Source organism: Halovenus amylolytica (assembly GCA_004015825.1).
GTDB classification, from domain to species: domain Archaea; phylum Halobacteriota; class Halobacteria; order Halobacteriales; family Haloarculaceae; genus Halovenus; species Halovenus amylolytica.
This window is the reverse complement of the sequence record SAYS01000008.1, coordinates 109,744-165,866: the sequence shown is the minus strand read 5'-3', so window position 1 is coordinate 165,866 and position 56,123 is coordinate 109,744. Positions and strand designations below refer to the sequence as shown.

Genomic DNA, 56,123 nt, shown 5'->3' with positions numbered 1-56,123 from the left:
CACGAAGGCGAGCGCACGCGTCCGGAACAACTCCAGACACTGCTCGCGGTCGATCCCGCAGGCCTCGTCCAGCAGGTCCGTCGGAATAGCAGCCTCCACGAACGCCCTGTCCTCGTACTCGGTCGCTGGCTCGCCGAACCGCAGCCCCTCCTCGACAGTCGCGACCTCCTCGGCAGCACTGGCGAAAGCCAGTGGGACCGACCCGGTCTCGCGGACCCAGGTTTCGCTCACTGCGCGGTAGCCCGCTTCCTCGACCGCCTCGACGACGTCCGGGTGGTGGCCGTCGACCACCGCGTACTCGGCCTTACTTTGCTCGAACGCCTCGGTGAGGACAGCCTGTCCCTCGTCGTCGAACTCGCCGATCGCGTCGAGTCCCCAGTCGGCCGCGATGTGGCCCATCGCCCACGAAGTTTCGCGGACGACGCGCTCGAACCGGGGGGTGTAGTGGCCACCGCCGAAGCCGACGAGCTGCCGTCTGGTCTCGTCCCCGTTCGCGCGCTCGCGGTGGGCGGCGACGTCACGGATGTCGAGAATCGCCTGTGCGACTGCCCGCGCGCCGGCTTGATCTTGCCACTGTGGCTCGGCGCTGCCGAGTTCGACGAACATCGAGGGGACACCCACCGTCGAGGGGCCGTGGTGTGTACACTCCATCCCGACCTCGTAGCCGTCAGCTGCGTGATCCGCGAGTGCGTCGAGCACTGCGGCGTGGGCGTTTGGACAGGCCTCGGCGAGTTCGTTCGCCTCGCCGCCGTGGTCGGCCGGCCCGAAGTTGCCCGTGTGATGCGCCGTCAGCAAGGCCCCCGTCTCGCCACTGTGGCGGGAGGCGAAGACGAGCAGATCGATGTCGCCAAAGGCCTCGGCTGGCCGCGCCATGTCGAGATGCAGTTCCTCGAACTCCCGCAGTTCCGCGCCGTCCGTCCGGTACACCGCCTCGCAGCTGTCGTCTGAATCCCTCTCCCAGTCTTCGAGCGCCAGCAGTTGCTCACCGATATGGCTGGAGGCACTGTCGGCACGGGAGACGACGATACCGAGCATAGTGCCAGTCGGCGGGAGACGACTGAAAGTGTTGCTATCCCTGGTCAGGTCATACTGGTGGCTATACGAAACTGAAGAATTTCGCACACTCGGGGTGCGAATCTCTTTACGAATTTATAGCCACCAGTATCAGTAGCGCCACTCGGTCTCTGCGGTCGCCTCGGTCGAATCGTACAGCGCGTAGGTGACCAGCACTGTCGCGAGAAAGGCTCCGGCCGAGACGAGCAGAAACTCGTACTCCGTGGATGGCAGCACGAACCGCCGGAGCAAGGACCCCAGCGCCAGCAGTGATACACCCACATACAGAAACAAAAGCCCCGGCCGACGGCGAATATCCATACAATACACTGGGCTGACAGCCTAAAGATTCTGTCGGGCGTTCCGCCGTGGCTCCCAGCAGTGTCCGGCCTCGTGGGTGTGTCTGACATACCGGAGTGAAACTAATATGTAGAAGGGAGAAACACAAGACAGCACGTCGTTTCGAGGCGAAATATGGGGGTCGAAAACAGGGGCAATTTCGTGCTATCTGTCTGTGATTGTCTACTCTGTTGCGTTGGACCAGCAGCTACTGCTTGGAGTGTGAGCTACGTCGAAAAACGACCGCTATACGTCGCCCATCTCGACGATCGAACAGGTGTGGTCAGTGTCGTTGATGTGGGTTTCCGCGCGGGACTCTGCAGCGACACGGGACGGGTGGAACCCGATCTTGCCGCAGTCTTGGCACATGATTTCGTACATGCGTCTACTTCCTACAGACCTGCACTATTAATAATTATGGTTTGGGCAACGGGCTCACTGTCTCGTGTCGTTGCACTGGATTCGAACGGCGTCCTCGCTGCTCACGTCGAACGCATCGGACCCCCATCCCTGATTGACGGCGAGTTCGACGTTGCCGTGGCTACCGACGGTCACCAGTCGCTGTCCCGGATCGACAGCCGCGTAGCTCTCCCGGAGTGGCACCGACTCGCCGTCGACCGAGAGTTCGCCACCGAATCGATCGGCGACGTACTCGCCCGGAACGTTCGTGATCGCGTTGCCGAAGTCGTCGACAGCGAGGATCGTCCCAGTCGCGCCACCCTCGGAAATCGTCGGGTCGGGAAACGCGAGTGATTCGTAGCTGTCGATCGCGTGGAGTCCCTCGTCCGTTTCTACGTCGTCGACACCGATCTCGTGAACTCTGGCTGCGGCGGGCGCGAACACGTCCCGGCCGTGGAACGTCGAACTCGCCAGCCGTGGCGGCCACGCTGTCCGGTCCGTTCCCTCGACGGACCCCTCGCGAGTCTCGATCTGGAACACCTCGATCGCTCCGTCACCGAGTCGCCGTGCAGCCGGGACGAGCACGCCGTTGTCCGGACCGACGAGCGCGTGCTCGCCGGCGCGCACGACGATCGCCGCACGGTCGGTTCCGACCCCCGGATCGATCACCGCCAGATGCACAGCCGGCGGAAAGTACGGGAGCATCTCGCGCAGCCAGAACGCGCTCGTTCTGACGTCCTGTCGCGGCAGGTCGTGTGCCACGTCGACGAGCCTGGTCTCTGTCCACTGGCAGATGACACCTTTCATCGCCGCGGGGTACGGGGACTGGAAGTCCGAACTGAGTGTAATCACGTGTAGCGACCGGTCTCTGCTCCACACTCCTCACAGATCGTTACGAGGGCATCCTCGTCCTCGGCCCGCTCGATCCGTGTCGGCTGGCGATCCCCGCAGGCGCTACACTCCCGGCGAAGCTCCGTCTCCCGCTCGTCGGCGGGTGCGCCCATGGCGAGTGCTTTCAGTTGCCGCTCGCCGGCATTGCGCCCGAGTTGCCACTCGCCCGGTTCGAATCGGATCGCCTCGCCCGCCATAACTGTTACATCGCCGTCTTCGGTCTCGAAGGTTGCCGTGCCGGTCATGATGTAGAAGACCTCCTCCTGGCCGGGATGGCGGTGGTAGCCGAAACCGAAGCTGTCTCCGGGTTCGAGTTCGTAGTAGTTGATCGCGACGTGGTCTGTCTCCAGTGCCCGGGAGAGCGGTTTCTTGGCTGCCTGTGGCCCTGCCCAGGAGTCGACCGCCGTCAGTGCAGTTTTCTCCATACCTAGTTATCAGTCCCGAATCAAAAAAAGAGCGCGCAGTTACTGCTGTCAGGGATCTGGGGGAACGCTTATACAGAGGTAGCCGTACCTATCGGACAATGGGTGACGGGCACGAGTTCGAGACCGACCCGGACGAGCTACCGACAGCGGAGGTAGCCCCACCACAGCGTTTTCTCGACCAAGCGAACGTCACCGAGACCGGCATCCGCGAGCGGTTTCGGGCGCAGTGGCCGGACGCGTGGGACGAGGCCGGCGAACGTCTCGCGTGGACGAGCAAGTACGACAGTGTCTACGACGAGGCGACGCGGAGCTGGTTCCCCGGCGGGCAGCTCAACGCCGCCGCCAACTGCCTCGACCGTCATCTCGCGGACCGGAAACACCAGCGTGCGCTGGTCTGGGACGGCCAGCGCGGTGAGACGCGAACCTACACCTACCTCGAACTGTTCCGCGAGGTAAACGAGTTCGCCGCCGCACTCCGGGAGATCGGCGTCGGTCAGGGTGATGTCGTCACACTCCACATGCCTGCAATCCCCGAACTACCGATCGCGATGCTCGCGTGTGCCCGGATCGGCGCACCCCACGCGGTCGTCTACACCGGCTTCTCTGCCGACGCGCTCGCGCGGCGGATGGATCGCTCTGACTCGTCGTATCTCGTCGTCAGCGATGGCTACTACCGGCGCGGTGACGCCGTCTCACTCACCAACAAGGCAGAGACAGTCCGTGCGACTCTCTCCGCCGACGTGACGACGGTCGTCGTCGATCGGTTCGGTGAGAGCCACGAGTACGCGACCGATGTCGGGAAGTACAACTACCGGACACTGCTGGACCGCAACGAGGGCGAGCGCGTCGAGCCCGTCGACAGAGCGTCGACCGACGAACTGTTCGTCATCTACACCTCGGGCACCACGGGCACGCCGAAACGGGTGACACATACCACCGGTGGCTATCTGGCGCATACGGCGTGGACGAGCCACGCCGTGTTGGATCTCGAACCCGGTGACACCTACTTCTGTACGGCCGATCTCGGCTGGATCACCGGGCACTCCTACGTCGTCTACGGTCCGCTCGCACTCGGTGCGACCGTCCTGTTGCGCGAGGGCGAGGCCGATCAGCCACCGCGGACGAACGTCTGGGAACTCATCGAACACCACGCCGTCGATATCTTCTATACGTCACCGACAGCGATCCGTGCGTTCATGAAGTGGGGCCCGGAGTACCCCGAACAGTACGATCTCTCCAGCCTGCGCCTGCTGGGCACCGTCGGCGAACCGATCAATCCCCAGTCCTGGCAGTGGCTGTCCGAACACGTCGGCAACGAAACGTGTCCCATCGTGGACACCTGGTGGCAGACCGAGACTGGGGGCCATCTCATCACGACCCTGCCGGGAGTCGACCGGATGAAACCCGGCGCTGTCGGCCCGCCGTTGCCCGGCATCGACGTCACGGTCGTCGACGAGGATGGCCAGTCGGTCGACGCCAACACCGGTGGCTATCTCGTCGTCGACACGCCGTGGCCGGGAATGCCCCGCGAACTCTCCGAGGGGGTGCGGTGGGCAGCGCCCGACGACGCCCGCCCCGACTCGGAGTGGGCCTACCGGACCGGTGACGGTGCCTTCGTCGACGAAGACGGCTACGTGACGATCCTCGGCCGTGTCGACGACGTGCTCAACGTCTCCGGCCGCCGGTTCGGGACCCGGGAGCTGGAGTCGACGGCCGTTACCGTCGACGGAGTCACCGAGGCGGCGGTCGTCAGCGGTGCCTACGGTGACCGCGGCCACGGGCTCTACGTCTACGTCAGCCTCGAAGACGGCACACAGGAGTCCGAACGGATCCGGGCCGAGGTCACGGCGGCGATCGAACAGACGATCGGCACTTTCGCCCGCCCGGACGCAGTGATCGTCAGCCCCGAACTCCCGAAAACCAGCTCCGGCAAGATCGTCCGACGGCTCCTGACCGATATCGCGAACGGCGAGTCTCTCGGTGACACGAGCGCGCTCCGCAATCCGGAGGTACTCGGTGAGATCAGATCGGCTGTCCAGCAGGACTGACAGCCGTCTCTCGCCCCGAGCGACTTTCGGCTTATCAGAGTATTCCGAAGTCAGAGCGGGTGTTCAGCAGTGAAAATATTGGATATATGCGATTCGTACTATCTTCGACGCCGAAAGATTGAACACGCTATTTCGTGATATACTGTAATATCGAAATCCAATGGGGGGAATCAAGAGTCAGCTGGAGCCACACGAGTACGACACTCTCCGTGGGGCCACGCGGACCCATCGTGAGGAGCTACTGGTTCGGCTCTGTGGGGAGGCGGGGCTGCGCGCCGGGGAGATCGCGCGCCTCCGGCCGGCCGACCTCGCCAGCGACGAGCGGGCAGAATCGAGTGGGTATTTTTTGACAGTCCGGGAGGCAGCTGGCGGCACCCGGATCGGCTATCTTCCCTCGGGCGTCGCCCACCGCGTCCGGCAGTACGTCCGGAGCAACTCGATCAGCCCCGAGGCGGAACTGATCGACGTTACCGAGCGACGGATCCAGATGATCGTCACGGACCTCTGTGAACGCGTCGCCGAAGCAACCGGGCGGGCGGTGTTCGAACAGGTGACACCATCGACGCTTCGGACGTTTTTCGCCCAGCAGCTGCTCGTCGAAGACGGCGTAGACGCCCGGGTCGTCGCGGCTGTCGGTGGCTGGGCGGGGATCGACGACCTGCTGGCGGGTCTCGGCGACCCGACAAGAGCGGAGATCGCTGTCGCCTTCGGACAGCTCGAAACGGAAGACGACGACGGCGCCGGCAGACTTCCGCTGCTCGTCGACACCCTCGAAACGGTGGTGCAGCGAGTCACCGACGCGGATTCCAGGGAAACACTCGAACGCCGGGCCTGTGAGGCACTGACGGACAGCTACCGTGCTGCCTGGGTCCTGGAGTGGGGGCCCCGCCGCGAGCGACTGGCAGTACGCGCACATGCGGGAGAGAGTCCAGATCGATTCGACGGGGCGGGGGAGACGGGGATCGTGCGGCGGTCACTCCAGACCGGACAGCCTCTGGTTGCCCCCGACGATCCGGGGCCGGCAGCGAGCCAGGAGGGGCGTGGGCTGCTCGCCGCGGTCCCGCTCGTCTCCGGTGATACCCAGTACGGCGCGCTCGTGGTCCGGGCTGGCTCCCGGGACGCCTTCGACGATCCGGAGCGGTCCACACTGTCGATGCTGGGTCGGCAACTGGGCTTCGCGATCGATGCGATCGAGCGTAAACAGGTGTTGCTCGGTGGCTCCGTGCTGGCGGTCACGTTTCAGTATGGCGGCCAGTCGACGCTCGTCCAGTTCGCGGAGACGCTCGCCTGCTCGCTCGTCCTGGAGGGTGCCGTCGCCGGCGACGATGGCGTTCTCTGTTTCGTCCGGGCCGCCGAGACGGCGCCGAAACCAGCCCTCGAAGCCGCCGCCGACTGTCCGGGGATCGGTGACAGCCGACTCATCCGGAACACTGCGGCGGGTGGCGTGCTCGAACTCGATATCCAGGAGGGCTCACCGCTTTTGTCCCTCGCCGACCGGGGTGCCAGGGTCAGCGAACTGCGCGTCGAGAACGGCCAGGCGACGCTGACCTGTGAACTGCCGCCCGAGACCAGCGTGCGGGCACTCCACGACGACCTCCACGAACAGTTCCCCTCGCTGGAACTGCACAGCAAACAGAAGCGGGAGGCGACCCGCGGCACTCTCGATACCCGGGGTGTCCTCGACGAGGAACTGACCGAGAAACAGCGGACAGTCATCCAGGCAGCCTACCACGCCGGTTACTTCGAGTGGCCTCGGGAGAGCACGGCCGAGGATCTCGCCGACTCGATGGACGTCTCCCCGCCCACACTCCACAATCACCTCAGAAGTGCCCAGCAGAACCTCCTCGATAGCGTACTCGAACACTAGCTCGTAGCTATCTTGCAACTACATCTGGCTGTTACTCGACAAAACAAATTAGGAATTATGATAGTTAGCATTGACTATTAATATGCCTCTCTTGTGAGTATCGGATGCAATGTCAGATCAACCAGAGGTGGAACTCGAAGCACGGCTCAAGGAGCAAGCGGAGTTCGAGCCGCCCGAGTCGTTCGTCGAACAGGCGAACGTCACAGACGAGGGGATCTACGACGAGTTCGAGGAGAACTGGCCTGACGCCTGGGAGCGGGCAGCAGAGCTGCTCGACTGGGAGTCAGAGTGGGATCAGGTACTGGACGATTCGAACGAACCGTTTTACGAGTGGTTCGTCGACGGCAAACTGAACGCCTCGGCGAACTGTCTCGACCGCCATCTCGACGACCGTGCCGACGAGGCGGCGATCGAGTGGATCGGCGAACTGGGGGAGACACGGACCTATACGTACGAACAGCTCCACCGCGAGGTAAACGAGTTCGCGGCGGCGCTGCGCGACCAGGGTGTCGAGGAAGACGACGTCGTGACGATGTACATGCCGATGGTACCGGAGCTGCCCATCGCCATGCTGGCGTGTGCCCGGATCGGCGCACCACACTCCGTGGTCTTCGCCGGCTTCTCCGCAGACGCTTTGGCAGAACGGATGAACTCGGCCAGTTCGGATCTGCTGGTCACCTGTGATGGCTACTACCGCCGCGGTGAGCCACTCGACCACCTGGAGAAAGCCCGTGACGGGCTCGGAAGCGTCGACGGTGACGTCGATACCGTGATCGTCGACCGACTCGGCGACGAACGCAGCGTCGACCACAACGCCGACGAGTTCGACTACGACGAGCTCGTCGAGGCAAACAGCGGCGCGACGGTCGAGCCGGTCGTCCGCGACGCCGAGGATATGCTGTTCCTGATGTACACGTCGGGAACGACCGGCAAACCGAAGGGTGTCAAACACTCGACCGGTGGCTACCTCTCCTACGCTGCCTGGACGAGCCAGGCTGTGCTGGACGTCAAACCGGACGACAACTACTGGTGTTCGGCCGACATCGGCTGGATTACCGGCCACTCCTACATCGTCTACGGCCCGCTGGCTCTCGGCACCACCTCGGTGATGTACGAGGGGACGCCGGACTATCCGGACAAGGATCGGATGTGGGAGATCGTCGACGAGTACGACGTCACCCAGCTGTACACGGCCCCGACGGCGATCCGCGCGTTCATGAAGTGGGGCTCGGAGTACCCCGCACAACACGACCTCTCCAGCCTGCGTCTGCTGGGGACCGTCGGCGAACCCATCAACCCGCGGGCCTGGAAGTGGTACTACAAACACATCGGCAACGAGGAGTGTCCCGTCGTCGACACCTGGTGGCAGACCGAGACCGGCGGGATGATGGTGACGACGATCCCCGCGATCGGGAATATGAAACCCGGCTCTGCCGGGCCGCCACTGCCGGGGATCAGTGCCGATATCGTCGACACGAACGGTGATCCGGTCGAGGCCGGCCGCGCCGGCTATCTCATCGTCAACAAGCCGTGGCCCGGTATGCTGCGGACACTGTACAAAAACGACGAGCGCTTCATCGACGAGTACTGGGACGAGTACTCGATCCCGGAACGCGACCAGTGGGTCTACTTCCCGGAAGACGGCGCGAAGATCGACGACGACGGCTACATCACCGTGCTCGGCCGTGTCGACGACGTGCTCAACGTCTCGGGCCATCGTCTGGGGACGATGGAGATCGAGTCGGCGATCGTCGGCGTCGAAGGCGTTGCAGAAGCTGCCGTCGTCGGTGGGGACCACGAGATGAAGGGTGAGGCAGTCTACGCCTACGTCATCACGGAAGACGGTCAGGAGGAATCCGAGGCCTTCCACGACGAGATCATCGCAGCAGTGGAAGACGCGATCGGGCCGATCGCACGGCCGGAGTCCGTGATCTTCACGCCCGAACTGCCGAAGACCCGCTCTGGGAAGATCATGCGTCGCCTGCTCGAAGACATCGCAAACGGGGAGGAACTGGGGAACACGAGCACGCTACGGAATCCGGATGTCGTCCACGACATCCAGAAGAAAGTAAACCAGGGCTAACGGTCCTGGGGGGATCTGCACTATGAGCAACACAAATTCGGACGACGGTGACAGTAGTACAGAAACAGTGCCTGATGGGGGGGTAACTGACGTCGAGCGCGAGCGACAGATGGATTATCTCGAGACCGAGATCAACCTCCTGAAACCAGCGACGCCGTTTATGCGCGATCACCTGAAGGTGATCTGGACCGGGGCGATTATCTGGGTCTTTACGACGTTCGGGCCCATCACGCTGACCCGGATCGCGCCGGACGTGATGACCTCGACGATGCCGATACTCGGCTTTCCGCTGCACTATTTCCTGATCGCGATCGGGGGCCCGGGTGCGGCGTTGTTACTCTCCGTGTGGTACGCCCGCAAGCGCGACCAGATCGACGAAAAGTACGGCATCGAACAGCCGGTCGGGGGCGAAATGCCGGAGACCGAACAGCGCGACGAAGATGTCGCTGCGACGGATGGCGGTGTCCGTGACGATGGAACTCCCGGTGAAGACGGAGGTGTCAGTGAATGATCCCCCTCGATACCGCAGTCGGCGGCGCTGACCTGTTGTTACAGAGCGAGGAGCTGCTACCGGAGGGGCTGGATATCTCGTTCAAGCTCCTGCCGGCGATCATCGTCGTCTCGATGATGACGCTGTTTCTGGCGATCGGGTTCGCGTTCAAGGTCGCCGACACCGACGACATGTGGGTCGCCGGCCGGTCGATCGGCAACGTCGAAAACGGGATGGCGATCGGGGCGAACTGGATGTCCGCAGCGTCGTATCTCGGGATGGCAGCCCTGATCGCGATCTCCGGCGTCTACGGGCTCGCCTTCGTCGTCGGCTGGACGACGGGCTATTTCATCCTGCTGATCTTCATGGCCGCCCAGATGCGCCGTTTCGGGAAGTACACCGCGCCCGACTTCGTCGGTGACCGCTTCAACTCCGACACGGCGCGTGCGATCGCCGCGGTCACGACCTTCCTGATCGGCTTCGTCTACGCCATCGGGCAGGCACGCGGTATGGGACTCGTGGGGATGTACATACTCGGTGACCTCGGCGTGCCCGGGTTGAGCGCCTACCAGTCGATGATGATCCTCTTCATGGTGGTCACAGTCGGCTATCTGGCGCTGTCGGGGATGCTCGGGGCGACGAAGAACATGGCCGTGCAGTACGTCATCCTGATCGCTGCCTTCTTGATCGGGCTGCTGGCGACCGGCTGGTCGGCAGGCTTCTCGACAGTGCTGCCACAGCTCGAATACGGGCAGTTAATAAGTGATCTCGGCAGCGAGTTCTCCGCACCCTTCGCGGGCGGGAGCTACTACCTGTGGGTCGCGACCTGCTTCTCGCTCGTGTTCGGGACCTGTGGACTGCCACACGTGCTCGTCCGATTTTACACGGTCGAAAACGAGCGGGTGGCCCGCTGGTCGTGTACCTGGGGGCTCTTCTTTATCTGCCTGCTCTACCTGAGCGCCCCCGCCTTCGCTGCCTTCGGGACCGCGCTGTACACCGAAAACGTCACGGCCACCTACGGTGATCCCGGGATGACGAGCGCCGCGGGTGACGTGATCGTCGTGTTAGCGGCACAACTGGCCGAGCTTCCGTCGTGGCTCGTCGGCTTCGTCGCGGCAGGCGGGATCGCCGCCGCAGTCGCGACCACTGCCGGTCTCTTCATCGCCGGCTCGTCGGCGATCTCACACGACATCTACGCGAACATCATCAAGCCCGACGCCACCCAGCGCGAGCAGGTGATCGTCGGCCGGCTGAGTATCATCGCACTCGGTGCGATCACGACACTCGCCGCACTCGATCCACAGCAACCCATCGCGGCGCTGGTCTCCTACGCCTTTGCACTGGCCGCGTCGGTGCTGTTCCCGATGTTCTTCCTCGGACTCTGGTGGGAGAACACGAACCGCCAGGGTGCGCTCGCCGGGATGATAACCGGCCTCGTGCTGTGGTTCGTCCCGATGATAAACGAGGGGAACTTCGGACTCGTCGGTGGCGGTGACGGGATCGGCATCGCGGTGCTCGAAACCTGGATGCCGGCGATCGGCTCGGCACTGATCATCGTCCCGATCGTCTTCGCCGTCACGATCTTCGTCTCGATCGTCACAGACGAACCGCCCGAGAAGACGAAGATGATGGTCCGACAGTGTCACAGTCCCGATCCCATGGGCAAAGACGTGACTGCTGCGGAAGTCGTCGAACGGAAAATAAGCGCCAGAGAAACTGCGGCTGACGGGGGGGAGACGGCCACCGACGGTGGCGAACCGGCGACCGATGGCGGACAGCCTGTCGACACCGAGTCGGCCGACGCTGGCTCCACTGCCGATGGTCCGGACCACCCACCGGAGGAAACATAACAATGTACGAACGCATACTCGTTCCGACAGACGGCAGCGACGTCGCCGAAGCAGCGGTCGATCACGCGATCGATATGGCGATGAAATACGGCGCCGAGGTTCACACGCTGTACATCGTCGACACAGATGCAGTCGCGTACAGTCTCGGTGCCGAGCAGGTGGATCGGATCCGGCAAGGAAAGTTCAGTGGGATGACCGAACTGCGGGAGAAAGCAGAGGCGGCGACGGCTCACGTCGTCGCACTCGGCGAGAAACACGGGCTCGACGTCGTCGAACACCACGCCGGCGGACAGCCCCACAAGATGATCGCCGACTACGCCGAGGACCACGATATCGACCTCATCGTGATGGGGAGTCACGGCCGGTCCGGGGTCCGCCGGGCACTGCTTGGCAGTGTCACCGAGCGGACGCTCCGGTCGACGCACGTCCCCGTCCTCGTCGTGGACTATCAGGGTGAAGACGAGGAGTAACGCCGACGCCGGATCTCACATTACATCCCTTATGAACCATCGATACACACGGATCGCACTGGAGGGACGATGAGTCTCGACGACCGACTCAGAGAGCACGTCCGCGAACACAAGTCGGGAATGCTGTACGATCTGATGTTTGCGGTCGTCTGGGTCGGGATCGTCGCCTTCCTGTTCGATTTCGTCTTCGTCGAGGCACCGACCTGGGTGTTCTACATGTTCATGCTGGCCGGCATTCCCGCTTACTTCGGCTTTTTCTGGTCGCTCGAACTGCTGGAGGCACAACCAGAGTAACCAACTGCGATACCGGCCCTACTCTTTCTGGGCGTACCGCTGGCGGAGTCTGAGCGAAATGACACTCGCCACAGCAAAAATGACGGGCACCGCCGCGAGTCCGACCGACCCCGACGAGACCGCCGGATAGGCACTGATTCCGGCGAGCAGTGCGAACAAAAACGCGAGAAGACCGGTAATCGGGACCACGTACCCCTGGCCCGATGCCGTCCCTGGCTGATCAGTCATCGAAGATACTCTGTGCGGTTGGTAACGGGCGTGATCACTCTGCCCGGTCTACGTCGAGCTGGTCTTGAATATCCTCGACGAACTCGGATTCGGACAGCTCTTCCATCTGCTCGCGGAAATGCGCCTCGCAAACACCCACACGGACGCCGTCTTTTTCGACGACGACGTCTGCCCCGCTGTCGCAGTAGTGACACTCCATACACCACGTACTACCGCTGGATAGTTGAACCCTCCGGAGCCGGCCAGTTTCGAAACCCAATACTGTCCGACCAGACCAGTCGAGGAGTTACTTTAGCGCTGACAGGAACTGCTCGTACTGGCCGCCGTCGAGCCCTGCGTTTCCGAGCTGATCGTCGTGTGCGTCACTGCCGCCGGTCACGAGCAGATCGAACTCGCTTGCGGCCTCCTCTGCGGCTGTGGTATCGACCGCGCGGTCGTAGGGGTAGGGGATTTCGACTGCATCGAGATGCTCCGTGTATTCGAGTGCTCTCGCAGGATCGTCGTACCGGAATGGGTGTGCCAGCCCGACAACGTCACAGGCATCTGCCAGAACCGCCCGGCCAGTCTCGAAATCCGGGATCTCGCGGGAGACGTAACACGCGCAGTCGTCGCCGATCAGCTCGGCGAACGCATCGCTATAGTCGTAGGGAGCCGAACTCGCCGCGATTGCACGCGCAACGTGTGGTCTGCCCACCCCTCGGTCGTAGGCAATATCGAGGGGAATCCCGAGTCGATCTTCGACGCAGTCGACGATCTCACGGGCACGCTCGATCCGGTTTCGTTGCAGTCTGTCGGTGAGTGCTGTTAGCTCTGTCGTTCGGGCGAGTCCGTATCCGAGCAGATCGAGACGCTGCTCGGGCGTCTCGACGCGTAGTTCGATCCCGTGAACGAGTGTGACCCCGTCGAGTTCGGAGATCCCCTCCTCGATCTCGGGGTGAGGTCTGTCGTGATCGGTGACCGCGACCGCGTCGAGATCCGCGGCGTGGGCAGCGCTCGCCAGTGTCTCGATCGTCAGTGTCCCATCGGAGTTCGTGGTGTGAACGTGTAGATCCGCGACGACCATTCTACTCTCTGTCGAGGAACTCCGGAAGGTCAAGTGCGTCGGTACTGTCCCGGTCGGGCAGGTCGAGGGCGTCCATCCTGTCGACGGCCTCCGGAAGCCCGTTCCGGCCGCCCGTCGGCAGTTCGTCCGGATCGATCGTCACCTCCTCGCCGATCACGAGTTCGTTCCAGACCGTCTCCGATTCCTCGGATTCGACCTCGCGACCCTCGTTTTTGCCTTCGTCGAAGGCCAGATCGACGACACTCCTGTTGTAGGCCGTCGTCATCTCGTCGCGGATCGCTTCGAGTTCCTCGCGGTGGTACTCGCCCAGCGAGGCGGCGACACCGAGTGCGTACGCGCGGTCGATCGCCTCGTCCTCGTCGAGTTCCTCCCAGTCGGTGCCGTAGACGCGCTCGTATCTGCTCATGACTCTGTCACGCTGGGTGCCGGGGCAAGGGGGTGCATGTTATGCCTGAACTTTCTTTTTCGTGTGGACCCGGAGTCCCTGATCCGAGAATGATAGCTCCCGGATGTCGCTGTCGATCGCGGTCCCGCGCATCTTGATCACCTGCACACCGCGTGTCATGCCGCTCGAATCCAGGAAGTTGTGGAAGAAGATGACGCCGTGTGCGAGGTAGTGTTCGTCGGAGTAGGAGGTCGGATCGGTCATCTCCGAGATGAGCAGGATCGTCGCGTCGGTCTGTTTGAGTGCGGAGAGAAAGCCAGTGATCTCGTCGGAGACGTCCTGCTTGAAGAAATGTTGCAGCAACATCGTCGAGTCGATCACCGCACGGTCGACCTCGTTGGATTCGAGGAAGGCGACGAGACGGTTGGTGAGTCCACCCTCGGTCCCGAACTGGGTGATCGCCCGTTTTCCCGACTCGGTGACGAGATTCAGAAACTGGATCTTGTCGGATTTGATGGCGCGGTCGAAGCCGAAATCGAAGCCGGACATATCCTGCATCAGTTCCTCTTTGGTCTCGTGCATCGTGAGATAGACACAGTTTTCACCCTCCTTCGCACCCTGGGTGATAAACTGTGAGCAGAAGGTTGTCTTCCCGCTTCCTGGCGGTCCACTGACCACGTACAGCCGGTTTTTCAGTAATCCCCCTTCGACGAGGTCGTCGAATCCAGGGACGCCACTCGAAACACGCATAGTTGATCATGACTGTGTCACGGTATAGATGTTTGCTATCCTTTTTCACCAGTGATAATTACGGCTCGGTTGCGGGTGCCGTGTGGAGTGGGTGCTCGGTTCACCACAACGTATTTTCCAGTTCACATTAGAGATACAGCTATGACACGTGCGCAACTCAAACGCGCAGGCGAACTGCTCGCATCGGCTGCCAGCCAGACAGACCACGGGGGGAGTAGCGACCGGCTCGCCGATCTCGCAGACCAACTCGAGACTCTCTCCGACGGGGCTCACGGTCCCGACCACGGCCGTCTCGCCCGGTTCCAGGCCGCACTCGACGAGATCCAGCCCGACGTCGACGACGACACCGCAGCGACGATCGAGGAGGCACGCGACGAGCTGAGCGACTACCGCGAGACGCTCGAAGGCGTCTAGAACTTTTCTTTTTCCTCCGATAGTTGAAACCGCGCGGCAGTCACGAGTACACCAGTTACCACAACGACTAGCTCCCAGCCGGCACCGATGACGGGGAACGTTCGATCGGGCGTGGAGCCATCGTCGGTCGGAGCAGGATCGACACCGGTCGTGATATCGAGCTCTCTGGTGGTTCCCTCGGGCTCGAACAGCAAGAATCCGTCTCCGTCGACGAAGGTCTGGACGATCCCGCGCTGACTGGAGAGTTCGATCGAGCCGGTGAGCCGGTAGAACTGGTCGTGGACCGGCCAGAAGAGGTTGGCGACGCCGTCGACGAGATCGAGTCCGACGTGTGCGAACAGATAGCAGCCGATACTGACCCAGGCGACTCTGATTCCCCACGGTCCCCACCGCCGTCTGACGATCGATTGCTCCCGAATAGTGAGATCAGCCCACAGGGCGATCGCGGGGACGATTCCGAGCCAGACGTTGTGTAGTACTGTCCGGTGGCCTGCGACCGTGTACAGCGCGATAAACGAGTCGAGATCGGGGAGGGCGGTGACGATGACGACGATCAGGACCGATCGCCAGTCGAAGGCGGCACCGAGCAACGCAGCCGCGATGAGCAACGCGAATGCGATATGTACGATCGTCGATGTCATGTCTCGACATACTTCTGGGGCGGAATAGCTGTTGGGAGTGGCTGTTTTCTGATGTGGGTGCTCTATTGCAGCTACAACCAGCAAGAAAGCCCCACCCTCGTAGGTTGACTGGCCAGCAGATATGGGCGGGACTGAAAGGGAGCTTTCTTGCTGTCAAAACAGTGTTCTTTCGTTTGTTGTCCGTAGGGTTTTGTTTGCTGTTTGTACCAACAGCTCTGTGCCACCCAACCATCTTGGTCGACCTGTCGCCAAGAATTTAAGTCACCACCCCACCAGAAACGCGTATGGACCGCGACGCTCAGCCCCAAGAGATTACGACCCTCGTCGGACGCGAAGTGTACACGAAAACCGGTGTCTTCCTCGGTGAGATCGAAGATCTGCGCCTCGATCTGGAATCCGAGCATCTCACCGGCCTGGCACTGCACGAACTCAACCGAGAGCTGTTCGCCGAGGAGGCGACGACTGCCCGGGGCGTCATCGTCCCGTACCGCTGGGTCCAGTCTGTCGGTGACGTCGTCATCGTCAACGATATCGCCGAACGCATCCAGCGCTCGAAAGACACAGACGACGAAGAGGCGCCCGCCTAGGAGCCGTTCGAACTGTCGGAACTCTCGACACCCATCGACTCGAACAGTTTCTTTTTGACTGCCTCTTCTGTCAGTTCGAGCAACGTCTCCCTGTTGTCCTCGCTCACTTCGATCCCCGTAAAGATACCCAGCGGGATCTCGACGCTGGCCTCCGTCGAGTGGCCCTTGCTCTCGCCGATTTCCTCGAAAGCGTCTTCGAGAATCCGGCCGATATCCATCCGGATATCCTTCGAGCGAGCGGCCAGATAGATCACGTCGTCTGCGATTGCGAAGACGGCCGTGGTCGTGATCCCCTCCAGGTTGAGGAGGTGCTGTGCCGCTTGCGAGAGCGCATCCCGGTCGTAGACAAAGCCCGCGTTCGAGACGAGGTGTGAACCCTCGACCTCCCGATTGCGGATCGCTTCGGCGAGAACGTCCAGTGTCTCGGCGGACATCGACGGCGACTCGACCTGTTCGAGGGTGTCGTGATCCGCGAAGGGATAGAGGTAGGCTGCTGCAGTGAGATCCGCCGGCGTCGTATCCCGCTTGAAATCCAGTGTCTCGGCCCGGATACCGTACAGAAGCGCCGTCGCGACCTCCTGTTCGATCGTCAGGTCGAGCTCCTGGATGTATTTCGTCATGATCGTCGACGTCGAGGAGACGTTCGGTCGAATATCGCTGAATGCGACGTCGTGGTTGTGGTCCTGCTCGTAGTGGTCGACAATGATATCGACATTTTCGTCGTCAGTTGGTTCGCCCCCTTTGGCGTGGTCGACGACCGCAATAGTGTCGTAGTCGGCCATATCCACCTCCCCCGCGGAAACGAGTTCGATCCCGAGCAGATTGACGAACGCACGGTTCTCCTGGCGACCGATCTCCCCCTCGTAGATGATATCCGCATCGATTCCGCGGCTCTCGGCGATCGCCTTGAGTGCTGTCGCGCTCGCGATCGAGTCCGGATCGGGGCTCCGGTGGATCCGTATCGCGAGTCCTTTCTCTGTGCCCTCGATTACCTCCGAGAGTTTCTGTGTCTTGTATTCGAGTTCGCCCGTCTCCAGCGCTCGCAGTGCTGAATCTGCGATGACAGCCGAGGGATTGATGACGACATCTGCACCGGCCTCTGAGAGCGCATCACTCGATACAGGGTCCGACGCACGTGCGATGATGAACTGGTCGTCGCCGTAGTCGCGGATATTCTCGACCGCGGCCGTGTTCGCCTCGACATCCGAGGAGAGAATCAAGATCACGTCACGGTCTGCTACAGCCTCCGCGACCTCGTAATCCCGGATATCGGACTGCCGTGCGTCCAGATCCTGGTCGCGTAACGCCTCGACGCGCCCTTCGTCCCGATCGATGATGAGAACATCCTTGTCTTCGTCGACGAGATCCTTCGCGACGGCGTGGCCGACGCTCCCACAGCCTAGAATCGCATACGTGGACATGGACGTCATCGTGATTCCCGTGCTCATCAGTATAGACGGCTTTGTGTCGGGACGGCATATAATAGCCGGGTTCCTGTCCTGGCCCTGTCCTCCGGGAGATGTATGTAACTAAAACTATTCTATTATTAATACTCTCTAAGCAGATAAAATAACAATATTTTACTGTAGTGTCTGATACGTACGGGTTGATGACAGACAATTCGGCGACTGACAACACGCAAGGCAGACAGGGTGGGCAACCGGATGGTGGCCACCCGCAGGGAGGGCAGCCACAGGGCGGTCAGCCTCAGGGTGGGCAGCCACAGGGCGGCCAACCAGCGGGTGAGCAGTCACAGGGCGGTCAGCCACAGATGGGGCAACCGCAGGGCGGCCAGGAGCTGACCGAGAAGTACTCGACAGAAATCGAGTTCGCCAAACTCGGGGTGGTCGTCTATGCGATCTTTGGAATTGGGCTGTTTTTGACCGAATCGTTCAAACACGTCGTCGCAAACGACGATTCAGTTGTGAGTTTCACTCTGACGAGTCTCACCAATAACGGGATGTTTATCGCATCTGCCACGTCGCTTCAGACGTTCACGACGTTGGCTCCGATTTTCGGGGCGCTTCTTGCGTACCACTATTACAGAACTGGAACGAGAGCTGCTCCGAAGGCGGGGGCCATTGCCTCGGCTGCCGGTACCCTTTCGATCGGTCTCATCCTGGCGTTTTTCGTCACGATGTTCGCACCGTCGCTCAGTAACGTTGGGTTCGGAAAAGAGATTCCCACACTCGTCGGGACGGTCGTCGGTACTGCGGTGGTTGCCGGCACAACTGGCTACTTCTTGCAGCGAGATCCGCTCGATCTGTTGCAGTAGGACAAGGGATCTCACTGCTTGTCCGAAAGGAAACCTATTTTAGCAGTCTCTGGTAAGGAGAAACTGGTTGGGCCGGTAGCTCAGTCTGGCAGAGCGACGGACTCTTAATCCGTCGGTCGCGTGTTCAAATCGCGCCCGGCCCGTTTTCCTGCGAACGAACGTGAGCAGTGAAAACGCCACGGCGGGATTTGAAGTAGACCGAGGTTCTGCGCGAAGCGCAGGTTCTCGGGCGTAGTTCACAATCGCGCCCGGTGAAACGCCTCGCTATCGCTCGGCGTATGCTTGATGTCTGCTCTATCAAATCCACAGTACCCGGAAACCCGGAAGCTGCCTTCCTAGATTCATACTCCTTCCAGCCCTTGCTGTGCGTATGTCGACAGAAGCCAGACGAGAGATCGTCGAAGAGCATACCACCGAGCGAGGCCGGACATTGCTCGAACTCACTCAGCGAGATGATGGCACTTGGGTCGCAACACAGCGGGATGTCGACCTCGAAGGGACCGGTGAGACTGGGGCGCTCGCTGCGATGGATTACTGTCGGAAGGTGGCTGAACGGTAAATCACACCACTGCGATCTACTCAGTCGGCACCGATACCGACTGCAGACCGCCGCTCGGTCACCTCCCGTATCGCGTGGAGATAGTCGTCCAGATCCAGCGCAAACGAGCCCTCCGTCGGAAGATCGATCCAGAAAAAGTCGAACTCCGCGCCGCGTTCCTCACCCGTGCCCGTGACAGTATGGGTCCACGAATCCCGCGTCTCGTGGACCGGGGCGTGATAGAAACTCCGGACGTAGCGTTTCGGCGGCGACTCGCGGCGGGTCCAGACATCCGTGACGAGATGACGCGGTCGGCTGAACGTCGCGAGGCCGCTTTCCTCGACGACTTCCCGACAGACGGCCTCGCGTGGGGTTTCACCCGGCTCGACTGTCCCTTTCGGAATCTGGAGCCCGTCGTGACCCGGCCCTTCGAACACCAGTAACTCCGATTCGTTTCTCGTAATGTAGGCGCATGCTTTCTTCACGTGCGTTACAGAACTGTTCGACATTACTGATGTAGTACAGTTCCACCCGTATAGTAGCACCCAATTATGGTCCTTTAGGTATAATATGTGGGCAAACATTGTAATCTATATCACTATACTCTACAATCGTCAACAAACGACAGCGCTTCTCTTCGCAAGGATTATACGTAGGCTCCTCCTCCCTTCAGTCGCAATGGCAGAAGGAACGGTTGATTTCTTCAACGACACAGGCGGTTACGGTTTCATCGAGACTGACGATGCGGACGAAGACGTGTTCTTCCACATGGAAGACGTCGGCGGCCCGGATCTCGAAGAGGGACAGGACGTAGAATTCGAAATCGAGGACGCACCGAAAGGGCCGCGGGCGACGAACCTTACCCGCCTCTAACTCGGTTACCTGATTTCGTCACATTTTCCGTTTTATTTTCACCAGTGAGCGACAGCGCTGTGTATCGATTTGGCCGACACGGATAGCTGCCAGGAAACGTTGTATTCATATCCCAGCGAGCGAACGTGGTGGACATGTTCGACACAGTCGCACACGTTGGAATGGAACACCCGGATCTCCTCTGGATCGCAGGGCCGACACTGCTCGCGTTCGCCGTTGGGTTCGCCCTGGCAGTCGTTGCTGACACGCGGCGCACGAACAGCCAGCCTGAAGCTGTCTCGGAACCGGAAGAGCAGTAACATCGGCGTAACCAAAACGGCTTATCGATCCCGAATAAGTACACAGATATGACCAAACGCCAGGTGTCGTTGCCTTCGGCAGCGGCCGACGGGATGCGGGAGTTCATCGAATCGGTCGACGAACGACTCGCGAGCGAGGAGGACACCTGTGCGGTCGTCGAGGACGTGCTCGTAGATCTCCACGGCGACCGGGAGGCCTACGAGCGCTGGCAGGCCGGCGAGGAGATCTCCCCGGCACAGCAGGTCCGCCTGCAGGGGTACGATCCCTGCAACACGACGATCGAAAGCGAGTATTACGCCGAGGTCGAGACTCAGAGCGACGACTTCCAGCGGTCGAAACACATCCAGTGGCTCTGGCGCCAGTTCGACGCCACCCCGATGGCGGACAACGTCGAGTTCGCGCTCCATTTCCGGCGGATGCTCGCCGATCATCTCTTCGAGGAATGTGGCGAGAACTGCCGATTTTTCAAGGGGATCTCGATGACCTACGGCCACAACATCAGGCTCGGTGACAACGTCGTCGTCCACGACAACGTCCACCTCGACGACCGCGGGAAACTGACGATCGGCGACAGGGTATCTATCTCGGACGATACCCACGTCTACAGCCACGACCACGACGTGGTCGACCAGACGGAGGTCGAAAACTACCACACGATCATCGAGGACGACGTTCGGCTGACCTACGACTCGATGGTCCGGGCCGGGGTACGTGTCGGCGAGAACGCGATCCTGGCGGCGAAATCCGTCGCCCAGACGGATATTCCGGCCCACCACGTCGCTGCCGGGTCACCCGCGAAATCGGTTTCAGTCAAGCCGGGATGGGAGTCCGTGGCCGAGCCGATCGACGAGGCGGGTGTCGACCGACGGGACGAACGGCAAATCGAGTACGAGATCCCCGACGACGCCGAGACGTTCGACGAGTTCCAGCGTGATCTGTCTCCGCCGGAGTAGTCAGAGATCTCTGTTCGCGGGGACCTTGGCTCGGAGACGTATCTTTGAACTGGACTGTAGACAGCCGACCCACCAAAGAATAGAGCATTCTCTCTGAACGCAACACCACCACCAACAGCCAACACATCTAGCCGAAGGTCCAAGTATGATGATCCCCAACATACACGTATGGAACTCTGGGCCTGGCTCGGTGTGTATCTCGTCGGCTTTGCCCTGCTGCAGTTGCTTCTCTACCGCTATTTCATCGGCGAATCGACAACCAGCGACCCCTCGACGGAGAGTACGACCCCGCAGTTCGAGGGCACGAGTACGTCAGTCGAGCGCCCGCAGACGAGCGACGAGGATATGATTGTGTGTGAGGAGTGTGGGACACCGAACCGACTCGATCCGGCCTTCACGTTCTGCAAGTCCTGCGGGAACCGGCTGTAGCGATGCAGGCCATCGCGATCAACATCGGTGCGAACACGAACGAACCCGGTTTTCGCGGCCCGGTCGACGCCGACGGCCGCTTCGAGTACATCCCCATTCCAGAATCCAGACCGACAGCCGAGACTGTCCCCACCTACGGCGACCTCGCGGCGCATCTAAAGACTTCGATCCCCGACGATATCGCAGAGACACCGGTCCATCTCGACCCCGAATTCCCGGAGTATCCCCACTGTGAACGGTACAGCTACGGCGACGAACACGGCGTCAAGGCTGGCCCACTCTCCGATCTCTCGGCCGGCGAGTACGTCTTCTTCTACGCGACGCTGACAGTCACCGAACCCGCCGACTGGCTCCCGCCCGAGTGGGGTGCCTTCCTCGTCGGCCACTTCCGTCTCGCCACCGATCCTGTCGTCCCGGAGGCCGGGACAGTACCCTCCGACGACCGGTTCGCGAACAACGCCCACTGTAAACGTGATCCGATGGATGCACGGGTATTGCTGGCCGGCGATCCCGACGACTCGCGGCTCTACGACCGCGCTCGGCCCCTCAGTACACCCGAGGGTGGTACCGACGCAAATCCTGTCGTGACCGATCTCTCCGGGGACTCCGGCCGCGGTCCGTGGTGGCGGCGACCGCTCCGATTCGACAGCGCTGGTACCGAGCGACTGCTCTCGCTCGACGGCTGTGAACAGCTCTGACGGACAGCACCTACTTCTATGGGTCAGTCGGCCCAAGCATCCGTATGGATCTCGAACTCGACGGCAACACGGCCCTCTGTACAGCAGCGAGCAGCGGCCTCGGACTCGCGAGTGCGACCAGCTTCGCCCGCGAGGGCGCGAACGTCGCGATCTGTGGCCGGACAGAATCGAACATCGAAGCGGCACGCGAACAGCTCCAGGCGGCAGGCGACGGCGGCGTCGTTGCCGTCCAGGCGGATATCACCGATCCGGATCACATCAGCGCGTTCGTCGAGGAGACTGTCGACGAGTTCGGCGGTCTCGATCACGTCGTCACCAGCGCGGGCGGGCCGCCGAGTGGCACCTTCGAGGATATGGCGGACCGCGACTGGTACCAGGCCTACGATCTGCTCGTGATGAGCGCAGTGTGGACACTTCGGGAGACACGGCCACATCTCGAACAGTCCGACGCGGGAACCATCGTGGCGATCACCTCCCGCAGCGTCCGCGAGGTGATCGACGACCTGTTGCTCTCGAACGCCGTCCGACGAGCAGTTATCGGTCTCGTCAAAACTGTCTCGCGGGAGTTCGCGCCGGAGATCCGGACCAACGCCGTGTTGCCGGGGGCACACGAGACAGCACGGATCGAGGAACTCATCGAGGATGGCGTCGACCGGGGCGAGTACGACGACTACCAGGCAGGATACGAGGACAAAGGGGCAGGCGTTCCGCTGGGTCGGATCGGCGAACCCCGGGAACTCGGTGACGTAGTCGCCTTTCTCTCAAGCGGGCGGGCAAGCTACGTCAACGGCGTCTCGCTGCCAATCGATGGCGGCTCCATGCGGAGCTAATCGCGTCGAAACCACGTTTCTGAGAGAGAATGACATCCTCCTCGGCGTAAACGCCGAGGTTTCCACGCGCTCGGGGTCGGGCGTTCCGACACCAACGGTGGCAACATTCCCCTCGCGGGTACTCCGGTTTGCACGCAAGCCGTCAGTCCCGTGAGGGAGTGAGATGCTTGGGTATCTGCTTGGCCCGTGCGGGCGGTGCCATCCGCCTGACTGCGCCTTGCAGCGGAGTCTGACTCGGGCAGGCTCGCGTTTTTGATATCGGGTGAACGCCAACCCACACCCACTTTTCCCGAGTTATTGTTGTACTGTACGAACCCACCGAGAATAAATCCGGGGGTTTGCGGCACCAATCTTACGCGATTCACGCCCGCCGTGAACGGCGAGATTCTCTCGCTGTATCAAGATAGCTCGGTCGGAAAAACCCGTCGAGTCGGACAACCGAACTACTCTTGATACTGTTTGCAGACGCGGCGGATCCCCTCGCGGAGATCGATCTCGGGTTCCCACGAGGTCGCCTCCCGGAGTTTTCTGTTGTCGGCACAGGTATCGTGAACGTAGACATCGTTCGGGATCGGGTTTTCGACGTACTCCGGCTCGATCTCTGTCCCGAGTTCGTCGTTCAGTAGCTCGACGAGTTCGTTGAAGCTGTAGCTCTCGCCAGTGCCGAGGTTGTAGATGCCCTGAAGCTCGTGTTCGGCAGCGAGCGTCACGCCGCGGACGACGTCGTCGACGTGTGTGAAATCCCGTGTCTGTGTTCCGTCACCGTAGAGGACCGGGCGGTCACCGTTCGCGACATCGTCGGCGAACTGTGCGATGACGTTGGCGTAGGTTCCCTTGTGTGCCTCGGCACCCTTGTACCCCTGGTAGACACTGAAAAAGCGCATCCCGGCCAGCTGCATTCCGTAGTGGTTGGCGAAGTATTCGGCGTACCGTTCCCGGGCGAGTTTCGACGCCTCGTACCCAGTGTTTGCTGTGACTGCCATCTCCTCTGGCGAGGGTTCGGTTCGGCTCCCGTAGATCGACGAGGTCGATGCGTAGACGACCGTTTCACAGCCGTCCTGCCGGGCCTGTTCGACGGTGTTGACGAAGCCTTCGACGTTTACACGCACGCCCTCGGTCGGATCCTCCTCGTGCATCGCGTACGAGGAGAGGGCAGCGAAATGAAAGACGACATCGACATCTGTCGGGAGATCGTCTTCGGCGACCGATCTGTTCCGGAAGTCGACGTCCGGGGAAAGATTCTCCGGCGTGCCCAGCGAACAGTCGTCGACAGCGATCACGTCGTTGTGTTCCGCGAGATGATTGGCGACGTTCGACCCGATAAAACCTGTACCTCCGGTAACGAGAATTCGTTTGTTCCGCATCAGGTAGTATGGGCGGGGTGGCTCGTATCGTTATGTGTTTCTTACCACGCGACACCGTGGCTCCGGAACTGAAAAACGAATCCAGGAGAACGGCACGCAGTTGCTGGCACACAAGCTGGGTTGCCGACCCGGATCCGTTTATATATAAACTGGCAAACAACATAAAAGTGTCGTAGGCAATAGGAACCGGGGATAGAACGCCCCGATTACAGAAACAGTGTTAGCCCCCGTTCACTCGGAGCCGTCCGGCGCTGGAGCAGTATCGTCAGTGTCGCCCTCGCCCTGATTCGGGCTGTACACCTCTGCGGGTGGTAATCCTGCGACGTCCTCGTTGATCCCTTGATAGACTGCCTCGCTGACGGCCTCGGCAAAGTCGGAACGGTCGTACTCTCTGACCGTCAACAGCCGGTCGCCCTCGATTTCGAAGACGATCTCGACTGTCCCGTCAGGGTGGTGGTACTCGTCACCTTTCGATGGGTCGGGGTCTGGAACCATATGTACGACATTCAGTCTGTGTGACAATAACACTTTGTTCGTCGCTTTAGTGATGAAAATAGGTAGGGATTTATGATATTCATAATTCACTAACAAAGTTCCTGCAATGCGAGCACTCATCCAATGAGCGTACCACTGTTCGATCTGACGAGTTTCCAGCGCGATATTCTGTACGTGGCGATGGGGAGCGACCAGCCATCGGGCCAGGAGATCAAAGACGAGCTAGAGGGAGAACTGGAGGAGATAACCCACGGACGGCTGTATCCAAACCTGGATACACTCGTCGAGAAAGAGTATCTCGAAAAGGGGATGCTCGACAGACGAACGAACTTCTATAGCATCTCCGAAAAAGGAGACAGGGCGGTTCGGGAGCGTCGCCGCTGGGAGGACAGATACGTCGATTTCGACTGATACGGCCAGCATAACTCCAGACAGCGAGATGCTGTCCCTCGACAGAGACGCCTCAGTTCCTTCCAGCCGGCAGTACGAGCGATCTCGATCGGCAGCTGCAATCAGCCACTGTCTACCGGTTGATCGCGTCGGTTCCGGTCTGGTCAAGCTCCGAATAACAATGCCGATTTTGCGGGTAGTTAGAAGCACAACGCCGGAGTGTGGCTGTGACGCGGTTCGGTCGCAGGAACAATCAACTATGAATGTAGTAATCCGTCCCCGAGAAGACTGTAATACCAGGAGTATTTGCCCGCCGGTTGCGTTTTGCCCCGGCCAGATGGACAGCGAGGTGCAACCCGATGAGTGACGGAATCGCCGTCATCCTCGGGACCCGCCCGGAGATCATCAAGCTCGCTCCGGTCATACGTGCGTGCGAGGAAAACAAGATACCGTGTACGCTGATCCATACAGGCCAGCACTACTCGGATTCGCTGGATTCGGTCTTTTTCGACCAGCTGGGGCTTCCGGATCCGGATTACAACCTCGAGGTTGGCTCGGCCTCCCACGGCCAGCAAACCGGCGAGATGCTGATCGGTATCGAGGAGGTGTTAGAGGAGGTGTCCCCGGAAACGGTGCTCGTCCAGGGCGATACGAACAGCGTCCTCGCCGGCGCGATCGCCGCCAGCAAGCTCGACGTCGACCTCGGCCACGTCGAGGCGGGACTCCGGAGCAACGACCGCAAGATGCCAGAAGAGATAAACAGAGTGCTCGCCGACCACGCCGCAGATACACTGTTTGCACCGACCCGCCAGAGCAGGGAGAACCTCCTCGCGGAGGGGATTCCCGACTCCCGGATCGAGGTCACCGGAAACACCGTCGTCGACGCACTCTACCGGAACCGGGAGCTTGCGGCCGAAACCAGCACCGTCCTCGACGAGCTGGGGGTCGATGACCGGGAGTTTTTCCTGATGACGCTGCACCGCCAGGAGAACGTCGACGATCCGGAGCTGTTCGAAGCACTGCTTTTCGGTGCCAGTCGAGCGGCAGACAAACACGGTGTCGACGTGATCTATCCGATCCACCCGCGCGCCGAAAAGCGCCTCGAAGAGTTCGGGCTCGACGTCCCGGAGCCGATCCGGGTCGTCGAACCGCAGGAGTATCTCGATTTCATCCGGCTGGAAGACGCGGCGACGCTCGTTATGACCGACTCGGGCGGCGTCCAGGAGGAGGCCTGTATTCTCGGGACGCCCTGTGTGACACTGCGTGACAGTACGGAGCGGCCGGAGACGGTATCCGTCGGGGCGAACGTACTCGCCGATCACGACCCCGCGACGATCATCGCGAGCGTCGACCAGATGATCGAGAGAGATAGCGACTGGGAGAACCCCTTCGGCGACGGCGACGCCGGCGAGCGGATCTTGCAGTCAGTCCAGCCACAGCTCGAGGTGCTTCAGCCATGAGTTCTGTCTGTGTCCACGGGCTGGGCTACGTGGGGCTGCCGACCGCGGCGATGCTGGCGAACTACGGCCACGACGTGTTCGGATACGACGCCAACGAGACGGTTCGGGCCGAACTCAGAGATGCCGAGACACCGTTCGACGAGCCGGGGCTGCGGGCATTTCTCACGCAAGCACTCGAATCCGACAAACTCGAAATTTCCGACGAGGTCGTTCCCGCAAAGTACCAGATTATCTGCGTTCCCACGCCGTTCGACGAGACCGAAAAGACGGCAGATCTCAGCTATATAAAACAGGTCGGCCGTGCAGTTGCTCCCGTGCTCCGGGAAGGCGATACAGTCATCCTGGAATCGACAGTGCCGCCGGGAACGACAGTCGAGGAACTCCAGCCGCTGCTGGAGGAGTCCGGTCTCGTGGCGGGTGAGGATTTCGCACTCGCACACTCCCCGGAGACGGTGTTGCCGGGCAACATCATCACGGAACTGCGGGAGAACAACAGGATCGTCGGCGGTGTCAACGCCGTCTCGGCCGAATCTGCGGTCCGGCTGTACGACTCGTTTGTCAACGGACGGATCCGGAAAACCTGTGATCCGACCGTCGCGGAGTTCGTCAAACTCATCCAGAACACCTCGCGTGACACGAATATCGCCCTGGCGAACGAGATCGCACGGCTCGCTCACGACTACGGGATTGACTCGCGTGAGACCATCGAACTGGCAAACGAACACCCACGTGTCGATATTCTCCAGCCGGGGCCGGGTGTCGGCGGCCACTGTCTGCCGATCGATCCCTGGTTTCTCGGGGCCGCCTCGGACGAACTCGATCTGATCTCGACAGCCCGGCACGTCAACGACGGGATGGCCGAGTTCGTGGTGGAACTCCTCCAGGCGGAACTCGCGGAGTTCGAAGAGGCGAAGATCGCGGTCCTCGGCGTCGCGTACAAGGGGAACGTCTCCGATACACGTATGAGTCCGGGGCTGCGACTCGCCAGGGCGCTCGGCAGCCAGGAACAGCCCCCGCTCGCGGCAGACGGCGGGACCGGTGTCTGTCGGGATGTGTCGCTCCAGGACCCACACGTCACGGATCCAACACTCGATCTGACCGACCTCGAATCGGCGACTGACGGGGCCGACGCCATCGTGATCGCGACGGATCACGACGAGTACGAACAGCTCGATCCGGAAGAGTTGCGCGAGCGAATGGCGGACACCGTCGTCATCGATACCAAGGCACTCCTCGATACAGACGAATGGCGGTCGGCCGGGTTTACACTGCAGCGAGTCTAACGCGGTTTTTTCTTGCGGTATTAACTGACTACGGGGACACACATGGCACCCTGTAAGAAGTACACTCCGATTAACAATATTCTGTAACTCCCTTGATTTGGTCGTGCCAGATTCAAGAATAGATTCCGGGCAGTCCGCCGCGGTGAAATCACGGGCTGGTGACACCGAACCGCAAGAAGTCGACGACGCGGCCAGTGTGTACCCGGACGCCGCTCAGTCCCCCACTGTCCTCGTCGGCATCCCTGCGTACAACGAAGCAGGGACGATCAGGGAGGTGATCGAGGCCGCCATGCCACACGCAGACGAGGTGCTCGTCGTCGACGACGGGAGTGTCGACGAAACGCGCCAGCAGGCACGCACTGCCGGTGCGATGGTACTCAGTCACGATGAAAATCAGGGGTACGGGGCCACACTCGGGACGATATTCGAGTACGCCAGCCACTGTAACGCGGCCCATCTCGTCATCATCGATGCCGACGGCCAGCACGACGTGACGGATATTCCGGATCTCATCAGGACCCAACAGGAGACGGGTGTCGAGATCGTCACCGGCAGTCGGTTCAGCGGGGGTTCGAAAAGCGAGATCCCCCGATACAGACGGTTCGGACTCGGGGTAATCAACACACTCACAAACGTCGGCCTCCGGCTGGGCTACTCCTATCCCTCGGTTTCTGATACACAGTGTGGTTTCAGAGCCTACGATCGTGATGCGATCGAGTCGATGGCGACAGCACCCGATATCGGGAATGGGATGGGTGCGAGTCTGGATATTATCTTCCAGGCCGCCCGGGATGGACACGAAATCGTCGAGGTGCCGACACGGATCGACTACGACGTCGAGGACGCAAGTACCCAGAACCCTGTCGTCCACGGACTGTCACTCCTCGGTTCACTGATTGTCGCCGTGGCCCAGGATCGACCGGGCCGGATGGCAGCCATCGGACTCACGGCAGTCTCTGTCGTGGCACTTTTCATTCTCGCACTCGCACAGTTCGGCGCAACGGTACTGTACGTGACTGTCACAGTTCTCGCAATTTTGCTCGTGGTACTGAGTGTGACACAGTCGAACGGGCCACGTGGGCCCTCGGACAGTACAGATCGGTAAGCAGTCGACGGCCACCAGTGTCAGTGTCGATCAGACCGACCGAACGTAACTGTTGCTGTTCCCTGCACCGAGAGAGAGTCGACAGTGCCGTCGAATCGGTAGCTATCGACAGCCGTCCTGCCGGGGACTGCGAGCTGGTTGCCGGTTGCTGGCCGCCCCCAGGGGGACAGCTCTGTGACAGCAAATTCGTACCCCCTCGGCCCAGTGCCGGGATCGAAGACGAGTTCGTGGGGGTAGCCGGAATCGAACGTCGCCGGGTCGACCTGCCGACCGTTCAGGTAGACCGTGCCCGCACCATCGAGACAGAGATCGGTAATCTCGCCCTCGACAGTGTATCGATCGGTTCCGTAGCCGACGACACTCTCCGAATTCGCCCCTGATGCAGGGTATCCGCACGAGTCGGCCTCCGGATCGATTCGACCGTCGACAGTGAACTCGTAGGTCGTCTCCACCGCCGCGCCGTCGATAACGAGCGTGTCAGTACCCGGTGAGCGATCACCAGCCGCGGAGTTGCTGTCGGGACCGCCGGAGAGAGCCAGAGTCTCGACGGTCGCGTCGGTGAAGACGGCTGCCCGACCGGGGACAGTAATATCGGTCGACCCAACGCGGCAGTCCGCCGAGTCGCGGAGTCGGATCCCATCACCGTCGCCCTGGTCGATCAGTATGCGCGAGGATTCGAGTTCGCTCCCGTCGGCGTTTGCGAGTTCGACGACCGAATCGACCGAACCGTCACCGGCGATCGTCGTCTGCTGCATCCGGAGCGGGCGAACACCGGCCGGATCGGGACCTGGACGACGCCCGAGAACGACCGACCTGCCCGTATTGTTGTATTCGATACGGGACTCGACAACCTCCAGCGCCGAGCCGGCCGACGGGATAACGATCGCCGGAACGGAGGCAGGGACCTGTTCGATCCGGAATCGGCTGTCGCTGATCCGTACGGGTTGGGAGGTAGCCGTCGAGCCCTCACTGCCAGCGGTTGCCACGGAGACACCGTGAAAGCGGTATGGCTCGGTGTCAGTACCGGGGTCGACACGGGGGAACTCCTCGACGACGACCGAACAGTTCTCGATCGAGCTCCCGCTCCCGGAGAGTCTGATCGACAGCGCATTGTTCTCGAAATAGGAGTCCTGAACGTGGACACGACCCGAATGGCGGGCTGCGTGGACCGCGCCCTCGGGAAACCGCCGCAGGTCACAGTTCTGGACTGTGAGCGTCCCCACGTGGTCGTCTTCGACGAAGATCCCCGGCCGGCCAAGCGGTCGGTGGCCGCCGCCGGCTGACGCAGTGAGGTTCCGGATCCGCGAACGGCCACCAGTAGACAGCGTGGCGTGAGCCAGCAGTGGGAGTCCGCCACCCCCGGAGGGACGACCGGACACGTCGACGTTCTGGACGACGACGCGGTCCCCGGAGAGCCGGAGTCCCGTCACCGACTGGCGCTGATCGAGATCGATCCCGTCGACGTAGGCTGCGTCCATCCCCTGCCCGTCGATGAGAAACCCCTGCCCAGTTCCCGACGTGTGAAAGGAGACCTGCTCGCCGACAGCCTCGAACCCGCGAGTCCCGCCCTCGAACGAAAGTGCTCCGGGGTCGAGCCGATACTCCCCATCCGGAAACTGCACCAGCGTGCCGTCGCCGGCCCGTGCGATCTGTTCGTCGACAGCCGCCCCGCCCGTCGGGTCGACGCCGAGGTCGTCGACCGCATCCTTGATGCGGTCGAACTCGATACCGTGTCGTCTGATCGAACCGTTCGCGGCTGCTGTGACAGAAAGCGCGGCGACCGTCGTCGCCCCGAGTTCGATGTACGATCGGCGTGTGAGTCCCGACCGAGGTCGCTCGGGCGGTGGCTCACCGTTGTCAGAATGCAGTCGCTCTCGGTTACCGCTGCGATCCAGCTTGCGTGCCATGCGGCTAGTTGATATCCCTATGGAGATATATAACTTATCCTTAATTATTCACGAATGTATTACTATACGTATTTTTTATAAGAATATTTTTTGGTAATAAATTATATAGTACCGCACAGTCGGCTAGTTTTTCAAAATAGCAGCAGTCAGATCGCAGTAAGTATAGATTATTCATCAATGACGAGGACGAGAGTGAACGGCACCTGCAGACGGGACGGCACGCTGACCCGGCCCACACGGATAATGTCGCCGGATATATCTATGCTACAAACCTGTTGTTCTCCCAGAGAGCCACGACAGTACCGTCGTCAGACCGTCCCCCCACCCCAGTCAATGGAAATTACCAATCACGTCTTCGTCGCCCTCGTCCCAGTCGTCTGTTACAGCCTGATCCGGTACCACCGGCTCACGAGTGGGTCAGTTCTGCTCGTCGCGCTGTTTGCCAGTCTCTTCCCGGACCTGGTCGACAAGCCACTCGCCTGGACGTTCGGGATCATTCCGAGCGGACGGATGCTCGCACACTCCCTGGTAATTGCGAGCGTGATCATCCTCTGTATCCTGCTCGTCGCCTACCGGAAGCAACGACTGCCACACGGTGTCGTGTTCGCCTGGGCGTATCTCTCACATATAGCCGGCGATTTCTACCCGGTCTTCACCCAGGGGACCGACTACTATTACTATCCCAACATGTTCTGGCCGATCATGGGGCCGAGCCCGGCCAGAAATCCGGGGTTTGCCGGGAAGCTCCCGGAACCCGGGATCGAGGTCGTCGTGTTCGCAGTACTCGTCGGTTACATCGCCTTCGATATCAAACAGAGGCTCGACAGGCGGGCTACAAACAGCTCGATAAATTGAACGAACAGTCAGTTACTATCAGTATTCTATCATTCATACAAAGACCATAACAATTAACAAGATACCACATCGGTTTGTATGAACTCCCATCCTCGGCCAGCGATACAGTTGTACAGTCTGAACGAGTCGTCGGTGTCCGTCCCGGACCTCGTCCGGCAGGCCGGCAGGGCCGGGTACGAAGGGGTCGAATTCGCCGGTCGGTTCCGGCAGACGAACGCCGCCGTCGTCGCCGACGCGCTCGACGATGCAGACGTCGAACCAGTCGCCTGCCACGCCAGTCTTCCCGTGATCGAGGCAGCGATACGGGGGGAAAACGAGCTATTAGAGAAGTGTGAAACCGTCGGCATCAACCGGCTTGTCAATCCCCACACGTCGACAGCGTCGTTCAGGAGCAAAGCCTCCGTCGAGGCACTGATCGAACAGTATGTCGATGTCGCACGGAAGCTGGCATCCCACGATATGCGACTGGTGCATCACACATCACGCCACGAGTTCTGGCCGCTGATTCCAAACGCGATGGAGACCGCAATCGGAGTGACACCGGTTCCGGACGGGATCACGACGTATCTCTCGCGAGAACTGACCCGACTCCGGAGAGACGGGGCCACAGGAGCCCGGACGGGATTCCAGGCACTCGTCGACGGTACCGACGCGACGAACCTCCAGTTCGAGATCGACGTCGCAGAGGTAACAGCCGGCCAGCTCGATCCCGTCGAAGCGATCTCACTCGTCCCGGACAGACTCCCGATGGTACACCTCCGCGACACCGAACCGTACGGGCGGTTGGTAACGTACAAAAACGCCAAGACCGGGGCGGGCGCAGTCGATTTCGAAGGGGCGATCGAGGCTGCAACCGAGGCCGGGGTCGAGTGGCTCGTCTACGAGGACGAGGTCCCACAGGATACCGAAACGAAGCTCAGCGCGGGGATATCGTTCATGAATCGGATGAATGGTGTGGAGCCTACTCGGAAGTTAGGGAAAGCTCCGGATAACTGACCGCCCCAGCCGTCTGTGTTTTGAGCGACTACTGCCTGCTCTGGTTGAGCGTTTCCAGTAGCATGCGGACTGGCGACTGGGTGGACTCGGCGGTTTCGGTCTTCGGGGGCGCTGACGAGCTCTCCTGTTCTTCGATGATGGCTTCAAGCGGGTTGCCGTCGACATCCAGTGGGAGTTCGATACGCTCGCGACGCCGGGCAGACTCCCAGCAGGCGAATACCAACTCGGTGCCACGGAGAACGGTCGAGCCAGTGAAGACCGGCTCTGTCCCCTCTTCGAGTGAGGTGACAACGTGCTCGATGGCGCGTTCGTAGTGGTTCGGTGGATCCTCGAACTGTTTGCCGACCAGTGGGATCGTCGAGGTGACTTTGTTCACCGCTGTCTCGGTGAGACCCAGCCGGGGTCGAAAGATCGTTTCGTTGTCGGTGTCGACTGCCTTCCAGTCCCCGTCAGTGCGGACACGGAGCGGCGGTCCAGCGTCGGGCTGAATCTCGATCTCACCGTCCTCGCCGACGAGTCGCAGATACGCGTCCACGAACGTCGGTCGGTCGCCTTCCCCAGTGGAGGCAACCCCCTGTGTCCCGTCTCTGTACCCCCACTGGGCGATCGCCTGGACCTCGTTCAGCGCACCGAACCACTCGTTGTCGGGGTCGGTGTCGATCCCAGCCAGCACCCACTCCGGGGTCGCGCCGTCGGTCATGAAATCACAGAGGTCGAACAGATGCGAACCGGCGTCGAACAGGTTCAGTTCCGACCACTCGACCCGACGGAGGTCGCCGATTTTTCCCTCGTCGATCATACGCTTTGCCTCTTGAGCCGGTTTCGCGAGTCGTCGCTGGTGGTCGATGGTCAACTGGACGTCCTGTTGCTCACAGACGTCGACCATCTCCTTGCAGTCGGCCCACGTCGTCGCCATCGGCTTCTCACAGTGGATCGCTTCGAGGTCGCCGAGCGTCGCACAGTCGGTGACGATCTCTGCGTGGGCCTGGGGCGGGACACAGATGCTGACGATATCGATATCACACTCCTCCAGCATCTTCTGGTGGTCCGTGTAGACGTGGCGGAGGCCGAAGTGGTCGGCAAACGCCTCGACGTTCTCCTCGACGATATCTGTACAGGCCATCAGATCGCAGTTGTCGAGTCTGGTGTAGCCGGGAGCGTGACGGTACGCCATCGCGTATCCATCTCTATCCCGTTCCTCCGGATCGGGTCCTGTCCCGATTATCGCAACGTTGTACGTCATTTCATGAAACTGTGGCCGTCCGTATGAAAGGTATAAACAACCTACTGTACCGGCGGCTGGCATCCGTCTGGGCTCGATCACTGAACGGAACGGATACACTTGCCTGCCATGGTTGGAGCACCGAGAACCGAGTCGTCAGATCAGCCAGAACCCAGAATACTCATAGTGTTTGTTGCGAGTCTTTACCGCTACAGTGCAACAAGATATCGGTCACACGGCGTGAAACACCGATATCTGTGACGTGGTCACAAAAATTACCGCAACAAACACTATCACTGGTGGTGTGGCATACAGTGGGGGACTGGGGGTGAAAGGAGTTAGCTCGTCGTCTCCTATGTCTCGGGCACCACACGTACCCTATCGGTCGCGTCATGTCCGTCGAGTGTCGACCGGTACACCTCGGTGAGATTCTGTGCAACACTGTCCCAGCTCTGGTCGAGTGCGCACTCGTAGTTCGCGCGACCGATCCGTTCGAGATCCGGATGATCGTACGCGGACTCAAGTTCCTGCAGAAGTGCGCCGTCCTGATCTGGGTTGTACAAGAACTCGTTTTCCTGTGGAATCGTTTCCGGGAGACAACCGATCGCAGGCGCAACGATTGGAAGACCGAAGCTGAGTCCTGCGTAGACCGAGCCAGAGTTCAGGATCTCACGGTACGGAAGCACGAGTGCATCTGCTGCGTTCATGTAATACTGAATGCGTTCGTCGGGGACGTATTCGAGAACCGCCTCGACGTTCTCCTGGGCAGCGAGTTCCCGGATCTCCGTTTCCAGATGATCCGTGTTGGGATTTCCAACGATCCAGAGGTGGACATCCGGACGGTCGAAATCAGGAAATGTCCGGAGGAGGTCCTGGACGCCTTTGTACTCTCGGATCAGCCCAAAAAAGAGAAACACGAACTCGTCGTCCGGAATAGAGAGTTCCGCACGGGCCTCCGTTTGCGAAACGTCGTTGTCGTAGACTTCGATGTAGTTCCCATCGGGGACCACGTGCATCTTGTCCGGATTCGCTGCAGTGTAGTGGGAGTCGATGATATCGACTGCAGAGGTGCATTTGACCGTGATCGCATCGGCGAGGTAGAAGCTCCACTCGTTGACGATCCGTTCGAGCCGTGGATAGAGCTTATCGTGGTGGCGTTTGTTGTGGACGGCCCGGACGAGGCTGATCGACAGCAGTGAAACGATCAGTAAATCCAGGAGGAATGTAAACGCGCGTGCGATGGTCACAATTTTGTTCACTGTCTCGTATTTTGAGTCATCGATGTGGTAGTGTGGATAGGGCCAGTCAATCTGCAGTACATCCGCATCGGGGTTCCGCAGGGCTGCTTGCGTCGCCGGAAACACCAGTTTATTTTCCGGGCATTGGACGTCCGCCCCCGTGCGTTCCAGACCGTCTATCAACAGGTTCATCATCGGATTGCCGGAGTAGACACTGCCGGACAACAGCACGGCCGTTAGCGTATCTTTTTCAGCCATTGTATTGGAGGTTGTTTCGTTCAATCGAGTGACGACAATCCATTGTTTGCAGGCTCCGGCCTTGAGTATAAATCATATACCGCCAAGAAAGCGGGGTTAGCAGAGTTCAAACCCGATCGAACTGCGACCGCGAGGTTTGCCGTGCAACTGGCCAGTCGAACCGTTCTTTTTGTTGTGTCTGCTCCGGCTTTGCAGCCGAAAAGTAGCAGTAGAAACAGTATAACAAGGTAACGCATCCAATTTTGTATCCACATGACATCTATGCCGCTTGCCAATCCTTTGCGGTTTATAAATGAGGTGAGTGATCGATGAAGGACTTACTTCGCCGGCTTCTTAACTGGCTTACCCCCTCTGGATCGGTTCTCCAGCGAAGTGTGAAAAGTGGTGTCTGGGTCAGCGTCATGAATATATCACTGCGCTTTACACAAGTTTTGATGCTCATTATTCTAGCCAGACTACTCCCACCGGAGGCGTTCGGCCTCGTCGGGATCGCACTACTGACTGTCAGTGCGATGCGGCGGTTTACGAAAATCGGGCTGAACGCCGCACTGATACGACAGAAGGAGAAGAACGTCGACGAGTATCTCGATACTACCTGGTCGCTGGAGGCCGGGCGCGCGTTGTTGATATTTGGGATCCTGTTTCTCGCGGCACCGTATATCGCGCAGTTCTTCTCGGAACCCGAGGCAACATCGATTATCAGGGTGCTGGCGCTCGGGCCCGTTCTCAAAGGGATCCAAAATCCCGGGATCGTCTACTTTCGGAAAGATCTCGAATACCACAAGGAGTTTATTTACAAATCCAGCGGGGGAGTTACACAGTTGATCGTCGGCGTCGGCTACGCGCTAATCTCTCCGACTGTCTGGGCACTCGTCGCTGCCTCCGTCGCCAGACCCGCAGTTCAGACGGGACTCTCGTACGTCCTCCACGGTTACCGTCCGTGGCCAGCCCTGAAGATCGATGCAGCAAAGGAACTCATCAACTACGGGAAGTGGATTACAGGGGCAAACATCGTCCAGTTCCTGTCCAGTGAAGGTGACGACGCCTTCGTGGGCTGGTTCCTCTCCGCGACAGCGCTCGGTTTCTATCAGTACGCATACCGATTGGCCGACCTGCCGCCACGAGAGGTCTCAGGCGTAGTTGCGGAGATTACGTTCCCGGCGTACTCCCAGCTACAGGATAATATGGAAGAACTACAGTCAGCGCTCGTACAGACAACACGGATGTTGTCCTTCGTCGTGTTTCCGATGGCATTCGGTGTTGTACTCGTCGCACCCAGTTTCGTCCCGGTCGTACTCGGCGACGAGTGGACACCGATGATCACGACACTGCAGATACTCGCGATGTACGGGTTGATGCACGGGATCACGCGCCACGTCGGCTCGGTCTGGAAGACGCTCGACCGACCAGATTTCATGGTGTACGCCGGTTTGATCCGTATATCGCTCATGGCGATTTTCATCCTCCCAGCAACGGCTCGCTGGGGAATCAACGGGACGGCACTCGTCGTCACTGGCATCTACATCTTCCCGATGTTGCCGATCGACATCTACATCACGGCCAGACTTACCGAAATGAGGTCGATACGGCTATACAAGGAGTATCTCTACCCCTTCATCGCAGCACTGACCATGTTCGGTACGCTCTGGTACGCCCGGACGCTCGTCGACGTCCCACCGATCGTGGAACTGGTCGTGCTCATTCCGGCCGGGGCCGTGGTCTACATCGCCGTCTCGGCACTGCTCGAGTGGCAGTTCGACTGGGGCGTCGAAGAGATAGTCAGGACAGTCGCGAAAGGAATGAAGTAACAACGGTCCTGAACTCGTCGTTCCAGCGTTCGAGTTAGGAGGATTTTAATTACAAGCGTCGGATCCGACTCATCTGACGAGATGGAATTTAGACACGAGGTGATCGACGACTCCCCGCCGTGTGGACGGCTCGGTATCTGCCAGCCGACAGACCTCACGGGGAACGGTCGACCGGATCTGATCGTCGGTGGCATGGGTGCCAACAAACTGCCGATTCTCGGAACCAGCGGCTTTCCACTGATCGGGCGGCTGTTCAAACGGCTCGAAACGAGCATTTTCTGGTATGAAAATCCGGGGTGGGAGCGACACGCTCTCTGTGACTCCCACGATCTCTACGTCTTCGGCAACGCGCTGGGTGACGTCACCGGGAACGGACGGCTCGACCTCATCGTGGGCCAGGGAATCGGGTCACACGACATCTACTGGTTCGAACAGCCGTCGAACCCCTACAAGACGTGGACAAAGCACCTGGTCGATTCCGCGTTCAACAAGTACCACGATCTAGCCTTCGGCGACGTGGACAACGACGGCGAGATGGAACTCGTCGGGACCTCACAGCAAAGCGAGGTGATCTTCTACTACGACGTCCCTGACGATCCACGGCAGTCGCCGTGGCCGGAGGACTGTCGACACATCATCGCCGAAGACACGCACGTCGAGGGGTTGAAGATCGTCGATATCGACGGCGATGGTCGCAACGAACTGATTGCCGGAACGAGTATCTACCGACAATTGCCGGCAACTGCCAGCCAGTCCGGGACCAGTCGCGTCGAAGCAGACGGCGGAACGATGCAACTCTCGAACAACTGGCAACGCGAACAGATTACCGCCGGCTGGGACTGGACACGGCTGGCTGTCGACGATCTTGACGGGGATGGAGAGCTAGAGATTATATTTTCCGAAGGGGATAAACCGGAACTCGGCGATGGACCGGCCCGTGTCGGCTGGTTCGACCCGCCAGAGTGGGACGCACACATACTCCGGGATGACCTGTTCAACGCCCACTCCCTCCAGACTGCTGATTTCGACGGCAACGGTCGCCCAGATATCTACGTCGGCGAAATGGGGCTTGGCAAACGCGACGACGAAGCGCGGCATTTCATCTTCCGAAATCAGGGTGACGGGGAATTCGACGAAACGATCATCGACCGTGGCACCCCGACACACGAAGCGAGGGCTGTCGATATGAACGACGACGGCAAGGTCGATATCGTGGGCAAATCCTACGAACCCAACGCCCACGTCGACATCTGGTACAATGACACACCGCATCCAAACAGATGACTCGTCAGACCGATTCTGAGACCACTGAACAGACACCGGGCGGATCGGCGTCACCCCTCGTCAGTGCAGTGATCACGACGTACAACCGCCCGTCGTATCTCGAACGAGCAGTCCACAGTGTGCTGGACCAGACCTACGACAGTATCGAACTCGTGGTCGTCGACGATCACTCGGACACGCCCGCGAGCGAGACTCTTTCGGGGATCGACCTGAGTGGGCTGTCTGCAGTTCAGTGTCTCCGTCACGAAGAAAACCAGGGGGCCAATGCAGCTAGGAATACCGGGATCGACGCCGCCTCCGGCGAGTATCTTGCATTCCTCGACGACGACGACAGATGGGTCCCGGAGAAAATCGAACGCCAGGTAGAGGCCTTTTTCGACGCGCCAGCAGACGTTGGCGCGGTCTATACAGGGCTGAAGAGCGACAAGGGAGACGGGTTCAGCGACTCGATTCCACCAGTCGTCGAGGGAAATCTGACCGAGGCGTTGCTCTGTGAGAACGTGGTTGGATCGTTGTCAGTATTCATGGTCCGTACGGATCTTGCAACCGAGGTCAGACTCGACGAACGATTTCCCTGCTGGGCCGATCTGGAGTGGTACATCAATCTCTCCCGGCACGCCGAATTCAGGCGGATTCCGGAACCCCTCGTCATCTACGATTCGGGCTCACACAACCGACTGACTGCCGATATCGAGAAGAAACAGGCCGGCTACGACCTCTTCGTCGAAGAGTTCACACCGCTTGCCAAGGAGTTAGACTGCTACCGAAAGATGCGCGGGTGGGCCGCCTACCGACTGGGGAAATCCGCATATCACAGGGGCTTCTACGGCCGTGCCCGCCGGTATCTGACACTCGCCGTCGTGATGTATCCATTCGAGCCCCAGTTTTTCAAACTCTTCGGGGCCTCACTGGGTGGAAGACCGATCCACAAAACCGTGCGGTTCGTCAAAAGTTAGACTCCTGAGATGCTATTTCCGGAGTAGGAGATACGACAATCACCGATATTTTCCCGTGGTATCCCGCCCACTGTTGGCCCGCTACGTCTCCTTTAGCAAGCGCGCCGTCTCGTCGAGCATGTACTGCTTTCGAAGAGTGACCCTGTCGACAATCATCGTTTCGACCTCGTCATAATTGTCGAAGACGCGGTCACACAGCGCCAGTAGTCGGTCGGGGGTCATCTCCTCCTGAGAGAGGGCGTACTCGTCGAGCCCCAGATTCGCCCAAGTGCCCGGTGTCTTCGGTCCCCACTCCTCGCGGTAGAGGCCGATAGTCGGTGTGCCGACCGAGAGAGCAAAAATACCAGCGTGTAACCGCATCGTGACCAGAAGATCCACACTGTCGTAATGCGTTCGCAGCTCCTGTGGATCGTAAGATGTGAAAACGTCGATGTCGTGCTCGTCCAGGAGGGTTTGATTGTTCTCGACCCACTCTTCTTCGACTTTGGTTTGAACGGTCAAAACAACATCGTGACCCGCCTCCGTCAGTTCAGCCAGGAACTGTTCGAACTGCGCCTGGGCGTCGTCCGCTCCCAGATCGTCCGTATCCCCCAGTGTCGAAAACCGGGGGACGACGGCCACTGTGTGCGAGTCGGAGCTGTCACCGGGATCGCTACTCGACACCGTCGGTTCGTCCAGGAAGAAGGCGGTATCCAACCCGTTCAGAATCGGGGTCGACAGCGAGAACTGTGAAGAGAGATAGTCGTAGCTTCGGGCGTCTCGTGTCCAGACGAACTCGGCGCCATCGAGAATCGACGTTATCAGCGACTCGTATCGCCCTTCGATATCGAAGATCGTGTGCGGGAGGAGTCCGTACGGGATATCGTTCCACTTTGCGACCTGGAGCGGATAGAGCACTCCCAGCAGGTAGGGGAGATTCCGCTTGTGGTGGATCAGGTTGCCACCATTGTAGAACAGAAACTCCGAGTTCCGGATCTCCTCGGCCATCCGGGTTCCAGATCCCGTATCGCGGAGGCGGCCGTTGAACAGATCCAGCGCGTACCGTCCCCCATCCCCGGCGAGAGCGACATACTGTTCAACCATCGACTGTGATTTCGGATTGTAATGCATCGGACCGCCGTGTAACTCGTATCGAAGATCATCCCACGGGAGAATTTCACTCGTTTCCCGGAACTCCTCCGAGCCAGACGGATGAATGGAGACAACCTCCGGTGTGAGTGATTCGAAGAGGCTGTTCAGATACCTGATCGACCCCTGATTGATGGCCAGGTCACCAGAATTTTTCCACCCATACGCGTACGCCAGCGAAATCGAATCCATCTACGACCCCTCCATGTACTCTATGATCCCTCCACGCGAAACTGTGCGGTTGCTGCGGGCAGGGCCTCCAGCCGATAGTCCCTGTGCTGTGGTTACGAGTATGCGAGATGTCGACTGTGTGCCAGTTCTGAAAACAACAATCCGGGGTGGGAGGTCTACTAGTCCGTTAGCCATTGGTCTCATTCATTCTTAGCTAACAGACTGATAATAATTATAAAGTTTCTACCAGTCATCGATTACGGGCCCTCCACACTGGCGATTGAACAGGGCACTAATATTCGCTGGGACGTGAACAACTGGAGTAAAACGCAATAAGGCGTGGCACTGACAACCCGCCCTTTCGACCCGGTTCATTCTGGTAGCAATCTGCGCTGGCACTGTGGCGTGGGGCAACCGAGGTGGTAGAAGGCGTTTAACTATCATTGCCTGGGGAGAATGTCTATTACCGATAATGGCCACCACCGCCCGATGGAGGAAAGAGACAAATCAGCGTATAAACATATATGAATGTATACGCAACTCCTCGCGCGCCACATTGGGTATAACACGCACAACGGGCAGCGACAGATGAGCGAGGAATATTTAAATTATGACTGAGGAGAAGATTTCCCGGAGAAAGTTGATTGTGGGAATCGGATCAGCGATTACAGCGACCGGGATCGGAGCGTTTCTGGTAACGAATCGGGATGACTCCAAGCCAGGGACCAGCGGACCCGAAAACCAGGGCCAGACACAGGCACAGCCAGGTGCCGAAAACATCGCTGAGTACGGTGCCGAGCCGAACCCAAACGATCCCGATCTTGCAACTGCGCGAGCAAACCTCCAGGCGATCAAGGATGCCGCTACTGCAGCAGGCCCCGGGGGTGCAGTATATATTCCGCCCGGGACGTATTTTGTCGGGCAGGATGACGACACCCGGAATATCGACTTCGGTAACTCTCATCCAAAGGGGATCTCGTGGTACGGGCAGAGTCCGACCGAATCGATCGTCGCCCTGACCGAACACATGGACAAGGACGACTCCTCACACGTCCTGATGTACTACGGGAACGAGGTTGACCACGGCACGGTCGAATTCCGTGATATTCAGTTCTTTGGAAATGCAGCCAATCTCGATGGGTTACACGGGGGAGAGACAGACCGGTCGTCGAAAGCGGTGATTCTGACCCCCAACGTGCGCTCGGGGACGTTCAACTGCAACAATGTCCTGTTCAAACAGTGGTTCGACGGGCCGATCCGTGGCCGTATCGTCGACTGGAACATCGACAGCTGTACCTTCGTAGAAAACGGCTCGGAATCAAGACGGAGGGGTGACTCGGGCCACTCGATGGAGTTTTCAGAGGGTGATGCGACCGTCAAAAATACACGAATCTTGCGGTCGGGTAGCTATGCGATAGATTACAGGTACGGAAATGGGGACCTCACAGTCGAGAACTGTTTCGTGAAGGGATATGGCACTGGCTTTCTCAAGATGGGGGCGGGGAAATCGTTCACCGTCAAGAACACGTTCGTGAGGGGGAACACACCGTGGATAGAAGAGAACTATCCGGATAAAGATGATCGGGGGGACGAGTTCAAAGGCCGGCACTTCTGTTACTCGCAACTCAGCAGAAACGGCAAGACGAAACTGCTCCGGTTGCGCAACGTTCAGTTTCGCGACTGCACCCACGAGGGGATCAAAATCAGGCGTCCGACCAAGCTGGATGCGGACAACGTTTCGCTTATCAACGCTAACGCCGCGGGTGCTGGTGAGGCGGCGATCTCGGCTGAAGGCAGTAAAGCAGAACTCGAGTGTCTCATGGCTGAAAAGGAAATCACTGTGTACGATTCAAACAAGTTTGCGATAAATGTCCGCTCCGACGCGGTCGGGACCGGCGAAATCGGCACCCTCTACTACAACGACACCACCAAATTCGGAAATCTGGGTGGGATCAGAATCGTGACGTCCAAACGGCCAGAGCGGAGCTGTTTCCCGATACCACTCGAGTCATTCTTCGCTGGAACGAGTTCGGAGGCCATCTCACGGGAAGAGATCAGATCCACCTGTAGAGGCGATTCTGTTCTTACGGATAAAAAACTCTGAGTTCAGAGCTTAGATATCAGAGCTACCGGACCGCAGGCCAGAATCCGGCTAGCCCGAAATACTGCTGGATGTCAGTAATCGTGGTTGTCTCGCACCTTCTGGTGGAGCAGTTAGACCAGAAAAGTCTGTTATTGGGTACCACTGTGAGTAATAATTAAACGAATGAGTGAGCCACGTTGCTAGGAGTGAGTTAAACTATCTCGCTATTCGGTGGTAGCAACGTGAAATCAACTTGTGACCTACTCTCGCGGGCAACATAACAGGGTTGTCTCTGATTCCGGATGCAGTTTCGGCGCTCTTCCTGTACGCCCGCCCGGCCATCCCCGGCTGTATCATCTCGTTGTTTTCGTAGCAAAACACCGGCTTGTTCGTCTCTTCGCAAATCTCCGTGGCCTGCTTCAGATTGCTCTCGATAAAGAGGTCTGCACCGACCGAATCGTACACGTCTGCCTTGTACTGTGCGTGATTTCCTTGGGCCCGTCGAGTCTCCATATCCGGCAAATCCATCATCACGAGCCTCTCGTAGTCGATACTATGTTCCTCTAACCACGCTTCCGTTTCGGGTCGGTACTTTTCTAGTCTGGAAGTGACGAGCCAGCCGATGCGTTGGTCCGGGACGATGTTCGGCTCGACCTCGGTGAGAAATTCGCGGTAGTTCTCCCCGTCGTCGTTTTCTTCCGAGGTCGGGTCCCGACAGAGGACACCGTCGATATCCACACAGAAGTTCTTCAGTTGCGTGTGGTGGAGTATGTTCCACTCGAAGACGCGAGGTGAACTGACGACCTCGCTCCAGTAGTCCACATACTGGTGTCCCCGTGGCGAGATGTATATCGCGCCGAACTGAATGTCGAACGGGAAATCGCGCTCACTGAGTCGGGCTCGGGTTTCGGTCATCTGACTGCCGGTCAACACGGAGTCGTCGATGACGAGCACAGAATCGATTTCGTCAAGCAATAGCTCGTCCTCACACCGGCTCCCCGCCTCAAAGATCTTCCCCTCACAGAGGTTTTGCACGTCCGTCATGGGAACGTCCAAGTGGAGACACATGAGGTTCGCAGCGAGGAGACCGCTTCTGGGGATTCCGACAACCAGGTCGATATCCTGCTGTAGTTCTCGGGCGAGTCGATGCGTATCTTCATTTAGACCTTCAACTGTTCTATATTTCATCCAAATTTACTTGCCAATTATACTAATAAAATAATAGACTCTATACTACTATATCTGATTCAATTATAAACTGTATACCGACGGCCTCACACAACTTGTCAGGTGTTTAGACCTTGCTACAAGACGAGATGGGCGGTCTCACGCCCCGACCGGAGCGACCAAGTCGTTCTGGTCGGCCGCTCCAACGTTGGCAAGTCGACACTGGTGCGTGGTGAGCGGCCACACCTCTGACACCGACCAGCGGTCCGGCGTCACCAGCAGCCCGAACCACTACGATCGGACCAGCTCCGACTTCGGGTTCATGAAGCGCGTTCCCGACGAGGTGTGCGGAAAGATCACGACCGACGTGTTCCGCTACGTCGAAGACACCGCTAGAAGATTCTCGTGGGTATCCCCGTCGTCGGTAGCAAGATGGGCAAAGTCAGCGACGTGGACGACGCCTAAACGAACTGTGCTGCCCAGTCGATGATAGAAAAGATATCGGAAATTACATCGGAGTCATCAAAATCCAGAGAGTCAGAACGGGCCTGTTTCCCGATACCTCTCGAGTCGTTTTTCGTCGGGACGAACTCGGAGGGCGTCTCGCAAAACGATCTCCTGTCCACCTGTAAAGACGGTTCTGTGCTTACGGATCGAAAACGCTGAGATCCCAGTGAGAATTCTGGCGATGGACGGAGAGTTCAAATGCAACACGCGCCAGGAACCTCGGAGCAGTACGACACCGCAGAAGACAGAAGCGGTGATCAGTGCCGATTGCACTGCCCCGGGCTGATCATCTGTAGCCGAGCGAACGGAGATGTTCTTTCAGTTGTTCGTTTTCGGTGACTTCGACGGTCGGGTCGGACGAACCGCTGGAGTCGTAAAACTCGACGACCCGGTCCCGATACGTGGACAGCAGATCGGGATGTTCGTCACTGACATCGCTGTGTTCGCCGGGGTCGGAGGCAAGGTCGAACAGCAGTTCGTCGTCGTCCCGATAAATGTATTTCCACTGATCACCGCGAATAGCGATAGCACTATCGTCCAGTGTTTTCGAAACAGTGTACGGAGATGTCGCTGCCATCGGATCGAGGCTGTTTCCCCGAGCGATAGAGTAAATCATCGATGGAATCTCTGACAGTGACACCGGTTCGTCGACTGTCGTCTGGGTATCTGTCCCGGCGACGAGCAACGGAACCCTGATATTTTCCTCGTAGAGGACTGATTGGTGGCCCATCGTCCCGTGCTCACCGAATGCTTCCCCGTGGTCAGCGTGGAACACGACCACGGAGTCGTCGTCAATATCGGACATCAGTTCCCCGATGAACGCGTCCGTCGAGCGAACAGTATCTCTATACGCCGCTTGTAGTCTGTCAAGTGTCTTCTCTGGAAGTGAATTCCGCAGGCGAGACAAGCCATCGGTCCGCCCCAGCAGATCATTCGCCCGGTAGACCGACGAGTACATGTCGAGCGTCGATGACTCGACTCTATCTGCCCGGGGAACGAGATACGGGTTGTGACAGTCGAGCAAGAACGTCCAGAGAAACACAGGGCCATCGATGCCGTCGATGACATCCTGGATCCTGTCGTAGAACGTCCGCCAGTGGGTGAACCACCGGTCTTTGTTGTACCACATGTCGAAAATCCGTGCTGGTGAGCTGAACGGCGTCCCTTTGAACAGGGAGTGGATCTCCCCGCCTTCGCGTCCTACCTCGTAGAACTCGTCGAACCCCTTCTCGAAACTGGTGTTCGTCGACGTCCACGGGTTTGCGGTGATCCCGACCGTCGTATACCCTTCGGCCTGTAGTTTCTCACTGATCGTTTCAGACTGGGTGATGTGATTTTTGATCCGACGGATCCGTTCGTTCAGTTCTGTGATCTGCTGCGTACTTTTTCCGTAGTGGGTGCCGGTGTGTGAAACCGGAACCGAGGCAGGTGTGCGTGGGCCGGGTGCGACCGCAGAACTGTACTGGATCGAAGACGCCGCGAGATCATCGAGGTTGGGCGTGAGTTTCGAATTACCGAGCCATCCACAGTGGTCAGCTCGCAAACTATCCGCCGTGATCAAGAAGATATCTGGGGGCATTAGCACCCTGTTCCGGTGGACGAATTTTAGTTAGTTATTTCTTACCGCCCGGTGAAAGATGTAAAATCGTGCTTACAACCTCTTCGGCGCAGAATCTGGCGGGAGGCGCTAAACGGTTGTTTGCTGCCATATTTCTCGGTGCGAACAGTAAGAGAAAATACCGGAAATTACATGATAGTCATCGAAGTGGACTTTTTATCAATCAAGATAATCGTAATAAAAACTTATATGCAGTAGGGTATGCTTACAAACTGTATGGCACACAAGCTGGCAGATAGAGAACGAAGCAGGGCCGAGGGCGGCGATAAAGGACTTCTTAACCGCCGGGAGTACGTCAAAGCAGGGGCAGCTGCGACAGCCCTCGTTATCGGTACTGGGACGGGATTGACCGCTGCAGCGAGTGAAGACGACACAGCTTCATTCGCGACAGGATTCAGCGAATACGTTCAGTAAACATAGTAATATATAAAATTATATATAAATATGGCTATACTTAACGTTCAGGATTACGGCGCAGCAGGAGATGGATCGGCAGATGATACCGAGGCAATCCAGGCAGCAATCGACGATACATCGAAGGGCGATACCGTCTATATTCCAGGGACAGACGCCTACTACAAAGTGACGTCAGGCAGTCGTGCTGCTGTGCAGTGCCAGACTGCGGCTGACAACGTAACGATCGAAGGAGATGGCGAGAGTTCTGTCGTCAAACTCGGGGATACGGACGACTCCAAAAACCAGGCAGCGTTCGGTGCAGAAGGCGACGGCCCGACGATGAGCGGGATTCTGGTCCGTGACCTGGTTTTCAGCGGCAATGTCTCCGAGAACTCGAACTACTCGGCCAATGCAGTCTCGCATTACCCGAGTGGAACAGGACACGACATCACGTACAGAAATGTTATCTGTGAAGACTCCGCCGGAACTGGCTTCGCCAACCGCGGCGTCTCGAAAATAACGCTCGAAAACGTCACCGCCCGAAACAACACTCGTCACGGATTCGACTTCACTGCAGACGAAGATTCCGGCGTGACGTACGATATGGAAGCGCACAGTATCAAGTCAGTCAACAACGGTGGGACCGGGCTCGACTTCCACCGCGGCAAACATCTCTGTGAAACGTTCTACGTCGAGAACAACGATTCCGGGAACAAGATCGGTTCGAGTGGGGGACAGCCCGAGCGCATGATCCTCCGAAACGGACAGATCGTCGGGTCGAACAGCTCGGCCTGGCGATCGACAGGAACCGGCAACAGTGATGTCGAACTGGAGAACGTCCAGATCCTGGATCCGGAAATAAGCGGGTTGAATCTGCGTAACGACCACAACTACACGATCAACAGCGACGTCCTCGTCGAAAACGCCAATACGTCGAACAGTAACAGTGGCTGGGGCTGTCGCCTGGACGAGAGCGCGTCGCTCACTGTCAATGGCAATCTCCGGGTCCAGTCCACGAACAGCAACCACGGTATCAACCACGCGTCGTCCGGCTCGTTGGAGATCAGTACCTACTACCATTCGGGGAACGACGACGGGGCACTGCGACACACCGACGACGGTGGGCTGTCGATCGATGAACGGATAGAACAGGAGTCCAGCTACCTCGACGTCCCAGCGTCAGGTGATGTCGGTGCGTACGCTGGCGACGGGATCATCGACGACGGCGGGTCGGACGATTCAGACGATTCGACGTCCTCCGACGACCCGGTGTTCGAAGCCTGGACGCCCCAGTGGAGTTCCGGACAGAGCAGCTGGGGAGTCACCAGCACAGATTCGAACGTCGAGGACAGTGTTCTCGAACTCACTGCCGGCTCGTCGGGTCGCCACGCGCTCTCGTGTGATACCGTCGGAACGGCGACAGATGTCGATATGCTCGGACTCGTTCGAGTTCCGAGTGACGACGACAACTCCAGCTCGTGGTGTCGACTGATCGGCCGCGGTGCTGGGACTGCTGGGAGCGAAACCGGATACTTCGTAGCCTTCCGGGACGTCCCGAACCTCGGGATTGCGAAATACAGCGGCGGTGATTCGACGATGCTGAGCGCAGAGAGCGTCGATTTTACGCCAGGAAACTGGTACTACGTTCGGTTCAATCTCTCCGGCAGCGAGCTGAAGGCCCGGTACTGGAGCCTCGGCGAGGACGAGCCCCAGGACTGGTTGCTCACGGCGACGGACAGCGAGATCAGCGGCGATGGCTGGGTCGGTGTCGGTGGCTGGTCGACGGATACCCAGCAGTGGGACACGTTCAGTGTCGCAACTGGCGGTGACACCGCGCAGTTCGTCGGCGTCGATAGCACCCCAAGCGTCTCGGTCAACAACCCAGCCGACACCGACACAGTGAGCGACACTGTCACGGTACAGGTAGCTGCCAGGGACACCGAGGACAGCGACGACGCACTAGCAGTTGAGTACCGAATCGACGACAAATCCTGGACGGCACTCTCCTACAACGCAGATAGCGGCTACTACGAGGGCAGCTGGGATACGACAGCCGTCTCCGATGGTGAGCACGCCCTGGAGGCTGTCGCCGTCGATTCAGCCGGTAACGAGAACAGTACGACAATCACAGTCACGACAGATAACGCCGGCTCGGGACCAGCTGTCGATAGTCTCTCGATGACGGAAGTGGAGACGGACAACGCAGACGCCGAATTCGACGTTAGCTGGCAGGTGAGCGACGCTGACGCTGACCTCGCGTCAGTCGAGATGGGCCTCAAGCAGGACAGCGATGGATCGGTCGAAGATTCGACGACTGTGGAGGTCAGTGGCGAGAGCGAAAGTGGAACCACACGCCTCGTCGCCAGCGGTGACGATGGCTCCGGCAACAGCTACTCGGCGTCCCTGCAGGTGACCGACAGCAGCGGCAACACCACAGCGAGGACGACTGCAGCCGGCGAGACGGAGGAGACGAGTTCCAGTGTACCGTCAATCGATCGATTCAGCATCTCTGAAGCAGGCCGACCCAACCCCCACGCCGATATTACGACAGTGTGGAACGTCTCCGACGCTGACGGGGATCTCGCGTCGGTCGAGATTGAGGTCGCCGATTCGACCGGCACCGTCCAGGGTGTCACCTGGACAGTAAGCGGGAAAATGGCATCAGACACGGACACGTTCAAGATCAAAGACGGTGACGGGAAGACGTTCGACGTCTCGATTGTCGTAACCGACACCGCAGGAGAGTCCGCCGCGGAGACGGTCTCGGTCACCGCGTAAGCAACTCAATTCGCGGTTTTTTTCGGGCAAGCGGTTTTTGCTGATAGCGAAGCCCGCCACTTTCTCATACTGCCGGCTGTACATTCGGAAAGATATGTGCCACCACCGGTAGCCGTTCGGCTACCGAGGATCGCCTCGCGCTGCTCGGCTCACCCCGGGGTGGCGCAATTCGTCAGTTTTGTACAGCCGGCAGTATCAGCCGTCACAGACCATGCGGTTACCAGTGTGACCCGAACTCGAAATCAACATCGGTCGGTTCGAAGCGACCGTGGCCGGCACCCGGAGCGACGGTCATCTCCCCGAAGACGATCCGTCCTGGCTCGGGATTGTAGAGGTCGACGCGCATGAAGTCGAACGCCTCACCGAGTTGCTCGGCGACTTCGATCATCCCGTCGAGATCGGCAGGTTCGTCGATCACCGGCCCGAGTGGGTATTTACGTGTGAACTCCTGTGGGTTCCAGTCGCTGTCGTAAAACCGCCGCGTGTGATCCGAGAACCGGGCATGGTCGACGTGAACGTACTGGACAGTACCGTCGAAGACATAGAATTTGTAATCACGGGGCGCTTTCCCCCGGTCGTTTTCGATATACTCCTCGACGATGATCCGTGGCGTGATGTCCGTATACCAGTATTCGTCGGTGTGGGAGCCGTACTCCCACTCGAGCCACTGGTTCGCCTCGGAGACGAGTGCCTCGAAATCAGCCTCCTGCTTGTCGAGTACAATTGTGTTCATCCCGCTGCCGTGTGTCCCCTTGAGGACGAACTCCTCGGGCAGCTCCTCGAACGGGATCGTCTCGGGCGCTTCGGTCACGTGGTACAGATCAGTGAGGATCTCCGGGCCGACGTGGTTGGTCACGTACTCTCGAACCCGGTACTTGTCGGAAACTTTCACGAACAGCTCGTTGTCCGTGAACAGTTTTCTGTGCATGATCTTCTCGTTGAAACTTCGCGGGGTCTCGATCTGTGGCCAGTACCCGATCGAGGGAAACGCGATGATCTGTTCGTGACGCGATTCCGAAAGTACCTTTTTGAGACCGTCAGCGAGGACTGTATTCTGCAGCGTATAGATCCACACTGCGGTAAGCAACGACTCCAACCCGCCGTCCTGATAGATCTTGTACGCCGAGCTACTTTTTACCCTGTTCATATGTGAACTGGCAGACACTGGTTACGACTGCTAGCCAGGATGGTTCGAATCGGTGTTGAAATTGGTCCAAGCATGGTTGTTCACTCCAGAATGACGTGTTCGTGAATGAATGTCTCGTAGTCCTCGAGGATTGCATCCGGTGAGAAATCCTCCGCCCGCCGGCGGAGTTTGTCGGATGGGACGGGATCGGCAAGTTCCGCAACGACCGCGTCGGAGAGCGCGTCCGAATCGCCGACCGGAGCGAGTCGGCCGTACTCACCATCAGCGAGTATTTCGCGTGGGCCACAGGGACAGGCCGTCGAGACGATCGGACAGCCACAGGCGAGTGCCTCGATGAGAACGGTCGGAAGCCCCTCACTGTGCGAGGAAAGCAAGAAGACACTGGCCTTGTGCATATATCGGAACGGGTTGTCCACGTAGCCGGGAACAGAGACGACGTCGCCGAGACCGAGTTCATCTGCGTAGTCGATTATCTCCTCCCGACGCGGCCCCCGGCCGACGATGACACCCCGAGTGTCTGGCTTCTGTTCGTGGACCTTTTTGAACGACTGGAGCCAGGTCCGGAGGTCTTTCTGTTCTGCGATCCGCCCGACGAACAGCACCACGTCGGTTTCGTCGTCCTCGATCCACTCGTGGTCGACCGAATCGCGAGCGCGTTCTTGCAGCGACTCGGTTTCGACAGGGTTGTGCAGCACCGAGATTTGTTCCGGATCGATCGACAGATCGTCGACCACAGTCTCGCCGACACACTTCGACACCGTAATGATCCGATCTGCAGTCGGGTACAGCAGCTTGGTTAGCTGACGGACAACGTGGGATTTCAGTGTCCTGTCGGTGGTAACACCGCTGGCCGCGTGGTGGGTTGGGATCACTGTTGTCTCGGTCCCAAGGAGCTGTTTCGCTGTGAGCGCGACCACGCTCGCCTGCGTCAGATGCGAGAACACGACCGTGGGTTCTTCGCGGCGCAGATAGGCGATGAGGGCAGGGAGGTTAGTCGCAATACCCAGAACGGGAACCGGCTCCGGCGACAGCTCGACGATGGATATTCGCCTGTCGACCTGTTCGAGTAACTCACCTTTTCGCCGTGACAGGACTAGTTCGACGTTGTAGCCACGATTCGAAAGCCCATTAACGATGTTTACGACCACCTGCTCTGCACCGCCGACGGTCAGATCGGGAATAAAAAACGTAAGGAGTGGGTCCGGCTCTGTTGATCCATCTGCGCCACCTGTGCCCTGTCGTTTCTCCTCTTTGGCAGCGGAGAGTTGGGGGACAGATTTCCAACTGGTCAGTAAATTCGAGAGATTCATAGTTGAGAGTTATCTGTGTGCGGCCAGTCGCTCACTGTGAAACTTCGGCGAGAGAGAGAGTATTGCAGGTGAGACGTCTCCGGCTGTCGTCCCTGCTTGTGGGGGCTCTCGCGCAACGGACAGTCTATTCGATGATGACATTCTGGATTATCGATAGTAACATGGAAGATTAGTTATAAAGATACTACTCGGTTGGTGGTACGATCCGGATACTACAGGTTCGAACGAACTATTTGTCACACAGCGGAGACGGGAGCCGTCGTGATGTGGACTATACTTCAAAACGAGTTACCGTGACCGGACGAACGGTCGCCGCTCTTCAGCATCGATGTAGTAGAAATCGAATTCACCGTTATCGTAGAGTTTCGATGCGGTTCGATCACGTTCGAGTCTGGCGAAGTCCTGTGGTGTGTACGCCCAGTAGTCCGGATAGTCTGCATACACTTCGGGGTAGGTGATCCGCCCACGCTGGTTGAGAACCAGATAGCTGTCCTCCTCGTAGCTCTGTCCGATGGTTTCGTTAGCAGTATATCCGAAGTGCTCTGGTGGTTGTGCTCCCTCTTTTCGAATGGAGGTTGTCAACGTCCCGTTCTGAAAGTTCTCGTAACGCCACAGCGAGATCCGGTACTGATCGATGAGCATCTCTTTGTCGCGGTTGTCGAGGACCCACTCTGCCCCGTCGATATCCATCTCCGTTTTCTGTGGATTGTCGTCTGTCGCACTGACCGACGCAAAGGAGCCGAGGACAACCACCAGTGTAAGTGCAAACAGGATTACACCCAGTGTCACGGTAACTCCAGTCGTGACTGTCCGCGATTCCAGCCATTGATAGAGGAAGTAGAACAGTGAACCGGCCAACACCGCGGCGAAGAGGTTCTCGAAGAACAGGACTCGGCCCCAGCCAAAGCCGAGATCGACGACGAACGAGAGCATCGAGACGGCCGTGAACAGCATGAACACGAGACTGAATAGGACGAAGAAGATATTCAGTTCGATCTCGTTCCGCAGCCACAGATACCCCGCAACCAAAATAAACAGCCCGGCAAGGGCGTACAGAATAAATACCACCCCGTAGTCGAGGATGGCAAGTGTAACGAGATCGGTCAGATCCGGCGAGAACGTGCTCACCGTACTCGTAACCGTCTCGAACTCGCTCTCGCCCGCGGCGCTGCCCGTGATACGGTTTGCGGTCCGTTCGAACCGACGAATGATTCCCACAAACGTCAGATACCAGGTAGAGAAGACCACGACAGTCAGTGGCGGGATCATCGTCGGAGTTGACCACTCCGTACTAAATAGGTTCGTCTTTTCGAGTGCGACATAGATCCCCATGGCAAGGACCAAGAACGCGGTTGTGAGGGGATGGAAAAACACGATTCCAAAAATCGCGATGACGAGAAAGATCCGTACCGAGGTCGCGGATGTGCGCTGTTCTTTGACGAAGAGATACAGTATAAAGGGAACGTACAGAACGCTCAAGACGAACGGGACCTGGGTCTTGTAGCCGACAAACAAGAACAGAATGAACGGGAGAACGTACAGCGCATGTGTTCGGCTGTAGAAATTAAACGCCAGATAGAACATTCCACCGACGAACACGAACGACATCACGATCGGCATGAGTTTCATAACTGTCGAGGGTGCGAAGCCAGTTGCCACCGATGCCAAGTGAACGATGAGATGCATCGCGGGATAAATGTTGTCGGCTATACCGACCGCGGAAATATCGTGGACGAAGCCGATGTGTGTCAGTTCGTCTACGCCGCCGAAGACGGGATACCCCCGGATGATAGGCATAAACAGGAGTATCGTACCCGACAGCAAGACGAGGATAACGCCAAGCACCCAGGTTCGGTCGTCCCCGTCACTGTAACGCACGCTACCGACAATAACTACCTGACCGAGGAAGGTGGCTCCGATCAGCAACCCCCAGAAGTACCACGGATACACCTGATAGATGGAGATTTCGTATCCACTGGCTGGTGGTATCGAGTTCAGGAAGCTCACTGCAAGTAAGAGAGAAAACATACCGACCACTGCAACTGCCTTCAGTACAATTCCGGGTCGATCTGATCTGATAGAGACACTCATGTTAGGTACGTTCCATTGAATCGTTCCCGAGATTGATTACGACCATCCTGGTTCTTCGTGGACTTTTCGAGGCGATACAGGTACTTTGTTAAGTTTCGTATAACCGAGAGAATCACCCGACGGCCCCGGTTTCTTCGAAACATCTCACGATCAGCCTGAACCAAGAATACAGATACTTCTTAAGTGATTCAGTAACAATATTTGAGTAATGACTACCAAGTGGTCCCGGGTCCACGATCCCCACACATCCACCGACAGACTTGCCTCGATCATTCTCACCCAAGGGGTCTGGATGTTAGCAGCAGTACTGACACTGTTCTTTTTCGGGTTATACACGGTAGAAAACTACTTTATTGTCTCATTTATCGGTCTGCTCATCGTACTACAGGTGTACGCGCCAACCGGTGAGCCACCTGCCTGGTGGTCACTGGTCCGTCTAGTCACACTCGCAGGCTACATCATATTCGGCTGGATTATGTACGAGCGTATCAACGAAGTGGCAGTACTGGTCTGAACCCCCGGAAACGAAACCGACGAACAGAGCAAGTCGTTCTGCCGAAGCGGTAACAAGTTACTCGACACTACCAGAACCTAGGCGAACGGTTCATAGTGATTATTGTGGTGATTTTCAGTACGGAAGCGAAAACAAGGCTGTTTCGGCCCTAATAGACCGGTTCTATCGGAAACTGGTCGTAAAGACTCGCAATAATCACTATCAGAGACCATCATCGGCCGAGACATCCACCCAGAGATAGGTGTGTCGGTAGGCCTGCTCGACCGAGAGTCCCTCCGGCGGCTGACCGCGATAGAGCTGGTAACTCAATCGGAGGCTCTCACCGGTTGTTTCCGGCTCCAGAGTAACCGGCCGCTCGACAGTTTCCCCGTGGGCCACTGTGGCACTGAACTGGTCTATCCGGGTTATTTCGACGACCTCACCGTCTCTGAGTCGTTGGAGTTCCACGACGACGGTGTACTCCTCGGTTCCGTGTTCCTGATTTGTGATTCCGACGACGAACTCGGATTGCTCGCCGACTGTCATGTTGGTCGGATACCCACTTGCGACCTGCTCACCGGTCACCGGGTCGCCACTCTGAACATAAAACTCGGTGAACTGCTCACCACCACCCGACATCGCGACTGCAGTTCCGATCCCGGCGACGGCGAGGATCATCCCCGAAACAAACAGCACGTTCAGATATACCTCTCGATCACTTCGCGCATTGGTAAACATCCCGCCAAACGGGTCCGAGAGACCAGTCAGTTCGAACTGTAGACTTCGCTCTAGCTGTGCCCGACGGACGATGGCCCCAATCGAGACCAGTAGTGTGATGATGCCAGTAACGAGGAGAAAAATATCTGGCTCTATCCCCCACGGGGAGAAGTGCAAGACGACACCGATCGACGGAACGATTGCGACACTGAGTCCGACCGCAATCAGTAATCGTTCAACGAAAGAAACCTCCGTCGGGTTCATACCACCTCTCGTCAGTCCCTGGGTGTGTGTGGACGGAATCAGAATCGAAACAACGGCGTATCCTGGGGCGATAAAGACGAACAGTAACCCAAGAGCCGCCTGCAGGGCGTTTCCATCGAACCCGGCGAACAGTACCATAGCTGGCGTAAGAACTGCCACGAGACAGATAGCCAGCAGGTCGGTGTGAATCCAGTCGCGCATGTGCTACTAACAACGTACGTTCTGAATACTGTATTAGTAGTAGTCTCCTACCACCGCAGTTCCGTTCCGGAGATACTACAAAGACAGTACTTCCGATCCAGAGATCAAGTCGGTTGCGGGAAAGGGAACGGAGACCTGTGGCGCGATCTCGGTGCCGCTGGTGGCGAGTGAACCGGTAGAGGCTGACTACTTTTACCGAACAAAGGAGTGTGTGCCAACCGATGGACACGACCGAAATCGTCGCGATCGGACCGCTGT

At 58.9% G+C, this 56,123-nt stretch carries 56 protein-coding genes and 1 tRNA gene (2 of these 57 only partly in view); 32 read left to right on the top strand and 25 right to left on the bottom strand.

All coding sequences use genetic code 11. From position 1 onward, the window contains the following. From EOW68_RS08920 to EOW68_RS08905, 5 genes are all read right to left on the bottom strand, one after another. On the bottom strand, positions 1-1,035 hold the 5' portion of the coding sequence (locus EOW68_RS08920) for a D-aminoacyl-tRNA deacylase (RefSeq protein ID WP_128224813.1). It extends 303 nt beyond the left edge of the window; the window shows 1,035 of its 1,338 coding nt (coding positions 1-1,035); the start codon lies at positions 1,033-1,035; the stop codon falls past the left edge of the window. 129 nt (positions 1,036-1,164) lie between these two features. Continuing rightward, the gene (locus tag EOW68_RS08915) at positions 1,165-1,374 is read right to left on the bottom strand and encodes a hypothetical protein (RefSeq protein ID WP_128224812.1); all 210 of its coding nucleotides are present in this window, start codon (positions 1,372-1,374) and stop codon (positions 1,165-1,167) included. A 264-nt stretch (positions 1,375-1,638) separates the two neighbouring features. Further along, the gene (locus tag EOW68_RS18645; RefSeq protein WP_431358834.1) at positions 1,639-1,773 is read right to left on the bottom strand and encodes a hypothetical protein; all 135 of its coding nucleotides are present in this window, start codon (positions 1,771-1,773) and stop codon (positions 1,639-1,641) included. Between the two features lie 54 nt (positions 1,774-1,827). Then, positions 1,828-2,643, bottom strand: coding sequence for an SAM hydrolase/SAM-dependent halogenase family protein (locus EOW68_RS08910; RefSeq protein WP_128224811.1), 816 nt, complete (start codon positions 2,641-2,643; stop codon positions 1,828-1,830). After that, entirely contained in the window at positions 2,640-3,107 is a 468-nt protein-coding gene (locus tag EOW68_RS08905) for a cupin domain-containing protein (protein WP_128224810.1), read from the bottom strand. Before EOW68_RS08905 ends, EOW68_RS08910 begins: the two co-directional genes overlap by 4 nt. 98 nt (positions 3,108-3,205) lie before the next feature. Here EOW68_RS08905 and EOW68_RS08900 point away from each other — a divergent pair, with 98 nt between their 5' ends. The 7 genes from EOW68_RS08900 (at position 3,206) to EOW68_RS08870 (ending at position 12,209) form a co-directional block, all read left to right on the top strand. Then, complete coding sequence (locus EOW68_RS08900; RefSeq protein WP_128224809.1) at positions 3,206-5,155, top strand: acetate--CoA ligase; 1,950 nt, start codon at positions 3,206-3,208, stop codon at positions 5,153-5,155. Positions 5,156-5,315: 160 nt separating this feature from the next. Beyond that, a complete protein-coding gene (locus EOW68_RS08895; protein ID WP_128224808.1) occupies positions 5,316-7,022 on the top strand; it encodes a bacterio-opsin activator domain-containing protein in 1,707 nt (568 codons plus the stop codon). Positions 7,023-7,131: 109 nt separating this feature from the next. Beyond that, entirely contained in the window at positions 7,132-9,105 is a 1,974-nt protein-coding gene (gene acs / locus EOW68_RS08890; RefSeq protein ID WP_128224807.1) for an acetate--CoA ligase, read from the top strand. A gap of 22 nt (positions 9,106-9,127) precedes the next feature. Next, a complete protein-coding gene (locus EOW68_RS08885; RefSeq protein WP_128224806.1) occupies positions 9,128-9,616 on the top strand; it encodes a DUF4212 domain-containing protein in 489 nt (162 codons plus the stop codon). Beyond that, complete coding sequence (locus EOW68_RS08880; RefSeq protein ID WP_128224805.1) at positions 9,613-11,445, top strand: VC_2705 family sodium/solute symporter; 1,833 nt, start codon at positions 9,613-9,615, stop codon at positions 11,443-11,445. The genes EOW68_RS08885 and EOW68_RS08880 overlap by 4 nt, the downstream gene beginning before the upstream one ends. Positions 11,446-11,447: 2 nt before the next feature. Next, the gene (locus EOW68_RS08875) at positions 11,448-11,915 is read left to right on the top strand and encodes a universal stress protein (RefSeq protein WP_128224804.1); all 468 of its coding nucleotides are present in this window, start codon (positions 11,448-11,450) and stop codon (positions 11,913-11,915) included. Positions 11,916-11,984: 69 nt separating this feature from the next. After that, positions 11,985-12,209, top strand: a complete 225-nt coding sequence (locus EOW68_RS08870) for a DUF8119 family protein (protein WP_128224803.1) — start codon at positions 11,985-11,987, stop codon at positions 12,207-12,209. Positions 12,210-12,227: 18 nt separating this feature from the next. Here the strand turns inward: EOW68_RS08870 and EOW68_RS08865 are convergent, their stop codons facing one another. The 5 genes from EOW68_RS08865 to EOW68_RS08850 form a co-directional block, all read right to left on the bottom strand. Continuing rightward, entirely contained in the window at positions 12,228-12,437 is a 210-nt protein-coding gene (locus tag EOW68_RS08865) for a hypothetical protein (protein WP_128224802.1), read from the bottom strand. Positions 12,438-12,471: 34 nt separating this feature from the next. Then, positions 12,472-12,636 carry a DUF6757 family protein gene (locus EOW68_RS18640; protein ID WP_431358833.1) on the bottom strand — a complete coding sequence of 55 codons (165 nt, stop codon included), beginning with the start codon at positions 12,634-12,636 and terminating at the stop codon, positions 12,472-12,474. Between the two features lie 87 nt (positions 12,637-12,723). Next, a complete protein-coding gene (locus EOW68_RS08860) occupies positions 12,724-13,500 on the bottom strand; it encodes a PHP domain-containing protein (protein WP_128224801.1) in 777 nt (258 codons plus the stop codon). A 1-nt stretch (position 13,501) separates the two neighbouring features. After that, positions 13,502-13,906: a DUF8057 family protein gene (locus EOW68_RS08855; protein WP_128224800.1), complete on the bottom strand. Its 405-nt coding sequence runs from the start codon at positions 13,904-13,906 to the stop codon at positions 13,502-13,504. Positions 13,907-13,945: 39 nt separating this feature from the next. Further along, positions 13,946-14,635, bottom strand: coding sequence for an RAD55 family ATPase (locus tag EOW68_RS08850; RefSeq protein WP_128224799.1), 690 nt, complete (start codon positions 14,633-14,635; stop codon positions 13,946-13,948). A gap of 141 nt (positions 14,636-14,776) precedes the next feature. Here EOW68_RS08850 and EOW68_RS08845 point away from each other — a divergent pair, with 141 nt between their 5' ends. Beyond that, complete coding sequence (locus tag EOW68_RS08845) at positions 14,777-15,049, top strand: DUF7553 family protein (protein WP_128224798.1); 273 nt, start codon at positions 14,777-14,779, stop codon at positions 15,047-15,049. Here EOW68_RS08845 and EOW68_RS08840 read toward each other — a convergent pair. Further along, positions 15,046-15,690 carry a metal-dependent hydrolase gene (locus EOW68_RS08840; RefSeq protein WP_128224797.1) on the bottom strand — a complete coding sequence of 215 codons (645 nt, stop codon included), beginning with the start codon at positions 15,688-15,690 and terminating at the stop codon, positions 15,046-15,048. The genes EOW68_RS08845 and EOW68_RS08840 overlap by 4 nt on opposite strands. 284 nt (positions 15,691-15,974) lie before the next feature. On the opposite strand from EOW68_RS08840, the gene EOW68_RS08835 reads away from it, so the two are divergent. After that, a complete protein-coding gene (locus tag EOW68_RS08835) occupies positions 15,975-16,277 on the top strand; it encodes a PRC-barrel domain-containing protein (protein WP_128224796.1) in 303 nt (100 codons plus the stop codon). On the opposite strand, the gene EOW68_RS08830 is transcribed toward EOW68_RS08835, so the two are convergent. Further along, positions 16,274-17,725, bottom strand: coding sequence for a DHH family phosphoesterase (locus EOW68_RS08830; RefSeq protein ID WP_128224795.1), 1,452 nt, complete (start codon positions 17,723-17,725; stop codon positions 16,274-16,276). The two genes, EOW68_RS08835 and EOW68_RS08830, sit on opposite strands and share 4 nt — an antisense overlap. Before the next feature lie 161 nt (positions 17,726-17,886). Between EOW68_RS08830 and EOW68_RS08825 the strand changes: the two genes are divergently transcribed. The 3 genes from EOW68_RS08825 (at position 17,887) to EOW68_RS08815 (ending at position 19,111) form a co-directional block, all read left to right on the top strand. Continuing rightward, positions 17,887-18,552 (top strand): hypothetical protein, encoded by a 666-nt coding sequence (locus EOW68_RS08825; RefSeq protein WP_128224794.1) that lies wholly within the window; start codon positions 17,887-17,889, stop codon positions 18,550-18,552. A 69-nt stretch (positions 18,553-18,621) separates the two neighbouring features. Then, positions 18,622-18,695 (top strand) — tRNA-Lys (locus EOW68_RS08820). Between the two features lie 227 nt (positions 18,696-18,922). After that, on the top strand, positions 18,923-19,111 hold the full coding sequence (locus EOW68_RS08815; RefSeq protein WP_128224793.1) for a hypothetical protein: 189 nt from the start codon (positions 18,923-18,925) through the stop codon (positions 19,109-19,111). A gap of 20 nt (positions 19,112-19,131) precedes the next feature. Here EOW68_RS08815 and EOW68_RS08810 read toward each other — a convergent pair whose 3' ends face one another. Further along, on the bottom strand, positions 19,132-19,599 hold the full coding sequence (locus EOW68_RS08810; RefSeq protein ID WP_128224792.1) for an NUDIX hydrolase: 468 nt from the start codon (positions 19,597-19,599) through the stop codon (positions 19,132-19,134). A gap of 169 nt (positions 19,600-19,768) precedes the next feature. On the opposite strand from EOW68_RS08810, the gene EOW68_RS08805 reads away from it, so the two are divergent. From EOW68_RS08805 to EOW68_RS08785, 6 genes are all read left to right on the top strand, one after another. Then, entirely contained in the window at positions 19,769-19,963 is a 195-nt protein-coding gene (locus EOW68_RS08805; RefSeq protein ID WP_128224791.1) for a cold-shock protein, read from the top strand. Between the two features lie 134 nt (positions 19,964-20,097). Then, positions 20,098-20,262: a hypothetical protein gene (locus EOW68_RS18635; protein WP_431358832.1), complete on the top strand. Its 165-nt coding sequence runs from the start codon at positions 20,098-20,100 to the stop codon at positions 20,260-20,262. A 48-nt stretch (positions 20,263-20,310) separates the two neighbouring features. Then, complete coding sequence (locus tag EOW68_RS08800) at positions 20,311-21,216, top strand: acyltransferase (protein ID WP_128224790.1); 906 nt, start codon at positions 20,311-20,313, stop codon at positions 21,214-21,216. A gap of 168 nt (positions 21,217-21,384) precedes the next feature. Continuing rightward, the gene (locus EOW68_RS08795; protein WP_128224789.1) at positions 21,385-21,645 is read left to right on the top strand and encodes a DUF7577 domain-containing protein; all 261 of its coding nucleotides are present in this window, start codon (positions 21,385-21,387) and stop codon (positions 21,643-21,645) included. A 2-nt stretch (positions 21,646-21,647) separates the two neighbouring features. Beyond that, a complete protein-coding gene (locus EOW68_RS08790; protein WP_128224788.1) occupies positions 21,648-22,343 on the top strand; it encodes an Nmad3 family putative nucleotide modification protein in 696 nt (231 codons plus the stop codon). A gap of 44 nt (positions 22,344-22,387) precedes the next feature. Further along, positions 22,388-23,173, top strand: coding sequence for an SDR family oxidoreductase (locus EOW68_RS08785; RefSeq protein ID WP_128224787.1), 786 nt, complete (start codon positions 22,388-22,390; stop codon positions 23,171-23,173). Between the two features lie 443 nt (positions 23,174-23,616). Here EOW68_RS08785 and EOW68_RS08780 read toward each other — a convergent pair whose 3' ends face one another. Together EOW68_RS08780 and EOW68_RS08775 are read right to left on the bottom strand one after the other, a co-directional pair. Next, positions 23,617-24,537 carry an NAD-dependent epimerase/dehydratase family protein gene (locus EOW68_RS08780; protein WP_128224786.1) on the bottom strand — a complete coding sequence of 307 codons (921 nt, stop codon included), beginning with the start codon at positions 24,535-24,537 and terminating at the stop codon, positions 23,617-23,619. A gap of 231 nt (positions 24,538-24,768) precedes the next feature. Next, positions 24,769-25,032 (bottom strand): hypothetical protein, encoded by a 264-nt coding sequence (locus EOW68_RS08775; RefSeq protein WP_128224785.1) that lies wholly within the window; start codon positions 25,030-25,032, stop codon positions 24,769-24,771. 135 nt (positions 25,033-25,167) lie between these two features. Here EOW68_RS08775 and EOW68_RS08770 point away from each other — a divergent pair, with 135 nt between their 5' ends. The 4 genes from EOW68_RS08770 to EOW68_RS08755 all read left to right on the top strand — a co-directional run bounded on the left by EOW68_RS08770 (position 25,168) and on the right by EOW68_RS08755 (position 29,270). Then, a complete protein-coding gene (locus tag EOW68_RS08770) occupies positions 25,168-25,443 on the top strand; it encodes a PadR family transcriptional regulator (protein WP_128224835.1) in 276 nt (91 codons plus the stop codon). Positions 25,444-25,781: 338 nt separating this feature from the next. Beyond that, positions 25,782-26,882, top strand: coding sequence for a non-hydrolyzing UDP-N-acetylglucosamine 2-epimerase (gene wecB / locus EOW68_RS08765; protein ID WP_128224784.1), 1,101 nt, complete (start codon positions 25,782-25,784; stop codon positions 26,880-26,882). Next, positions 26,879-28,165 carry a nucleotide sugar dehydrogenase gene (locus EOW68_RS08760; protein ID WP_128224783.1) on the top strand — a complete coding sequence of 429 codons (1,287 nt, stop codon included), beginning with the start codon at positions 26,879-26,881 and terminating at the stop codon, positions 28,163-28,165. Before wecB ends, EOW68_RS08760 begins: the two co-directional genes overlap by 4 nt. A 142-nt stretch (positions 28,166-28,307) precedes the next feature. Next, a complete protein-coding gene (locus EOW68_RS08755; protein ID WP_431358831.1) occupies positions 28,308-29,270 on the top strand; it encodes a glycosyltransferase family 2 protein in 963 nt (320 codons plus the stop codon). Between the two features lie 20 nt (positions 29,271-29,290). Here EOW68_RS08755 and EOW68_RS08750 read toward each other — a convergent pair whose 3' ends face one another. After that, on the bottom strand, positions 29,291-31,177 hold the full coding sequence (locus EOW68_RS08750; RefSeq protein ID WP_128224781.1) for a hypothetical protein: 1,887 nt from the start codon (positions 31,175-31,177) through the stop codon (positions 29,291-29,293). A 333-nt stretch (positions 31,178-31,510) separates the two neighbouring features. Between EOW68_RS08750 and EOW68_RS08745 the strand changes: the two genes are divergently transcribed. After that, entirely contained in the window at positions 31,511-32,032 is a 522-nt protein-coding gene (locus EOW68_RS08745; protein WP_431358830.1) for a metal-dependent hydrolase, read from the top strand. Between the two features lie 132 nt (positions 32,033-32,164). Continuing rightward, positions 32,165-33,028 carry a sugar phosphate isomerase/epimerase family protein gene (locus EOW68_RS08740; RefSeq protein ID WP_431358829.1) on the top strand — a complete coding sequence of 288 codons (864 nt, stop codon included), beginning with the start codon at positions 32,165-32,167 and terminating at the stop codon, positions 33,026-33,028. Between the two features lie 28 nt (positions 33,029-33,056). Here the strand turns inward: EOW68_RS08740 and EOW68_RS08735 are convergent, their stop codons facing one another. Together EOW68_RS08735 and EOW68_RS08730 are read right to left on the bottom strand one after the other, a co-directional pair. Further along, positions 33,057-34,271, bottom strand: coding sequence for a Gfo/Idh/MocA family protein (locus EOW68_RS08735; RefSeq protein ID WP_128224778.1), 1,215 nt, complete (start codon positions 34,269-34,271; stop codon positions 33,057-33,059). A 332-nt stretch (positions 34,272-34,603) separates the two neighbouring features. Then, positions 34,604-35,746: a glycosyltransferase family 4 protein gene (locus EOW68_RS08730; protein ID WP_128224777.1), complete on the bottom strand. Its 1,143-nt coding sequence runs from the start codon at positions 35,744-35,746 to the stop codon at positions 34,604-34,606. A 308-nt stretch (positions 35,747-36,054) separates the two neighbouring features. Here EOW68_RS08730 and EOW68_RS08725 point away from each other — a divergent pair, with 308 nt between their 5' ends. The 3 genes from EOW68_RS08725 to EOW68_RS08715 all read left to right on the top strand — a co-directional run bounded on the left by EOW68_RS08725 (position 36,055) and on the right by EOW68_RS08715 (position 39,794). After that, positions 36,055-37,554, top strand: coding sequence for a lipopolysaccharide biosynthesis protein (locus EOW68_RS08725; protein ID WP_128224776.1), 1,500 nt, complete (start codon positions 36,055-36,057; stop codon positions 37,552-37,554). 81 nt (positions 37,555-37,635) lie between these two features. After that, the gene (locus EOW68_RS08720; protein ID WP_128224775.1) at positions 37,636-38,838 is read left to right on the top strand and encodes an FG-GAP repeat domain-containing protein; all 1,203 of its coding nucleotides are present in this window, start codon (positions 37,636-37,638) and stop codon (positions 38,836-38,838) included. After that, positions 38,835-39,794, top strand: coding sequence for a glycosyltransferase family 2 protein (locus tag EOW68_RS08715; protein ID WP_128224774.1), 960 nt, complete (start codon positions 38,835-38,837; stop codon positions 39,792-39,794). Before EOW68_RS08720 ends, EOW68_RS08715 begins: the two co-directional genes overlap by 4 nt. Positions 39,795-39,875: 81 nt before the next feature. Here EOW68_RS08715 and EOW68_RS08710 read toward each other — a convergent pair whose 3' ends face one another. Next, positions 39,876-41,114 carry a polysaccharide pyruvyl transferase family protein gene (locus tag EOW68_RS08710; protein WP_128224773.1) on the bottom strand — a complete coding sequence of 413 codons (1,239 nt, stop codon included), beginning with the start codon at positions 41,112-41,114 and terminating at the stop codon, positions 39,876-39,878. Between the two features lie 625 nt (positions 41,115-41,739). Between EOW68_RS08710 and EOW68_RS08705 the strand changes: the two genes are divergently transcribed. Continuing rightward, complete coding sequence (locus EOW68_RS08705; RefSeq protein WP_128224772.1) at positions 41,740-43,197, top strand: hypothetical protein; 1,458 nt, start codon at positions 41,740-41,742, stop codon at positions 43,195-43,197. Positions 43,198-43,392: 195 nt separating this feature from the next. Here the strand turns inward: EOW68_RS08705 and EOW68_RS08700 are convergent, their stop codons facing one another. Continuing rightward, a complete protein-coding gene (locus EOW68_RS08700) occupies positions 43,393-44,220 on the bottom strand; it encodes an orotate phosphoribosyltransferase (protein ID WP_431358828.1) in 828 nt (275 codons plus the stop codon). A 916-nt stretch (positions 44,221-45,136) separates the two neighbouring features. Then, on the bottom strand, positions 45,137-46,429 hold the full coding sequence (locus EOW68_RS08695; protein WP_128224770.1) for a sulfatase-like hydrolase/transferase: 1,293 nt from the start codon (positions 46,427-46,429) through the stop codon (positions 45,137-45,139). Positions 46,430-46,684: 255 nt separating this feature from the next. Here EOW68_RS08695 and EOW68_RS08690 point away from each other — a divergent pair, with 255 nt between their 5' ends. Then, positions 46,685-46,882: a hypothetical protein gene (locus EOW68_RS08690; protein WP_128224769.1), complete on the top strand. Its 198-nt coding sequence runs from the start codon at positions 46,685-46,687 to the stop codon at positions 46,880-46,882. A 30-nt stretch (positions 46,883-46,912) separates the two neighbouring features. Next, positions 46,913-49,642, top strand: coding sequence for an Ig-like domain-containing protein (locus tag EOW68_RS08685; RefSeq protein WP_128224768.1), 2,730 nt, complete (start codon positions 46,913-46,915; stop codon positions 49,640-49,642). 217 nt (positions 49,643-49,859) lie between these two features. Here EOW68_RS08685 and EOW68_RS08680 read toward each other — a convergent pair whose 3' ends face one another. The 3 genes from EOW68_RS08680 to EOW68_RS08670 form a co-directional block, all read right to left on the bottom strand. Continuing rightward, positions 49,860-50,789 carry an ATP-grasp fold amidoligase family protein gene (locus tag EOW68_RS08680; protein ID WP_128224767.1) on the bottom strand — a complete coding sequence of 310 codons (930 nt, stop codon included), beginning with the start codon at positions 50,787-50,789 and terminating at the stop codon, positions 49,860-49,862. Between the two features lie 80 nt (positions 50,790-50,869). Continuing rightward, positions 50,870-52,099 carry a glycosyltransferase gene (locus tag EOW68_RS08675; RefSeq protein WP_128224766.1) on the bottom strand — a complete coding sequence of 410 codons (1,230 nt, stop codon included), beginning with the start codon at positions 52,097-52,099 and terminating at the stop codon, positions 50,870-50,872. Positions 52,100-52,387: 288 nt separating this feature from the next. After that, on the bottom strand, positions 52,388-54,127 hold the full coding sequence (locus tag EOW68_RS08670) for a hypothetical protein (protein ID WP_128224765.1): 1,740 nt from the start codon (positions 54,125-54,127) through the stop codon (positions 52,388-52,390). Between the two features lie 271 nt (positions 54,128-54,398). Here EOW68_RS08670 and EOW68_RS08665 point away from each other — a divergent pair, with 271 nt between their 5' ends. Continuing rightward, positions 54,399-54,704 (top strand): DUF8044 family membrane protein, encoded by a 306-nt coding sequence (locus EOW68_RS08665; RefSeq protein WP_128224764.1) that lies wholly within the window; start codon positions 54,399-54,401, stop codon positions 54,702-54,704. Between the two features lie 201 nt (positions 54,705-54,905). On the opposite strand, the gene EOW68_RS08660 is transcribed toward EOW68_RS08665, so the two are convergent. Beyond that, complete coding sequence (locus EOW68_RS08660; protein WP_128224763.1) at positions 54,906-55,865, bottom strand: DUF1616 domain-containing protein; 960 nt, start codon at positions 55,863-55,865, stop codon at positions 54,906-54,908. Between the two features lie 221 nt (positions 55,866-56,086). Between EOW68_RS08660 and EOW68_RS08655 the strand changes: the two genes are divergently transcribed. Next, positions 56,087-56,123, top strand: the 5' portion of a protein-coding gene (locus tag EOW68_RS08655) for a glycosyltransferase family 4 protein (RefSeq protein WP_128224762.1). Its footprint extends 1,019 nt past the window's final position; the window shows 37 of its 1,056 coding nt (coding positions 1-37); it begins with the start codon at positions 56,087-56,089; its stop codon lies off the right edge, out of view.

Bases quoted from the DNA above. Each gene is read 5' to 3' on its own strand.
- EOW68_RS08660 (WP_128224763.1), bottom strand. From the start codon at position 55,865: ATGCGCGACTGGATTCACACCGACCTGCTGGCTATCTGTCTCGTGGCA.
- EOW68_RS08670 (WP_128224765.1), bottom strand. From the start codon at position 54,127: ATGTTTTCTCTCTTACTTGCAGTGAGCTTCCTGAACTCGATACCACCA.
- EOW68_RS08870 (WP_128224803.1), top strand. From the start codon at position 11,985: ATGAGTCTCGACGACCGACTCAGAGAGCACGTCCGCGAACACAAGTCG.
- EOW68_RS08700 (WP_431358828.1), bottom strand. From the start codon at position 44,220: ATGACGGACGTGCAAAACCTCTGTGAGGGGAAGATCTTTGAGGCGGGG.
- EOW68_RS08830 (WP_128224795.1), bottom strand. From the start codon at position 17,725: ATGAGCACGGGAATCACGATGACGTCCATGTCCACGTATGCGATTCTA.
- EOW68_RS08815 (WP_128224793.1), top strand. From the start codon at position 18,923: ATGTCGACAGAAGCCAGACGAGAGATCGTCGAAGAGCATACCACCGAG.
- EOW68_RS08675 (WP_128224766.1), bottom strand. From the start codon at position 52,099: ATGAATCTCTCGAATTTACTGACCAGTTGGAAATCTGTCCCCCAACTC.
- EOW68_RS08895 (WP_128224808.1), top strand. From the start codon at position 5,316: ATGGGGGGAATCAAGAGTCAGCTGGAGCCACACGAGTACGACACTCTC.
- EOW68_RS08875 (WP_128224804.1), top strand. From the start codon at position 11,448: ATGTACGAACGCATACTCGTTCCGACAGACGGCAGCGACGTCGCCGAA.
- EOW68_RS08795 (WP_128224789.1), top strand. From the start codon at position 21,385: ATGGAACTCTGGGCCTGGCTCGGTGTGTATCTCGTCGGCTTTGCCCTG.
- EOW68_RS08780 (WP_128224786.1), bottom strand. From the start codon at position 24,537: ATGCGGAACAAACGAATTCTCGTTACCGGAGGTACAGGTTTTATCGGG.
- acs (WP_128224807.1), top strand. From the start codon at position 7,132: ATGTCAGATCAACCAGAGGTGGAACTCGAAGCACGGCTCAAGGAGCAA.
- EOW68_RS08760 (WP_128224783.1), top strand. From the start codon at position 26,879: ATGAGTTCTGTCTGTGTCCACGGGCTGGGCTACGTGGGGCTGCCGACC.
- EOW68_RS08725 (WP_128224776.1), top strand. From the start codon at position 36,055: ATGAAGGACTTACTTCGCCGGCTTCTTAACTGGCTTACCCCCTCTGGA.
- EOW68_RS08835 (WP_128224796.1), top strand. From the start codon at position 15,975: ATGGACCGCGACGCTCAGCCCCAAGAGATTACGACCCTCGTCGGACGC.
- EOW68_RS08680 (WP_128224767.1), bottom strand. From the start codon at position 50,789: ATGAACAGGGTAAAAAGTAGCTCGGCGTACAAGATCTATCAGGACGGC.
- EOW68_RS08735 (WP_128224778.1), bottom strand. From the start codon at position 34,271: ATGACGTACAACGTTGCGATAATCGGGACAGGACCCGATCCGGAGGAA.
- EOW68_RS08710 (WP_128224773.1), bottom strand. From the start codon at position 41,114: ATGGATTCGATTTCGCTGGCGTACGCGTATGGGTGGAAAAATTCTGGT.
- EOW68_RS08865 (WP_128224802.1), bottom strand. From the start codon at position 12,437: ATGACTGATCAGCCAGGGACGGCATCGGGCCAGGGGTACGTGGTCCCG.
- EOW68_RS08810 (WP_128224792.1), bottom strand. From the start codon at position 19,599: ATGTCGAACAGTTCTGTAACGCACGTGAAGAAAGCATGCGCCTACATT.
- EOW68_RS08785 (WP_128224787.1), top strand. From the start codon at position 22,388: ATGGATCTCGAACTCGACGGCAACACGGCCCTCTGTACAGCAGCGAGC.
- EOW68_RS08805 (WP_128224791.1), top strand. From the start codon at position 19,769: ATGGCAGAAGGAACGGTTGATTTCTTCAACGACACAGGCGGTTACGGT.
- EOW68_RS08800 (WP_128224790.1), top strand. From the start codon at position 20,311: ATGACCAAACGCCAGGTGTCGTTGCCTTCGGCAGCGGCCGACGGGATG.
- EOW68_RS08885 (WP_128224806.1), top strand. From the start codon at position 9,128: ATGAGCAACACAAATTCGGACGACGGTGACAGTAGTACAGAAACAGTG.
- EOW68_RS08730 (WP_128224777.1), bottom strand. From the start codon at position 35,746: ATGGCTGAAAAAGATACGCTAACGGCCGTGCTGTTGTCCGGCAGTGTC.
- EOW68_RS08855 (WP_128224800.1), bottom strand. From the start codon at position 13,906: ATGAGCAGATACGAGCGCGTCTACGGCACCGACTGGGAGGAACTCGAC.
- EOW68_RS08850 (WP_128224799.1), bottom strand. From the start codon at position 14,635: ATGCGTGTTTCGAGTGGCGTCCCTGGATTCGACGACCTCGTCGAAGGG.
- EOW68_RS08915 (WP_128224812.1), bottom strand. From the start codon at position 1,374: ATGGATATTCGCCGTCGGCCGGGGCTTTTGTTTCTGTATGTGGGTGTA.
- EOW68_RS18640 (WP_431358833.1), bottom strand. From the start codon at position 12,636: ATGGAGTGTCACTACTGCGACAGCGGGGCAGACGTCGTCGTCGAAAAA.
- wecB (WP_128224784.1), top strand. From the start codon at position 25,782: ATGAGTGACGGAATCGCCGTCATCCTCGGGACCCGCCCGGAGATCATC.
- EOW68_RS08905 (WP_128224810.1), bottom strand. From the start codon at position 3,107: ATGGAGAAAACTGCACTGACGGCGGTCGACTCCTGGGCAGGGCCACAG.
- EOW68_RS08750 (WP_128224781.1), bottom strand. From the start codon at position 31,177: ATGGCACGCAAGCTGGATCGCAGCGGTAACCGAGAGCGACTGCATTCT.
- EOW68_RS08840 (WP_128224797.1), bottom strand. From the start codon at position 15,690: ATGACATCGACGATCGTACATATCGCATTCGCGTTGCTCATCGCGGCT.
- EOW68_RS08715 (WP_128224774.1), top strand. From the start codon at position 38,835: ATGACTCGTCAGACCGATTCTGAGACCACTGAACAGACACCGGGCGGA.
- EOW68_RS08825 (WP_128224794.1), top strand. From the start codon at position 17,887: ATGACAGACAATTCGGCGACTGACAACACGCAAGGCAGACAGGGTGGG.
- EOW68_RS08665 (WP_128224764.1), top strand. From the start codon at position 54,399: ATGACTACCAAGTGGTCCCGGGTCCACGATCCCCACACATCCACCGAC.
- EOW68_RS08775 (WP_128224785.1), bottom strand. From the start codon at position 25,032: ATGGTTCCAGACCCCGACCCATCGAAAGGTGACGAGTACCACCACCCT.
- EOW68_RS08685 (WP_128224768.1), top strand. From the start codon at position 46,913: ATGGCTATACTTAACGTTCAGGATTACGGCGCAGCAGGAGATGGATCG.
- EOW68_RS08860 (WP_128224801.1), bottom strand. From the start codon at position 13,500: ATGGTCGTCGCGGATCTACACGTTCACACCACGAACTCCGATGGGACA.
- EOW68_RS08690 (WP_128224769.1), top strand. From the start codon at position 46,685: ATGGCACACAAGCTGGCAGATAGAGAACGAAGCAGGGCCGAGGGCGGC.
- EOW68_RS08880 (WP_128224805.1), top strand. From the start codon at position 9,613: ATGATCCCCCTCGATACCGCAGTCGGCGGCGCTGACCTGTTGTTACAG.
- EOW68_RS18645 (WP_431358834.1), bottom strand. From the start codon at position 1,773: ATGTACGAAATCATGTGCCAAGACTGCGGCAAGATCGGGTTCCACCCG.
- EOW68_RS08845 (WP_128224798.1), top strand. From the start codon at position 14,777: ATGACACGTGCGCAACTCAAACGCGCAGGCGAACTGCTCGCATCGGCT.
- EOW68_RS08745 (WP_431358830.1), top strand. From the start codon at position 31,511: ATGGAAATTACCAATCACGTCTTCGTCGCCCTCGTCCCAGTCGTCTGT.
- EOW68_RS08790 (WP_128224788.1), top strand. From the start codon at position 21,648: ATGCAGGCCATCGCGATCAACATCGGTGCGAACACGAACGAACCCGGT.
- EOW68_RS08720 (WP_128224775.1), top strand. From the start codon at position 37,636: ATGGAATTTAGACACGAGGTGATCGACGACTCCCCGCCGTGTGGACGG.
- EOW68_RS08695 (WP_128224770.1), bottom strand. From the start codon at position 46,429: ATGCCCCCAGATATCTTCTTGATCACGGCGGATAGTTTGCGAGCTGAC.
- EOW68_RS08900 (WP_128224809.1), top strand. From the start codon at position 3,206: ATGGGTGACGGGCACGAGTTCGAGACCGACCCGGACGAGCTACCGACA.
- EOW68_RS18635 (WP_431358832.1), top strand. From the start codon at position 20,098: ATGTTCGACACAGTCGCACACGTTGGAATGGAACACCCGGATCTCCTC.